Raw genomic sequence first — 55,993 nt, 5'->3', positions numbered from 1 at the left:
CCGGCGCCGCGCGGCAACCCCGACGGTCCGCTGCGCGCGATGATCATCGACAGCTGGTTCGATCCCTATGTCGGCGTCGTGATGCTGGTGCGCGTGGTCGATGGCCGGCTGGCGAAGGGCGAGCGCATCAAGATGATGGCCTCGGGTGCGATGTACAACGCCGACAACATCGGCGTGTTCACGCCAGCCAACGAGCCGCGCGCTTCGCTCGAGGCCGGCGAGGTGGGCTACATCATCGCCGGCATCAAGGAACTGCAGGCGGCCAAGGTCGGCGACACCGTGACCTTGATCAAGCCCGGTACCGGCGGCGCCGCGGCCACCGCGACCGAAGCGCTTCCGGGCTTCAAGGAGATCCAGCCGCAGGTGTTCGCCGGGCTCTACCCGACCGAGGCCAGCGAGTACGACTCCCTGCGCGACGCCCTCGAGAAGCTGAAGCTCAACGATTCGTCGCTGCGCTACGAGCCCGAGGTGAGCCAGGCGCTGGGCTTCGGCTTCCGCTGCGGCTTCCTGGGCCTGCTGCACATGGAGATCGTGCAGGAGCGGCTCGAGCGCGAGTTCGACCAGGACCTGATCACGACCGCGCCCAGCGTGGTCTATCAGGTCATGAAGAACGACGGCGAGGTGATCATGGTGGAGAACCCGTCGAAGATGCCCGACGTCGGCAAGATGGCCGAGATCCGCGAGCCGATCGTCACGGTGCACCTCTACATGCCGCAGGAATACGTCGGCGCGGTGATGACGCTGGCCAACCAGAAGCGCGGCGTGCAGATGAACATGGCCTACCATGGCCGCCAGGTCATGCTGACCTACGAGATGCCGCTGGGCGAGATCGTGCTCGACTTCTTCGACAAGCTGAAGTCGGTCAGCCGCGGCTACGCCTCGATGGACTACGAATTCAAGGAGTACCGGGCCTCGGACGTGGTCAAGGTCGACATCCTGCTGAACGGCGAGAAGGTCGACGCGCTGTCGATCATCGTCCACCGCAGCCAGAGCCAGTACCGCGGCCGGGCGGTGGTCTCGAAGATGCGCGAGATCATTTCGCGCCAGATGTTCGACGTCGCGATCCAGGCCGCCATCGGGGTCAACATCATCGCGCGTGAGACAATCAAGGCCCTCCGCAAGAACGTCCTCGCCAAGTGCTACGGCGGCGACATCACCCGCAAGAAGAAGCTGCTCGAGAAGCAGAAGGCGGGCAAAAAAAGAATGAAGCAGATCGGCTCGGTCGAGGTCCCGCAAGAGGCCTTCCTCGCCATCCTGCAAGTCGAAGACTAAAGATGGCATTTCTCACATCCCTGATCCTCGCCGCCTTCGTCGGCTACATCGGCGCCTGGTATTTCGGCGCGGTCGAAGGCAACTTCGCGCTGCTGCTGTTCCTGGCCACGGTGGTCACCGGTCTCTACTGGCTGGCCGAACGCTTCTATTTCCTGCCGAAGCGCCGGCGCGCGGCCGAGGCGCTCGACGCCTCGCTGGCGCAGCGGCGCGAGGAACTCGCGCGCCAGGGCATCACGCAGGTCGACACGGTCGACACCAAGGCCCGCGAACGCCTGATCATGCAGCCGTGGTGGCTGGACTGGACCGCCGGCCTGTTCCCGGTGATCCTGGCCGTGTTCCTGCTGCGTTCCTTCCTGTTCGAGCCCTTCAAGATCCCGTCGGGCTCGATGATGCCGACGCTGCTCACCGGCGACCTGATCCTGGTGAACAAGTTCGTCTATGGCCTGCGGCTGCCGGTCAGCAACACCCGCATCACCGAGGGCCGACCGCCGGCGCGCGGCGACGTCATGGTGTTCCGCTACCCGCCCAAGCCCAGCATGGACTACATCAAGCGCGTGGTCGGCGTCCCGGGCGACGAGGTGTCCTACCTCAACAAGCAGCTCACGGTCAACGGCCAGCCGGTCCCCAAGGTGGCGATCCCCGAGTATTTCGACGAGGAGACGATGCGCTACCTCAAGCAGTACAACGAGGATCTCGGCGGCAAGGAGCACCGCCTGCTCAACGACGACAACCGCCGGGCCGGGCTTTCCGAAGCCGAGATCATGCCGTTCCCGAACCAGGAAAATTGTCGTTACAGTGTCGAGGGCGTGGTGTGCAAGGTGCCGTCCGGCCACTATTTCATGATGGGCGACAACCGCGACAACTCGCTCGATTCGCGTTACTGGGGTTTCGTTCCGGACCAGAACATCGTTGGCAAGGCCTTCCTGGTGTGGATGAACTTCGGCAATCTCAAGCGCATCGGCACATTCCAATAAGCATCCGGTTCCAGATCGAGGGAAAGAGGGCATGAGACCAAGGAAGACAGGACACAAACAGCGTGGCATCTCGTTCATCGGGTTGCTGTTCGTGGCGATCGTGCTGGCCTGTGTCGGCGTGGTGGTCGCGCAGGTGATCCCGACGCTGATCGAGTACCAGGCGATCACCAAGGCGGCCAACAAGGCCAAGGAAGGTTCGACGGTGCCCGAGGTGCGCGCGATCTTCGACCGCGCCCAGGCCATCGACGACTTCCAGTCGGTCAGCGGCAAGGACCTTGAAGTCAAGAAGGACGGCGACAAGGTGGTCGTTTCCTTCGCCTACGACCGCGAAATCCATCTGTTCGGCCCGGCCTACCTGCTGCTGAAGTACCGGGGCCAATCCCGTTGACGTTCGCTCCGTGACCGACGGCGGCCTCGTCGCGCTGCAGGCGCGCCTCCAGCACTCCTTCGCCGATGCGCGGCTGCTGCAGCTGGCGCTGACCCATCGCAGTTTTTCGGCGGATCACAACGAACGGCTGGAGTTTCTCGGCGATTCGGTGCTGAACCTCGCCGTCTCGCACCTGCTCTATGTGCGGCTGGCGACCCTGCCCGAGGGCGATCTGTCGCGGGTGCGCGCCAACCTGGTCAAGCAGGACACGCTGCATCAGCTGGCACTCAAGCTGGCACTGTCGCCCCTGCTGCGGCTGGGCGAGGGCGAGGCGCGCTCGGGCGGCCAGAACCGGCCGTCGATCCTCGCCGATGCGCTGGAAGCCGTGATCGGCGCGGTCTACCTCGATGCCGGCTTCGGCGCGGCGCAGGCGCTGGTGCACCGCCTCTACGAGTCGGTGACGATCAGCCCGCGCATGGAAGCGGCCTCCAAGGACCCCAAGACCGAATTGCAGGAATGGCTGCAGGGTCACAAAATGAAGCTGCCGGCCTACCGCGTCGTCGGGACGCTCGGGGCGGCACACAAGCAAACTTTCGATGTCGAATGCGAAGTGGCCGACCTGGGCTTGCGCGAACGCGGCATCGGCGGCTCGCGCCGCGCCGGTGAGCAGGCCGCCGCGGCGGCCATGTTGATCCGGCTCAAGGCGCGCGGCGCAAAGGCAACCCCATGAACCAAGCGAACGAATCCATCCTCCCCGCGCCCGATGACGGTGCGGAGGGCGCCCGGCGCTGCGGCCTGGTGGCCATCGTCGGCAAGCCCAACGTGGGCAAATCGACGCTGCTCAACGCCCTGGTCGGGCAGAAGATCAGCATCACCTCTCGCAAGGCGCAGACCACGCGGCACCGCATCACCGGCATGCGCACGCGGGGCGCGACCCAGTTCGTCTTCGTCGACACGCCGGGCTTCCAGACCCTGCACGCCAACGCGCTCAACCGCTCGCTCAACAAGACCGTGGTCGGGGCGGTGTCCGACGTCGACCTGATCCTGTTCGTGGTCGAGGCCGGCAGCTTCACGCCGGCCGACGAGCGGGTGCTCAAGCTGCTCGGCAGCGGCATCCCGACCCTGCTGATCGCCAACAAGCTGGACAACGTGCACCGCCGTGGCGACATCGCGCCCTGGCTGCAGACCATGCAGCAGAAGCATGCCTTCGCCGAGTTCGTGCCGATGTCGGCCAAGAACCCCAAAGACATCGAGCGGCTGTTCGGCATCTGCGAGAAGTACCTGCCCGAGCAGGACTGGTGGTACGCCGAAGACGAACTCACCGACCGCAGCGAGCAGTTCCTGGCCAGCGAGATGGTGCGCGAGAAGCTGTTCCGGCTGACCGGCGACGAGCTGCCCTACACCTCCACCGTGGTGATCGACAAGTTCGAGGAGGAGCCGCCGCAGCGCAAGGGCCATAAGCGGTTGCTCAAGATCGCCGCCACGATCGTGGTCGAGCGCGACGGCCACAAGGCGATGGTGATCGGCGACAAGGGCGAGCGCATCAAGCGCATCGGCATGGAGACCCGCCAGGAGCTCGAGAAACTCATGGACGCCAAGGTGTTCATCGAGCTGTGGGTCAAGGTGCGCTCGGGCTGGGCGGACGACGAGGCCAGGGTCCGCTCCTTCGGATATGAATAAGCTCGCCCCCCAGCCTCGCTCACTTCGTGTAGCTCAGACACCCCCCTGCCGGGGGGCAATCCCAGCGGCCCGGCGAAGCCGGTTCCGCGGGATTCCTGGACTCGGCCATGCCGGTTCCGTGCGATGCGGGGCGTGGCAAGGCGTCGTGGATCGCTGAATGGCCGTTCGTCGGGTCTCCCATGAACCGGCCTATGTGCTCCACCGCTACGACTGGAGCGAGACCAGCCTGATCCTCGAGGTGTTCACGCGGCACTTGGGGCGGATCGCGCTGGTGGCCAAGGGGGCCAAGCGCCCGAGCTCCAATTTCCGCCCGGTGCTGCTGCCGCTGCAGCCGCTGCAGCTGAACTTCACCGGCGAGGCCGAGATCCGGACGCTCAAGGGCGCCGAATGGATGGGCGGCCACGTGATGCCGACCGGCGAGGCGCTGCTTTCGGGCTACTACGTCAACGAACTGCTGCTGCGCCTGCTGGCACGCGACGATCCGCACGAAGCGCTGTTCGATGCTTATGCGGCCGTGGTGCAGGTGCTGGCGGGCGACCATGCGGGCGCGCAGGCGGCCACGCAGGCGGCTGCGCTGCGGGCCTTCGAGCTGCTGCTGCTGCGCGAGGTCGGGCTGCTGCCCTCGCTGGCGGCCCAGACCTCCACCCTGGCCCCGTTGGCGCCGGCCGGGCGCTATGCGCTGGTGCCCGAGGCCGGCCTGCGCCAGGCCGAGGACGCCGAGCCTGCGCTGACAGGCTCCGAATGGCAGGGCCTGCAGGCCGCGCTCGATGACGTGGCGCCTTTCGCCTCGACACTCAGAGTCTGCGCCGGCTTCAACGGCGCATTGCGCACCCAGCTGCGCATCCTGCTCAACTACCATTGCGGCGTCACGACGCTGCGTACGCGGCAGATGATGCGGGATCTGCACGCCTTATGAGCCGCCGGGCCGTTCCCAAGGCGAGTACCGAAGCGCTGCTGCGCGGAGGTTTTCTATGAGCACCACTATGTCCACTGCACTGTCCGTCAATCTCAACAAGGTCGCGCTGGTGCGCAACACGCGCGCGCTCGGCATCCCGAGCGTGCTGTTCGCGGCGGCGCTGTGCCTGGACGCCGGCGCGCACGGCATCACGGTGCACCCGCGGCCCGACGAGCGCCACATCCGGCCGCAGGACGTGCGCGACCTGTCCGGCCTGCTGCATCGGGACTGGCCGGCGGCCGAGTTCAATATCGAGGGCAATCCGTTCCACAACCTGATGGAATTCGTGCGCGAACTGCGTCCGCACCAGGCCACCTTCGTGCCCGACAGCCAGACCCAGGCCACCAGCGACCACGGCTGGAGCTTTCCCGAGGACGCCGAGCGGCTGCGGCCGCTGATCGCCGAGACCCGGGCGCTGGGGGTGCGCGTGAGCCTCTTCATGGACCCCGCGCCCGAGATGATGGCGGCCGCCAAGGCGGTCGGCGCCGACCGGGTCGAGCTCTACACCGAGGGCTACGCCGCCTCGCGCGGCACCTCCAAGGCCGACGCGGTGCTGCAGCTGTATGCCGAAACGGCGCGCGCCGCGCAGGCGGCCGGGCTCGAGGTCAATGCCGGCCACGACCTGAGTCGCGACAACCTGAGCGATTTCCTGCGCGCCGTGCCGGGCGTTCGCGAGGTCTCGATCGGCCACGCCTTCGTCTCCGATGCGCTGGAACTCGGCTACACCGCAGCGACGCGCGAGTACCTGCGCCGCATCGAGGAAGCCCAAGACAAGACGGCGCAGCAGTGATCTACGGCATCGGCACCGACATCTGCGACATCCGGCGCATCGCCGCCACCTTCGAGCGCCAGGGCGAGCGCTTCGCGCAAAAGGTGCTGAGCGATGCCGAGTTTGCTGTCTGGCAGGCCCRCAGCGCGCGCTGGCCGAAGCGCGGCCTGCGCTACCTGGCGACGCGTTTCTCGGCCAAGGAGGCCTTCAGCAAGGCGATCGGCATGGGCATGCGGATGCCGATGAGCTGGCGGCTGTGCGAGATCGTCAATGAAAAAAGCGGCAAGCCCGTGATCGTGCTGCACGGCAGCCTGAAGGACTGGTTCGAGGCCGAGGGCCTGCGGGCCCACGTGACCGTGACCGACGAAACCGACTACGCGGCGAGCTTCGTCGTCGTCGAGCGCAAAGAATGACCGACAAGACCTTGCACGCGCCCTTGATCATCGACGTGGCGGGAACCGAACTGAACGCGGCCGACCGGCGACGCTTGGCCGACCCCCTGGTGGGCGGCGTGATCCACTTCGCGCGCAACTGGCAGGACCGGGCGCAGATGCGCGCGCTGAATGCCGAGATCAAGGCGCTGCGGCCCGATCTCCTGATCTGCGTCGACCACGAGGGTGGCCGGGTTCAGCGCTTCCGCACCGACGGTTTCACCCGCTTGCCGTCGATGCGCATGCTGGGCGAGCTGTGGATGCGCGACCCGCTGCGCGCCACGCAGGCCGCCGCCGCCTGCGGCCGCGTGCTGGGCGGTGAACTGCGGGCCTGCGGCGTCGATTTCAGCTTCGCGCCGGTGCTCGACCTGGACTATGGCGAAAGCAGCGTGATCGGCGACCGCAGCTTCCATCGCGACCCGCGCGTGGTGGCGCTGCTGGCGCGCAGCCTGATGCACGGGCTGTTGCAGGCCGGCATGGCCAACTGCGGCAAGCATTTTCCGGGGCATGGTTTCGTCAAGGCCGATTCGCATGTGGCGATGCCGGTCGACCGACGCAGCCTCAAGGCGATCCTGGCCGATGACGCGCGGCCCTACGACTGGCTCGTCGGCACCCTGGCGGCCGTGATGCCGGCGCACGTGATCTACCCGAAGGTCGATGCCCGCCCGGCCGGTTTCTCGTCGAAATGGCTGCGGCAGGTCCTGCGCGGCGAGCTGGGTTTCGACGGCGCGGTGTTCAGCGACGACCTCAGCATGGAAGCGGCGCGCCGCATCGATGGTCGCTTGCTGAGCTACACCGATGCGGCGCTGGCGGCGCTCGATGCCGGGTGCGACCTGGCGCTGCTGTGCAATCAGAGCGTGGGGGAGGGCGTCGCGCTCGACCAGCTGCTCGACGGCTTTGCCGAAGCGCAGCGCGGCGGGCGCTGGACGCCGAATCCGGCCAGCGAATTGCGCCGGCGCAGCCTCATGCCCCGTGCCGGCGCGCTCGACTGGGATGCGCTCGTGGCGTCGTCCGCCTACCGCCAGGCGGTGGCCATGCTGCCGAGCGCCTAGCCGCTCAGGCGGCGGACGTCGTCCACAGCCGTTCGCCGCCGCCGTCCAGGTGCGTCAGGTACAGCCGCAGGTCGAACTCGTGCTGGTGGTAGTCGGGTTCCATGTGCGTGCACAGCTTGTAGAAGGCCTTGTCGTGGTCGCGCTCCTTCATGTGCGCGAGCTCGTGCACGACGATCATCCGCAGCCACTCGATCGGTACTTCCTTGAACAGGCTCGCGATCCGGATCTCGCGCTTGGCCTTGAGCTTGCCGCCCTGCACGCGCGAGACCGTGGTGTGGGTGCCGAGCGCGTTGCGGATCACGTGCAGCTTGTTGTCGAACGCCACCTTGGACAGCGGCTCGGCGTTGCGCAGGAACTCGCTTTTGAGATCGCTGACGTAGTCGTACAGCGCGCGGTCGGTGCGGATGTCGTGCGGGGCGCGGTAGCGCTTTTGCAGCCAGTCGCCGAGCCGGCCTTCGGCGACCAGCGCTTCGACCTGGGCGCGCAGCGCCGCGGGGTACGCGGCGAGGTACTTCATGCGGGTTGCGGGCTTGGCTTGTTCGCGGCGGCCGAAGCGGCCGAAGCGGCGTAAGCCAGGCCGGCCGCCACACCGCCGAACAGGTCGCCTTCCACCACGTCGACCCCCGGGAAGGCGTCGCGCAGGGCGCTCTGGAACGGGCGCAGGGCCGACGAACCGCCGGTCAGGTAGATGGCGTCGAGCTCGCCGGACTGCAGACCCGCGCGCCGCACGCACTCGCGGGCGCAGCCGACCACGCTGTCGAGCAGCGTGGCGAGGTGCTGCGCCATGCCGGCGGCGGTCAGCGCGGCCTTCAGTCCCGGCTCGGCGCATGAAAGATCGATCGCCACCTCGTCGGCGGTCATCGAACTCCGGATCTTGGCCTCTTCGACCTCGCTCGCCACGCGGTGCCCTTCGCGGTTCTCGAGCACGTTCATGAGCCGGTCGTGCAGCCGGTTGTCGAGGTAGCTGCTGCGCAGCTCCTGCACCTGGCGGATCGACTTCGGTGTCTGCAGCCAGTTGATCAGGTGCCAGGTCGACAGATCGAAGAAGGTCCGGCTCGGCACTTCGCGGCCCTGCGGCCCGTGGTGCCGGAAGCCCAGGTGCGGCATCGCGCAGGCCAGGCTCAGCCGCTGGTCGTAGTCGGTGCCGCCGATGTGGATGCCGGTGGTGGCCAGCACGTCGCCGGCGCGGTCGGGGTGGCGCATGCGCTCGGGGCCGAGCCGCACCACCGTGAAGTCGGAGGTGCCGCCTCCGATGTCGACGATCAGTACCAGCGATTCGCGGCTCACGCGGCGCTCGAAGTCGAAGGCGGCGGCGATCGGCTCGTACTGGAACGTGACTTCGCCGAGTCCGGCGTTCTCGGCCGCCTGGCGCAGCGAGGCTTCGGCCAGCGCGTCGCGCTTGTCGTCGTCGTCGACGAAGCGGATCGGGCGGCCGATCACGACCCGGCCGGGCGGGGCGCCGAGCTGCTGGCGGGCCCGGCTGCCGAGCTCGGCGAGGAACAGCGTGATGATGTCCTCGAAGCTCACCAGCTGGTTGTCGATCTCGGTCGGCTCCTGCATCAGCGCGCTGCCCAGGATGCTCTTGAGCGAACGCATCAGGCGGCCTTCGGTGCCGGCCAGGTAGAGGGCCATCGCCTCGCGGCCGAAATGCGTGCTGCGATCTTCGGCGTTGAAGAAGATCGCGGTCGGGATCGCGATCGCCGAGCCTTCGAGCCGCAGCGGCCGGGCGAGGCCGTCCTCGCCCACGCAGGCGGCGGCGGAATTCGACGTGCCGAAGTCGATCCCGATCGCGGGTGCGTGCCGGCTCAAGATTCGCGGCGCAGGGCCGGGAACAGGATCACGTCGCGGATGCTCGGCGAGTCGGTCAGGAGCATCATCAGGCGGTCGATGCCGATGCCGCAGCCGCCGGTGGGCGGCATGCCGTATTCGAGCGCACGCACGAAGTCGTGGTCGTAGAACATGGCTTCGTCGTCGCCGCTGTCCTTGGCCGCGACCTGGGCGTTGAAGCGCGCGGCCTGGTCTTCGGCGTCGTTGAGCTCGCTGAAGCCGTTGCCGAACTCGCGCCCCGTGATGTAGAGCTCGAAGCGCTCGGTGACCTCGGGACGCTCGTCGTTGGCGCGCGCCAGCGGCGAGATCTCGGTCGGGTGCTCCATGATGAAGGTCGGCTGCCAGAGCTTCTCTTCGACGGTTTCCTCGAAGTACATGACCTGCAGGCTCGCGAGGCTGCGCTGGGAGAGCTTGTCCTTCTCCTCGCTGAGGCCGATCTTGCGCAGCGCGTTGACGAGCCAGGCGGCATCGTCGACGTTGCTGCCGGCATCGGTGTGCTTGAGGATCGCCTCGCGGATCGTGAGCCGCTCGAAGGGCTGGGCGAGGTCGACCGGCTTGCCCTGGTACGCGAGCTGCTGGCTGCCGACCGCCTTGTCGGCGATGGTGCGGATCAGCGTCTCGGTGAAGTCCATCAGGTCGCGGTAGTTCCAGTAGGCCGCGTAGAACTCCATCATCGTGAACTCGGGGTTGTGCCGGACCGAGATGCCTTCGTTGCGGTAGCTGCGGTTGATCTCGAACACGCGCTCGAAGCCGCCGACGATCAGCCGCTTGAGGTACAGCTCGGGCGCGATGCGCAGGAACATCTCCTGGTCGAGCGCGTTGTGGTGCGTCTTGAAGGGCTTGGCGTTGGCGCCGCCCGGGATCGGATGCAGCATCGGCGTCTCGACCTCGAGGAAGTCGTTGGCCACCATGAACTCGCGCAGCGCGCTGACCGCGCGGCTGCGTGCCGTGAAGCGATCGCGCGCCGTGGCGTCGGTGATCAGGTCGACATAGCGCTGGCGGTACTTCTGCTCCTGGTCGGCCATGCCGTGGAACTTGTCGGGCAGCGGCCGCAGGCTCTTGGTGAGCAGGCGCAGCTTCGTGACCTTGACCGACAGCTCGCCGGTCTTGGTCTTGAAGACCGTCCCTTCGGCGCCGACGATGTCGCCCAGGTCCCAGTGCTTGAATTCGGCATAGGCCTCGTCGCCGATGGCTTCGCGCTGGACATAGAGCTGGATGCGTCCGGTGGCGTCCTGCAGGGTCGCGAAGCTGGCCTTGCCCATCACGCGCTTGAGCATCATGCGGCCGGCCACGCTGACCGGGATCGGCGTGGCTTCGAGCGCCTCGGGCTCGGCCTCGCCGTGGGCGGCGAGCAGGGCGGCGGCGCGGTGGCCGGGCTTGAAGTCGTTCGGGAACGCGACCCCCTTGCCTTCCGCCTGGGCGCTGCGCAGCGCCTTGAGCTTCTCGCGCCGTTCGGCCATGAGCTGGTTGTCGTCGACGGCCGGCGTCGGTGCGGGGGCCGCGGCAGGCGCGGGAACGGAAGGAGTCAGGTGGTCGGACATGGGCGCTGGATTGAGGGCGCGGCAAAAAGCGCGCAACCCGCCATTTTAACGGGCGGCGCTACTTCGTGATGCCGGCCCGCACGAGCAGGTCGCTGACCAGTTCCAGGCGCATCAACGGACTGTCGAGCGCCATCAGGCGCTGCTTGAGTTCGGTCTGCATCGGCAGCAGTTCGCACCAGCGGTTGGCAACCCAGCCGCAATCCTCGAAACGGTGCGGTTCGCCGATCGGCAGCCGGACGCTGTCGTCGCCTTCCAGGCGGCGCCGCTCCTCGAGGGTGTCGACGAGGCGCCGCAGCGCGTCGGCGGTGTGCTGCAGGTCTTCGGGCAGTGCCAGCGGCTTGTCGTCGGCGACGGCCTCGACCTCGGCGGTCCAGAGGCCGTATTTCTGCAGTTCGCTGGTGCGCACGCGAAAACGCTGCGTGCCGACGCATTCGATCTGCAGCAGGCCGGCCTGCGGGGCATCGAACTCGCGGATCACGGCGAGCGTGCCGACCTCCGCGAAGGCCTCGGCTTCGGCGCCGGCGCGGCGCACCTCCGTGCCCTGCGTCAGGCTGACGACGCCGAAGGGTGCACCGTTCTTGTGGCAGCGCCCGATCATGTCGAGGTAGCGGACCTCGAAGATCCGCAAGGGCAGCAGGCCGTCGGGAAACAGCACCGTGCCGAGCGGGAACAAAGGGAGGGAGCGCAGAAGGGGTTGTGTCGTCATCGATGAACCTTTGCGTGGCTATCATCGCATTCCTTCACGACCACGCGCCATGTTCTATCAGATCCCCTCGTTCCTGCTCGACGTGATCGTCGGCCTCCTGGGCGGCGCTTGCCTGCTGCGTCTCTACATGCAATACCACCGGGTGCCTTTCGGCAATCCGCTGGGGCGTTTCGTGTTCGCGGTCAGCGACTGGATCGTGCTGCCGCTGCGCCGCGTGATCCCGTCGGCCAAGCGCTGGGACCTGGCCAGTGCGGTGGCCGCCTGGCTGCTGGTGCTGGCGAAGTTCCTGCTTCTGTGGCTGCTGCTGGGCGGCGTCGGGCGCTGGGCCGTGCTGCCGCTGGTGTCAGTGGTCGGTCTGCTGCAACTCGCGGTGTCGGGGCTGACCGCGCTGCTGATCGTCCATGCCGTGCTGTCCTGGGTGCCGAGCGCGTCGTCGATGCTGCACGACCTGATCGCGCGTCTGGCCGAACCGCTGGTTCGGCCGCTGCGCCGCTTCATCCCGCTGATCGGCGGTGTCGACCTGTCGGTGCTGGCCGTGATCGTGCTGCTGCAGGTCGTTGCCATCATCCTCGGCAACCTGATGCAAGCGACTTTCACTCTCGGTTGAGGAGCGCTGCGGCCGGCGTAGCCAGGCCCGTTGGTGAAACACCGCGGAACCGGCTTTGCCGGGCCGCTGGTGTTGCCCCCCGGTAGGGGGTGGGCGCCCGGACACGAAGTGCCGGGCAACCTGGGGGGCGAGCCTAGTCCACCGCGTCGGCGGGTTGGCGCAGCAGCATCGCCAGCGTGCTGGCAATCGTCTTGCGCAGTTCGCGGCGATCGCAGATGAAGTCGATCGCTCCCTTGGTCTGCAGGAACTCGGCACGCTGGAAGCCTTCAGGCAGGGTCACGCGCACGGTCGACTCGATCACGCGCGGGCCCGCGAAACCGATCAGCGCCTTGGGCTCGGCGATCACGACGTCGCCGACGAAAGCGAAGCCGGCACTCACACCGCCCATGGTCGGGTCGGTCAGCACGCTGATATAGGGCAGGCCCTTCTTGGCCAGGCGRGTCAGCGCCGCGTTGGTCTTGGCCATCTGCATCAGCGAAAGCAGGCCTTCCTGCATCCGCGCGCCGCCGGTGGCGGTGAAGCAGATGAAGGGCACCTTCTGCTCGATGGCCGTTTCGACGCCGCGCACGAAGCGCTCGCCGACCACGCTGCCCATGCTGCCGCCCATGAAGTCGAACTCGAAGCAGGCGACCACCACGTTGATGCTGTGCACCGAGCCGCCGATGACCACCAGGGCGTCGGTCTCGCCGGTGTTCTCGAGCGCCTCCTTGAGCCGCTCGGGGTACTTGCGGCTGTCCTTGAACTTCAGGGCGTCGACCGGCAGCACCTCCTGACCGATCTCGTAGCGGCCCTCGGGGTCGAGGAAGGCGTCGAGCCGGGCCCGGGCGCCGATGCGGTGGTGGTGGCCGCAGCTCGGGCAGACGTTCTGGTTGTGTTCCAGGTCGGTCTTGTAGAGCACCGTCTCGCAGCTCGGGCACTTGATCCAGAGGCCCTCGGGCATCTGGCGCCGCTCGCTCGGATCGGTCGGCGTGATCTTGGGGGGAAGCAGTTTTTCGAGCCAGCTCATGGTTTCACCGCCGGGCCGCCCCAAGGTGAAACGCACCCCCCAGGGGGGCAGCGAAGACACGAAGTGCGCAGCGCGGGGGTCATAAAGTTTCCTTGTGTGGGCATGGATTATCCGCCAGCCGGGGGCTGGGGCGTGGCGGCGGGCAGGGCGTCGAGCGCCTGGCGGATCTCGGCCAGGAATTCGCGCACCCGCGGCACCACGGCGTCGCGGGGCTGGCCGTCGATCAGCTGGATGATGCGGGTGCCGATCACGACCGCGTCGGCGCTCGCGCCGACCGCCTGGGCCGTGCGTGCATCGCGGATGCCGAAGCCGACGCCGACCGGCACGCTCACGTGCCGGCGGATCCGCGGGATCATCCGGCCGACCGCATCGGTGTCGAGGTGGCCGGCACCGGTCACGCCCTTCAGCGAGACGTAGTAGACATAGCCCGTCGCGATGCGGCCGACCTGGGCCATGCGCTCGTCGGTGCTGGTCGGCGCCAGCAGGAAGATCAGGTCGATGCCGCGGGCCTGCAGGGCGGCGGCGAAGTCCTCGCATTCCTCGGGCGGGTAGTCGACCACCAGCAGGCCGTCGACGCCGGCGGCCGCGGCGTCGCGGATGAAGGCGCCCTTGCCGTGCACGCCGTCATAGCGCTCGACCGGGTTGGCGTAGCCCATCAGCACCACCGGCGTGGCGGTGTCGGTCTCGCGGAAGGCGGTCACCATGGCCAGCACCTGCTTCATGCCGACGCCGAGCGCCAGCGCGGCCTCGCCGGCCTGCTGGATCACCGGGCCGTCGGCCATCGGGTCGGAGAACGGAACGCCGAGCTCGATCACGTCGGCACCGGCCGCGACCATGCCGTGCATCAGCGCGGGCGTGATGTCGGCGTAAGGGAAGCCGGCCGTGACGTAGGGAATCAGTGCCTTGCGTCCCTGTTTCTGCAAGGCTTCGAAGGTGGCGGCAATGCGGCTCATCACTTGCCTCCCTTCACCTGGAGGCCGCGCATCGACGGCCGGTCGTAGAAATCGACGCCCGAGAGGTCGGCCACCGTGCCGATGTCCTTGTCGCCCCGGCCCGAGAGATTGACCAGGATCGACTGGTCCGGCCGCATCGTCTTTGCCAGCTTCATCGCGTAGGCGAAGGCGTGGCTCGACTCGAGCGCCGGGATGATGCCTTCTGTGCGGCACAGGTAGTGGAAGGCCTCCAGCGCCTCGCTGTCGGTGATGCCGACGTATTCGGCGCGGCCGATGTCGGCCAGATAGGCGTGCTCGGGGCCGACGCCCGGATAGTCCAGGCCGGCGCTGATGCTGTGGGTCTCGGTGACCTGGCCGTCGTCGTTCTGCAGCAGGTAGGTGCGGTTGCCGTGCAGCACGCCCGGACTGCCGCGCAGGATCGAGGCCGAATGCTTGCCGCTGTCCAGACCTTCGCCGGCGGCCTCGACGCCGATCAGGCGCGTGCGTTCGAACGGGATGTACGGATGGAAGATGCCCATCGCGTTGCTGCCGCCGCCCACGCAGGCCACCACCACGTCGGGCTGCTTGCCCTCGGCCTCGCCGGTGATGCCCTGCGCCGCCAGCATCGCCGGCATCTGCGCGATGCACTCGGTGCCGATCACGCTCTGGAAGTCGCGCACCATCATCGGATAGGGGTGCGGGCCGGCCACCGTGCCGATGATGTAGAAGGTGTTCTCGACGTTGGTGACCCAGTCGCGCATCGCCTCGTTGAGGGCGTCCTTCAGGGTCTTGCTGCCCGACTCGACCGGCACCACGGTGGCGCCGAGCAGGTTCATGCGGTAGACGTTCGGGCTCTGGCGCTTGACGTCCTGGCTGCCCATGTAGACCACGCATTCGAGCCCGTAGCGGGCGCAGATGGTGGCGGTCGCCACGCCGTGCTGGCCGGCGCCCGTTTCGGCGATCACGCGCGGCTTGCCCATGCGCTTGGCGAGCATCGCCTGGCCGATGGTGTTGTTGACCTTGTGGGCGCCGGTGTGGTTCAGGTCCTCGCGCTTGAGGTAGATCTGGGCGCCGCCGATCTCGCGGCTGGTGCGCGCCGCGTGGTAGATCGGCGACGGGCGGCCCACGAAATGGGCCAGTTCGTAGTGGAATTCGGCGAGGAACTCGGGGTCGTCCTTGTACCGGGCGTAGGCATCGCGCAGTTCGCTGATCGCGTGGGTCAGCGTCTCGCTCGCGAAAGTGCCGCCGTAGATGCCGAAATGGCCGCTGGCGTCGGGTTGCTGGTAGGTGTCCATGGTCTAGCTTCGTTGGGCCGGCGCCCGCGGATCGAGGCGGCGCGCCAGCTAGGAAAGGGCATCGGCCGTCCGGACGGCGGCCACGAATTCGCGGATCTTCGCGGCGTCCTTGAGGCCCTTGGCGGCCTCGACGCCCGAACTCACGTCAACGGACAACGACTTGCAGCGCGTCCGCAGCCGACGAATGCCATCGCCCACGTTTGCAGGTGCGAGCCCACCACTCAAGACGAGGTGAGCGTCGACGGCGGGTGGAAGAAGTGACCAATCGAATGCCTTGCCGCCACCGCCATAGGCTTCGACATGGGCGTCGAGCAGGATGGCCTGGGCGCGGGAGTAATCGGACGCGTATTTTACGAGGTCGAAGGAAGCCCCGGCGGCGCCGAGCGGAATCCGGGCCGCCCGCATGTAACGGTGGGCGCCGCGGCCACTGGCTTCCCAGCACTGTTCGGGCGTCTCGTCGCCGTGGAACTGGGCCATGGCGCCGGCCACGCGCGCCAGCGCATCGAGGGTCGCTGGCGCCAACGTGTTGACGAACAGCAGCACCGGCGTCACGAAGGGCGGCAGCCGCCCGGCCAGTGCGGCGGCGCGCTCGGCCGTCACTGCACGCGGGCTGGCGGGATAGAGCACGAAGCCGACCGCGTCCGCGCCGGCCTCGACCGCGGCGTCGACGTCGGCCTCACGCGTCAGGCCGCAGATCTTGACGCGGGTGCGGGGGAGCGGGAAGGCGGCGGGAGTGGTCATGGCGGGCCATCATACGCAGCGCGGTCGGCCTGCAGCGTCGCCTCGGGCGGCAGGCCCCAGCCGGCGTCGTACAGCGGTCCCAGGAAGTAGAGTCCGGCGGCAGAGAAGGTGGGGGCCGCGACCACCCGGCTGCGCGCGGCCAGCACCTCGGCCATCCATTCGGGCGCCGCATCGCCGTGGCCGATGCGCACCAGGCAGCCCATGATGTTGCGGATCATGTGGTGCAGGAAGGCGTCGGCCTCGAACTCGAAATGCCAGCGGCAGCGCTCGCCCTCGCCGTGGCGCGTGATCTCGATGCGGCGCAGGTCCTTGACCGGCGAGCGGGCTTGGCAGGCCGAGGCGCGGAATGAGCTGAAATCGTGCTGTCCCACCAGCACGGTGGCGGCGGCGCGCATCGCATCGCCGTCGAGCGCACGCATCGACCAGCCGACCCGGCCGGCGTCGAGGCTCGGGCGGACCGGCGATTGCGACAGCACGTACAGGTAGCGGCGGGTCAACGCACTGGCCCGGCAGTGGAATGGGTCGGGCACCGGCTGCGCCCATTGCACGGCGATGTCGGGCGGCAGGAAGCGGTTGGTGCCGCGGACCCAGGAGATGGGCCGGCGCTCGATCGAGGTATCGAAGTGCACCACCTGCATCAGGCCGTGGACGCCGGTGTCGGTGCGGCCGGCGCACAGGGTCGAGATCGGCTGGGCGGCGAACTGGCTCAGCGCCGCCTCGAGCTTGTCTTGCACCGTGCGGCCCGAGAGCTGACTTTGCCAGCCCTGGTAGGCCTGTCCGTTGTAGCGGATGCCGAGGGCCAGCCTCACAGCAGAATCGGCGGCCGCATGGCCGCTCAGCGCAACTGGCCGAGCAGTTGCTTGGCTTCGGCCTTGATGTCGCCGGCGCTTTCGGCGGCCACTTCCTCGACCAGCGAGCGGGCACCCTCGACGTCGCCGAGCGCCTTCAGTTCGCGTGCCAGCGAGAGCTTGATCGCGTGCGGGTTTTCGCCGCTGTCGTCGATCGCCTCGAGGCGGCCGCGCTCGGTGTCGGGCGGGGTGCGGTTCGACAGGCCGGCCAGCGAGCTCATGTCGAATTCGATGAAGCCTGAATCGGAGGGCAGGCCGGCGCGCAGGGGGGCGGGCTGGGTGCGCTCCTCGTCGGGCTGCGACTCTTCACGCGCGAGCGGCTCGAGGGCGCCAGGGGCGGTATCGAAGTCGTTCTCGAGGTCGAGGCGGCTGGGAATCGGGCGGGTCGGCGTGTGGCCGTTGAGCGGCGCGGTGACGGTGCTCGGCAACTCGGGGGCGATCGCCTGGAACGGCTTCGGCGCCGCCGCCGGGGTCAGGGGCAAGCTGGCCGTGACCGGGGCCGGGGCGGTCGTTGCCGGCGGTGGGTTCAGGTCGAGATCGAAGTCCAGAGGCGCCACCGACGGCACGAAGGCCGGCGGCGGAGCTTCCTTCACGGGTGCGGGCGCCGGTGCGAGCGGCACTGGGGCGCTGGCGGCGGCGAGGGTGCCGGCGAAGGCGGCGGCTTCGGCGGCGGACACACCGTTGCGGCTGCCGCTCTCGTAGAGCGGATTGCCCGGATCGAGGTCCTTGCCGAGCTCGACCACGCGGTTCCATTCGCTGCCTGTGCCTCCGGTCAGCTTGTGGACGTCGGCCGCGAGCGCTTCGTAGGCGCGCAGGTCGCGGCGCTTGGCATGGATCTCGAGCAGCTTGAGATGGATCGCGGTGCGTTCGGGATTGACCCGCAGGGCCTCGCGCAGGATTTCCTCGGCCTGGAGGTCGCGGCCGTAGGCCAGGTAGACATCGGCCTCGGCCACCGGGTCGACGTCGCCGGCATCCAGCTGGCTCGGCGAATACGACAGCGACGACACGACGGAGTTGCCGCGGTTCTTGGTGTCCACCGACTCGCCGCCGCTGGCGCCGAAGAAGGAGTCCTTGGGAATCCGGCTTTCGATGAACACGCTGTCTCCGGCATCGCGGCGCTTGCGGCCGAGCACGCGGTAGAGCAGGACACCGATCAGCAGGGCGATCAGCGCGGCGGCGCCGGTCATCAGCGGGTTGTCGAGCAGCTCGGAGAAGAAACTCGGCTGCGCGGGCGGCGGCGGGGGCGGTGCCTTGGCGGCCGGCTTGGCGGCCGCCGCCGGCGCGGTCACCGCGGGTGCGGCGGCCGGGGCGGAGGCGGCAGCAGCCACTGCCGGGGCTGCGGAAGAAGCCGCGGGGGCGGCAGGGGCGGCTACAGGCGCAGGCGCAGGTGCAGGTGCAGGCGCAGGTGTCGAAGCGGCAGGTGTGGCCGCCGGTGCCGGAGTCGCCGGTGTTGCGGCTGCCGGCGCTGCGGCGGGCGCTGTTGCAGGTGCTGCTGCCGGCGCTGCTGCGGAGGCAGGGCGGGGGGTGGCGGCCGGTGCGGCGGAAGCAGGCGCCGGGCCCGGACTGGCCGCGGCCGGCACGGCGCCGCTGGCGGCCTGGATCTTGTTCAGTTCCGAGATGTTCTTCGACAGCTCGGCAACGCGCGCGTTGCTGGCCTGCGCCTGGCGCGCCTGGGCGATCTGCTCCTCGGTCGGGCGTCCCGGGGCGATGCCCTGAGAGATCTTGAGCTTGTCGCTCGCGGCATTGGCCGCATTGCGGTCCTCGACATTGGCCTGCAGCTTGCCCGAGGTCTGGCGGTCGGCATCGGCGACCCGCGAGGTCGGCGCGTTGTCGGCCAGACGACGGCGGTATTCGCCGAAGTCCTGGCTCTGCGCGGTGACCGTCCGGCGGGCTTCGGACGCCGGGATGGCTTCGGCCTGGGGTGCGCCGGGCACCTCGAGCACGGCCCCGGCCTTGATCCGGTTGACGTTGCCGCCGATGAAGGCGTTCGGATTGGCGCGCAGCAGGGCCACGAGCATCTGGTCGAGCGAGACCTCGGCCGGCTTGTAGGCGGCGGCGATCTTGCCGGCGGTATCGCCCGGCTGGACCTTGACCTGCTCGCTGCTGCTGCCGGTGCGAACCGTGCCACTGTCCGCCGGGGCCGCGGGCGCGGCAGGTGCCGTGGCGACCGGGCGTTCGCGCCGGCTTGGAGCTGCCTGCACGACAGCCGGCGCGACACGCTGCGGGGCGATCTGGGGTGCTGTCGGAGCGACCTGGGCCGCAGCCTGACGGCTGGCCGGCGGGTCGAGCAGGACCGTGTAGTCGCGGACGATACGGCCCGAGCTCCAGTTCGCCTCGAGCAGCAGGTCGACGAAGGGTTCGCTCAACAGCCGATTGCTGCTGAGGCGCACCACGTAGCGGCCATCCGGGCGTTTCTGGACGCCGACCCGGACGTCCGACAGGGCGGCGTTGTAAGGAACGCCGGCGGCGCGGAAAGCCTCGGTGGAGGCGATGTTGACCTTGAGGTTGTCGGCCTCGGCGGCCGTGATCTCGGTGATCTCRATTTCGGCCCGCAGCGGTTCGCCCAGCGCCGACTGCACGTTCAGCCGTCCCAGTGCGAGCGCGCTGGCGTCGGCGGCGAAACCGCCCAGAGCCAAGGCCACCGCCGCGCTGACCAGCGTGAGTTGACTCCGGCCAGGGATCGTCGAACTCGGGGGGGGGGCCAAAAGGCGGGCCGCAGGCAACGATTGTCGTGTCATGCTGTTAGGGGCAGCTCGGCCCAAAAGTGTAAGGGGACGTTAACATCAACACTCGACACTGACAAGGCGACAAGGCTTGCCTCCCCAGTGCGTGCAAACTTCGTCATGCATTTGCCGTTGCACCGCCGCAACGGCGCGCCCTCCGAAGAGGGCGCGAAGCAATGGCTCAAGCTTCCAGAAGGATGCGCAGCATGCGGCGCAGAGGTTCGGCCGCGCCCCACAGCAGCTGGTCGCCGATGGTGAAGGCGCCGACGTATTCCGGTCCCATCGCCAGCTTGCGGACACGGCCGACCGGGATCGTCATGGTGCCGGTGACCGCGACCGGCGTCAGGTCCTTGACCGTCGCTTCGCGGGTGTTCGGCACCACCTTGACCCATTCGTTGTCGGCGGCGATCAGCGCTTCGATGTCGGCCACCGGGACGTCCTTCTTGAGCTTGAAGGTCAGCGCCTGGCTGTGGCAGCGCATCGCGCCGATGCGAACGCAGAAGCCGTCGACCGGCGTCGCCGCGGTGCCGAATTGCGCGCCCTGGCCGAGGATCTTGTTGGTCTCGGCGCCGCCCTTCCATTCTTCCTTGCTCATGCCGTCGCCCAGGTCCTTGTCGATCCAGGGGATCAGGCTGCCGCCCAGCGGTGCGCCGAAGTTCGCCGTTTCAGCCGCGCTCAGCGACTGCTGCCTGGCCAGCACCTTGCGGTCGATCTCGAGGATGGCCGACTTCGGATCGTCGAGCAGGGAGCGCACCTCGGCGTTGATCGTGCCGAACTGGGTCAGCAGTTCGCGCATGTGCTGGGCGCCGCCGCCCGAGGCCGCCTGGTAGGTCATGCTGGTCATCCACTCGACCAGGCCGGCCTTGTAGAGCGCGCCGACGCCCATCAGCATGCAGCTGACGGTGCAGTTGCCGCCGATCCAGTTCTTGCCGCCCTTGGCGAGCGCGTTCTGGATCACCGGCAGGTTGACTGGATCGAGCACGATGATCGCGTCGTCGTTCATGCGCAGCGTCGAGGCCGCGTCGATCCAGTGGCCCTTCCAGCCGGCGGCACGCAGCTTAGGGAACACCTCGGTCGTGTAGTCGCCGCCCTGGGCCGTGACGACGATGTCGCACTTCTTCAGGGCCTCGATGTCGTGGGCGTCCTTCAGCGTGGTTTCGTTCTTGGCCATCGCCGGGGCCTTGCCGCCGGCATTGGAAGTCGAGAAGAAGACCGGCTCGATCAGTCCGAAGTCGCCTTCGGCCTGCATCCGGTCCATCAGGACCGAGCCGACCATGCCGCGCCAGCCCACGAGGCCGACCAGAGGTTGATTTGCGTTCGCCATTTCAAATTGCCCTTGTGAAAAAAGAAACTGTCTTCTCTTCGCGCCCGGCTCGTCAGAGCCGGGGAGGGCGTGACGAAGCGGGCTGGTTTAGCCGGTAATCGTCTTTTTGGTGATGGCAGCCACCACGGCGTCGCCCATTTCGCGCGTCCCGACCTTGGTGGTGCCCGCGGACCAGATGTCTGCCGTGCGCAGCCCCTGCGCCAGCACGGATTGAACCGCCGACTCGATCCGGTCGGCAGCCTCGGGCTGGTTGAGGGAGAAGCGAAGCATCATGGCAGCAGACAGGATTGTAGCCAAAGGATTGGCAACCCCCTTGCCCGCAATGTCGGGCGCGCTGCCGTGGCTGGGCTCGTAGAGGCCCTGGTTGCTGGCATTCAGCGAGGCCGAGGGCAGCATGCCGATCGATCCGGTCAGCATCGCCGCCTCGTCCGACAGGATGTCGCCGAACATGTTGCCGGTGACCACGACGTCGAATTTCTTCGGTGCCTTGACCAACTGCATGGCTGCGTTGTCGACGTACATGTGGTCGAGTTCGACGTCCGGATATTCCTTGCCGACCTCGGTCACGATGTCCTTCCAGAACTGGAAGGTCTCGAGCACGTTGGCCTTGTCGACGCTGGTCACGCGCTTGCTGCGCTTGCGGGCCGCCTGGAAGGCGACGTGGGCGATGCGCTCGACCTCGGGGCGCGAGTAGCGCATGGTGTCGAAGGCTTCCTCGGCGCCTGGGAAGTGACCGTCGACCGCGGTGCGGCGGCCACGCGGCTGGCCGAAGTAGATGTCGCCGGTCAGCTCGCGAATGATGAGGATGTCCAGGCCTGCGATCAGCTCGGGCTTGAGGCTGGAGGCACCGACCAGCTGCTCGTAGCAGATGGCCGGGCGGAAGTTGGCGAACAGGCCGAGGTTCTTGCGCAGGCCCAGGATGGCCTGTTCGGGGCGCAGCGAGCGTTCGAGCTTGTCGTACTTCCAGTCGCCGACGGCGCCGAACAGCACGGCATCGGCTTCCTTGGCCAGCTTCAGCGTCGATTCCGGCAGCGGGTGGCCATGGGCTTCGTAGGCCGCGCCGCCGACCAGGGCCGACTCCATCTCGAACTTGAGATCGAGCGTTTCGAGCACGCGGATGGCTTCGGCGACGATTTCGGTGCCGATGCCGTCACCGGGGAGGACTGCGATTTTCATGAGGGGTTTGTACGGAGGTTACGGTTAAACGGGAGGGTTTCAGGCCGGCGCCGGGCCGCCCCAAGGCGGCCTGCGRCCCCCTCGGGGGGCAGCGAGKACACGCAGTGMCGAGCGTGGGGGCCACCAGGCCGGCGCCGGGCCGCCCCAAGGCGGCCTGCGRCCCCCTCGGGGGGGCAGCGAGGACACGCAGTGCCGAGCGTGGGGGCCACATGTCTTTCAGGCGTCGAGCATCGTGTGCGCCAGCCAGGGCTTCTGGGCCAGGCGCGCGGCCTCGAAGGCCTTGATCTTGTCCTTGTGACGCAGCGTCAGGCCGATGTCGTCGAGGCCGTTGACCAGGCAGTACTTGCGGAAGGCCTGGACGTCGAAGGCGAATTCGCCGCCGTCCGGCTTGATGACCACCTGGCGCTCGAGGTCGATCGTCAGGCTGTAGCCCGGGAAGGCGAAGGTCTGGTCGAACAATTGAGCGACCTGCGCCTCGGGCAGCACGATCGGCAGCAGGCCGTTCTTGAAGCTGTTGTTGAAGAAGATGTCCGCATAGCTCGGCGCGATGATCGCGCGAAAGCCGTATTGGTCGAGCGCCCAGGGCGCATGCTCGCGCGACGAGCCGCAACCGAAGTTCTGGCGCGCCAGCAGGATCGATGCGCCGGCATAGCGCGGCTGGTTCAGCACGAAATCGGGGTTCGGCTTGCGCGACGCCGGATCCTGGCCCGGTTCGCCCGGATCGAGATAGCGCCAGGCGTCGAACAGGTTCTGGCCGAAGCCGGTCTTCTTGATCGACTTGAGGAACTGCTTCGGGATGATCGCGTCGGTGTCGACGTTCTCGCGATCCAGCGGCGCCACGAGGCCCTTGTGTACGGTGAATTTCTGCATGGTGATTTCTCAGGCGAATTGGCGGACGTCGACGAAGTGGCCGTGCACGGCCGCGGCAGCGGCCATCGCAGGGCTCACGAGGTGGGTGCGGCCACCGGCGCCCTGGCGGCCTTCGAAGTTGCGGTTGCTGGTCGAGGCGCAGCGCTCGCCGGGCTCGAGGCGGTCGGCGTTCATCGCGAGGCACATCGAGCAGCCGGGTTCGCGCCATTCGAAGCCCGCGGCCTTGAAGATCTGGTCGAGCCCTTCGCGCTCGGCCTGTTCCTTCACCACGCCGGAGCCCGGCACGACCATCGCGAGCTTGACATTCTTCGCCACCTTCCGGCCGAGCTTCTTGACCACCGCCGCGGCCTCGCGCATGTCCTCGATGCGGCTGTTGGTGCAGGAACCGATGAACACCTTGTCGATGAAGATGTCGTTCATGGGCTTGTTGGGTTCCAGTCCCATGTAGACCAGGGCGCGTTCGATCGCGCCGCGCTTGCCGGCGTCCTTTTCCTTGTCGGGGTCGGGCACGCGGCCATCGATCGGCACCACCATCTCGGGCGAGGTGCCCCAGGTGACCTGCGGCTTGATCTGCGTGGCGTCGAGTTCGACCACGAGGTCGAAGTGCGCGCCGGGGTCGGACTGCAACGTCTTCCAATAGGCGACCGCCTGGTCCCATTCGACGCCGGTCGGCGCCAGCGGACGGCCCTTGACGTAGGCGATGGTCTTCTCGTCGACCGCCACCAGCCCGGCGCGCGCACCGGCCTCGATCGCCATGTTGCAGACCGTCATGCGGCCTTCCATGCTGAGGTCGCGGATCGCCGAGCCGGCGAATTCGATGGTGTAGCCGGTGCCGCCCGCGGTGCCGATCCTGCCGATGATCGCGAGCACGATGTCCTTGGCGGTGCAGCCGAGCGGCAACTTGCCCTCGACCTTCACGAGCATGTTCTTCGCCTTCTTGCCGAGCAGGGTCTGGGTCGCCATCACGTGCTCGACTTCGCTGGTGCCGATGCCGTGCGCCAGCGCGCCGAAGGCGCCGTGCGTGGAGGTGTGCGAATCGCCGCAGACCACAGTCATGCCGGGCAAGGTGGCGCCCGACTCGGGCCCGATCACGTGCACGATGCCCTGGCGCTTGCTCAGGAACGGAAAGAAGGCGGCGGCGCCGAATTCCTTGATGTTGCTGTCCAGGGTCGTGACCTGTTCCTTGCTGGTCGGGTCGGCGATGCCGTCGTAGCCGCGCTCCCAGCCGGTGGTCGGCGTGTTGTGGTCGGCCGTGGCCACCACCGAGCTGATGCGCCACAGCTTGCGGCCGGCTTCGCGCAGCCCTTCGAAGGCCTGCGGGCTGGTCACTTCGTGCACCAGGTGGCGATCGATGTAGAGGATCGCGGTGCCGTCTTCCTCGGTGTGGACGACGTGTTCGTCCCAGAGTTTGTCGTAGAGCGTGCGTGCCATGGAAGTCTCTTTCGTGGGGAGGTGATTGTCTTATGCGGCGAGCTGCGCGGGTGTCGCGTCAGCGGGTGTGTGCAGGTGCTTGACCAGCGTGCGGGCAGCGACCGGCAGGGTCGAGAAGTCGCGCGCGATGAGCCGGATCTGCCGTGCGGCCCAGGGGTCGTTGAGCGCCACGCTGGTCAGGCCGCGGCCGATGCCGCCCTGCATCAGCTCGAAGGCGCGCAGCGGCATCACGCCGACGCCGAGGCCGTTCTCGATCATCCGGCACATCGCGTCGAGGCCGGTCACGTGGATGCGCAGGCGGATGCTGCGATTGGCGGCCAGCGCGGCCTGGTGCATGGCGACGTAGATCGAGCTGTTGGTGTGCAGCCCGACGTGGTCGAAGTCGAGCGAGTCGATGAAGTCGATGGTGCGGACGGACGCCAGGGCGTGGCCCGCTGGCACGATCAGCGCCAGCGCGTCGTCGCGGTAGGGCAGGCTTTGCAGTTCCGTGCTGCCTTCGGCCAGGTGGCAGACGCCAAGGTCGGCCGCGCCCTCGTGGACGGCCCGAACGACCTCGCTGCTCAGGTGTTCCTCGAGGTCGATCTTGATCGCGTCGTGGGCGCGCGTGAAGGCGCCGAGGTCCTCGGGCAGGAACTGCACGATGGCGGAGATGTTGGCGTGCACCCGCACATGGCCGCGCACGCCGTCGGCGTACTCGCTGAGTTCGCCCTGCATCTTCTCGAGGCTGTAGAGCACCGAGCGCGCATGGTGCAGCAGGCTCTCGCCGGCCGGCGTCAGGTCGACGCCGCGCGCATGGCGGTAGAGCAGGGGGGTGCCGAGGGTGGCCTCGAGGTCGGACAGCCGCTTGCTGATGGCCGATGCCGCGATGAACTCTCGCTCCGCCGCGCGGCCGATGCTGCCAAGTTCGCAGACGGCCACGAACAACTGCAGCGACGTCAGGTCGATGCGGCGGGCGAAGCTGCGTTCAGAGGAGGTCATCGGGGCTTTGGCATCTCGTTCAGAGATGGAGGCCTGAATTTTCCCTCAGTTTCATGCAAGAAGCCATCGTGATCGGAGATGGCTTTGATGCCGCGGCGCGATGAGCGCCGCGACCCGGAATTACTGCTTCTTCTGCGCGGCGTCTTCCAACTTCTGGCCGCCCTTCTGGATGTCTTGGCCGGCGCCCTTCATGGTGTTGCAAGCGGCCAGCGGCACGGCGAAGGCAAAGGCAACGGTGATCAGCGCTGCAAGCTTCTTCATGGTGGAACTCCTTCGTTGGGATGAGGAGCCCACGCTATTCGGTCCGCCCGGGCCGCTGTGTCAGCCAAGACGCAAGAAAGCTGCCCGAAGGCAGCTTTCCTGGGTGAGGGCCGTTCGGCAATCAGCGCTGGGAGATCGGCTTGACGTCGCGCTTGGCCGAGCCTTCGAAGAGTTGGCGCGGGCGGCCGATCTTGTAGTCGGGGTCGCCGATCATCTCGTTGAGCTGGGCGATCCAGCCCACCGTGCGCGCGAGCGCGAAGATGGCGGTGAACAGCGGCACCGGGATGCCGATCGCGCGCTGCACGATGCCCGAGTAGAAGTCGACGTTCGGGTAGAGCTTGCGCGAGACGAAGTACTCGTCTTCCAGGGCGATCTTCTCGAGCGCCATTGCGAGCTTGAACAGCGGGTCGTTTTCCAGGCCCAGTTCGCCCAGCACTTCCTTGCAGGTTTCCTGCATCAGCTTGGCGCGCGGGTCGTAGTTCTTGTAGACCCGATGCCCGAAGCCCATCAGCTTGACGTTGGAATTCTTGTCCTTGACCTGCTTGATGAACTCGCCGATCTTCTCGACGCCGCCAGCCTTCTGGATGTCGTAGAGCATGTTGAGCGCCGCCTCGTTGGCGCCGCCGTGGGCCGGGCCCCAGAGGCAGGCCACGCCGGCTGCGATCGCCGCGAAGGGGTTGGTGCCCGACGAGCCGCACAGGCGCACGGTCGAGGTCGATGCGTTCTGCTCGTGGTCGGCGTGCAGGATGAAGATGCGGTCGAGCGCGCGCTCGAGCACCGGGCTCACCTTGTACTCTTCGCACGGCGTCGCGAACATCATGTGCAGGAAGTTGCCCGCATAGCTGAGGTCGTTCTTCGGGTACATGTAGGGCTGGCCCACGGTGTACTTGTAGGCCATGGCGACCAGCGTCGGCATCTTGGCGATCAGGCGGATCGCGGCGATCTCGCGGTGCTTCGGATTGTTGATGTCCGTGCTGTCGTGATAGAAGGCCGACAGCGCGCCCACCAGGCCGGTCATGATCGCCATCGGGTGGGCATCGCGGCGGAAGCCGCGCAGGAAGAATTGCATCTGCTCGTTGACCATCGTGTGGTTGGTCACGAGCTTGGTGAAGTTGGTCTTCTTGGCCTGGTCGGGCAGCTCGCCGTACAGCAGCAGGTGGCAGGTCTCGAGGAAGTCGCAGTTGGTCGCGAGCTGCTCGATCGGGTAGCCGCGGTACAGCAGCTCGCCCTTGTCGCCGTCGATGTACGTGATGGCCGATTCGCACGAGGCCGTCGACATGAAGCCCGGGTCGTAGGTGAACATGCCCGTCTGGGCGTAGAGCTTGCGAATGTCGATCACATCAGGGCCGAGGGTGCCCTTGTAGATCGGTAGCTCGACGTTCTGTCCGCCGTTGCTGAACGACAGCGTGGCCTTGTTCTCGGATGCTTTCATTTCGAGTGTCTTTCAAAGAATGGATCAGGAAGATAGGGATTGCGCACCATCGCTGCGCATCAGCTGCAGCAGTTCGGCCACCTCGGCCCCGGCCCATCCGGGCTCAGGCTCCTTTCGCGCGAGCAGGAGGTCGAGCAGGTCGTTGTCCGACAGGTCCATCAATGTCTCCAGTGCCTGTGCCTGCCCGCGGGTCAGGCTTGCCTCGTGCCGTTCGAAGAAGCGGGCAATGAACAGGTCATTCTCGAGCAAGCCGCGCCGGCAGCGCCATTTGAGCTTGCTCAGCGCGCGCACGCTGATCGGCTCGGAAAGGTCGTCGGTGGCTGGCATCGTGGGGCTCCAGCAACTAGATGGCGCGACGCACCATCAGTTCCTTGATCTTGCCGATCGCCCGGGTCGGATTCAGGTTCTTCGGGCAGACGTCGACGCAATTCATGATCGAGTGGCAGCGGAACAGGCGGTACGGGTCCTCGAGGTTGTCGAGGCGCTCGCCGGTCGCTTCGTCGCGGCTGTCGGCGATGAAGCGGTAGGCCTGCAGCAGGCCGGCCGGGCCGACGAACTTGTCGGGGTTCCACCAGAAGCTCGGGCAGCTGGTCGAGCAGCTCGCGCACAGGATGCACTCGTACAGGCCGTTGAGCTCGTCGCGCTCCTCGGGCGACTGCAGGCGCTCCTTCTCGGGCGGCACGGTGTCGTTCTGCAGATACGGCTTGATCGAGTTGTACTGCTTGAAGAACTGCGTCATGTCGACGATCAGGTCGCGGATCACCGGCAGGCCGGGCAGCGGCTTGAGCACGATCGTGCCCTTCAGCGTCAGCATGTTGGTCAGGCAGGCCAGGCCGTTCTTGCCGTTGATGTTCATTGCATCCGAGCCGCAGACGCCTTCGCGGCAGGAGCGGCGGAACGACAGCGACGGATCCTGCGCCTTGAGCTTCATCAGGGCGTCGAGCAGCATCCGCTCGTGGCCGTCGAGTTCGATCTCGACGGTCTGCATGTAGGGCTTGGCGTCCTTGTCCGGGTCGTAGCGGTAGATCTGGAATGTGCGCTTCATCGTGGGATACCTTTAGTCAGTTGGGGACAGAGCTTGTGGCGCGGTGCGCCACTGCGGTCTGTCCCGCAAGTTCTCAGAATGTCCGAACCTTGGGCGGCACCGAGGCCACCGTCAGCGGCTGCAGCTTGACCGGCTTGTAGGAGAGGCGGTTGTCCTGGCTGTACCAGAGCGTGTGCTTCATCCAGTTGGCGTCGTCGCGGCCGAGCGGGGCGACCGGATCGTCGGCCGGGCGCTCGTAGTCCTCGACCGTGTGGGCGCCGCGGCATTCCTTGCGGGCGGCGGCCGAGACCATCGTGGCCTGCGCCACTTCGATCAGGTTGTCGACTTCCAGCGCTTCGATGCGCGCGGTGTTGAAGATCCGCGACTTGTCCTTGAGCGTGACCGCGGCGACGCGCTTGCGCACATCGGCGATCTTCTGCACGCCTTCGTCCATTGACGCCTGCTTGCGGAACACGGCCGCGTGCTGCTGCATCACCGAGCGGATCTCGTTGGCGACGTCCTGGGCGTACTCGCCCGAGGTCGAGGCCTCGAGCTGGTTCAGGCGCTCCAGCGTGCGGTCGGCGGCATCGGCCGGCAGCGGCTTGTGTTCCTTCAGCTTGTCGTTGAACTCGACGATGTGGTTGCCGGCCGCACGGCCGAACACCAGCAGGTCGAGCAGCGAGTTGGTGCCCAGCCGGTTGGCGCCATGAACGCTGACGCAGGAGCATTCGCCGACCGCGTACAGGCCGTTCACCACGGCGCTGTTCTCTTCGCCCTTCTGGATCACGACCTGGCCGTTGATGTTGGTCGGAATGCCGCCCATCTGGTAGTGGATGGTCGGCACCACCGGGATCGGCTCCTTGGTGATGTCGACGTTGGCGAAGTTGACGCCGATCTCGTACACCGAGGGCAAGCGCTTGTGGATGGTCTCGGCACCGAGGTGGTCGAGCTTCAGCAGCACGTAGTCCTTGTTGGGGCCGCAGCCGCGCCCTTCCTTGATTTCCTGGTCCATCGAGCGCGAGACGAAGTCGCGCGGCGCCAGGTCCTTCAGGGTCGGCGCGTAGCGTTCCATGAAGCGCTCGCCGTTGCTGTTGAGCAGGATCGCGCCTTCGCCGCGGCAGCCTTCGGTCAGCAGCACGCCGGCGCCGGCCACGCCGGTCGGGTGGAACTGCCAGAACTCCATGTCCTGCAGCGGAATGCCCGAGCGGGCCGCCATGCCGAGGCCGTCGCCGGTGTTGATGAATGCGTTGGTCGAGGCCGCGAAGATGCGGCCCGCGCCGCCCGTGGCCAGCAGCACGGTCTTGGCCTGCAGGATGTGCAGGTCGCCGGTTTCCATCTCGAGCGCGGTCACGCCGACCACATCGCCTTCGGCGTCGCGGATCAGGTCGAGCGCCATCCATTCGACGAAGAACTGGGTGCGGGCCTCGACGTTCTTCTGGTAGAGCGTGTGCAGCATCGCGTGGCCGGTGCGGTCGGCCGCGGCGCAGGCGCGCTGCACCGGCTTCTCGCCGTAGTTGGCGGTGTGGCCGCCGAACGGGCGCTGGTAGATCGTGCCGTCCGGATTGCGGTCGAAGGGCATGCCGAAATGCTCGAGCTCGTACACCACCTTCGGTGCCTCGCGGCACATGAACTCGATCGCGTCCTGGTCGCCGAGCCAGTCGGAGCCCTTGATCGTGTCGTAGAAGTGGTAGTGCCAGTTGTCCTCGCTCATGTTGCCGAGCGAGGCGCCGACGCCGCCCTGGGCCGCGACGGTGTGCGAACGGGTCGGGAACACCTTGGACAGCACGGCCACGTTGAGGCCGGCGCGCGCCAGTTGCAGCGAGGCACGCATGCCGGAGCCGCCGGCACCGACGATGACAACGTCGAACTTTCGCGTGGTGATTTGTTCTTTTGTGTAAGACATGGGGTTACAGCCTCCAGAGCACTTGAATGGCCCAACCCGCGCAACCCACAAGCCAGACGATGGTGAAAACTTGGCACAGCAGGCGGATGCCGACCGGCTGGACATAGTCCATCCAGACGTCACGCATGCCGACCCAGACGTGATAGAGCAGCGAGGCGATCACCACGAAGGTGAGCACCTTCATCCACTGGGCGGCGAAGATGCCGGCCCACAGGTCGTAGCCGATCGGGCCGCGCGTGAAGATCAGCTGCGCCAGCAGGATGACGGTGAACAGCGCCATCAGGGCGCCGGTGATGCGCTGGCTGAGCCAGTCGCGCAATCCGTAGTGCGCACCGACGACGATGCGCTTGGAGCCGTAGTTCACGGACATGGTCAATTTCCTATTCAGTTGCGGCCGCGATGCCGGAGCGGATTCAATAGAGGCCGAACAGCTTGGCGCCAAGAACGACGGTCAGCAGGATGCTCAGGGCCAGCGTGGCGAGGGCGGTGCTGTTGCCGGACTTCTTGTCCACCGCGTGATGGTTCACGTCCATGTAGATGTGGCGCAGGCCGGCGATGAAGTGGTGCAGGTAGGCCCAGATCAGCGCCAATGCCACGAGCTTGAGGAACCAGCCCGGAACGAAGCCAAGGCCGCTGTTGAAGGCGGCCTTGAAGCGGGCGAAGGAAATTTCGGAGGAGACCGAGGTGTCGAACATCCAGACGATGAAGGGCAGCAGCAGGAACATCAGCGCGCCGCTGATGCGGTGCAGGATCGACACGATGCCCGCCGGCGGCAACCGGTAGGTGGTCAGGTCGGACAGCGGGTTGATATTGCGGAACTCTCGCCGCGGTTGTCGGGGTGGGGTGGCCAGCTCTGTCATGGGGGCTTTCGGGTTTTACGAGGGGCTACTTGTTCTTCGGCGAAAAGCAAACAACTCAAAATTCTATTGCAATGCACCATCGCGCGGCTTTCGCTGTCCGCTCATCGCACTGCGAAGATCGGTTGCTGCGCGGGCCGGGCGCTCTCAGCCGAGGTCGTTTCGATAGTGGTGGGTGTCGGTGCGATAGAGCCCGCGGCGCAGCTCCATCGGCGTGTCGTGGTAGGTGTAGGCGACGCGCTCCACGCTCAGGAGCGGGGTCGAGGTGTCGACTGCCAGCAGCGCCGCCTGGGCCGGATCGGGCAGCACGGCGCGGATCTTTTCCTCGGCGCGCACCATGCGGACGCCGAATTCGGTCTCGAACAGCGCGTACATCGGGCCGCGCCAGGCGGTGAGCCGCTCCGCGGTCAGGCCCTTGAACTGCGTGCCGGACAGCCAGAGCTCCTCGAGGATGGTCGGCGTGCCGCGATAGGCCAGCACGCGCCGCACCTGCAGCACGGTGTCGCCGGTGCGCAAGGCCAATGCGCGGGCGACATCGGCCGAGGCGCGCTGGCGCTTGCAGTCGACGATCTCGCGCTCGGCCGGACCTTCGCTGTCGGCGTCGCCGCTGTCGGGCACCAGCTTGAGGAATCGGTATTGCACATGCTGCTCGGCATGGGTCGCGACGAAGGTGCCTTTGCCCTGGCGGCGCACCACGAGGTTTTCGGCCGACAGTTCGTCGATCGCCTTGCGCACCGTGCCCTGGCTGACCCGGAAGCGGGCGGCCAGATCGATCTCGCTCGGGATCGGCTCGCCGGGCTTCCATTCGCCGGCGTGCAGGCTCTGCAGAATCAGCGACTTGATCTGCTGGTAGAGCGGACTGAACGACGGCGTGGAGGGCTCGGCGACAGGGGTGGGGGAGGTGGCCATGGGGTTTCGGGAGTGCACCGCGAAGGTGCTTCGGGCCGATATCTTATATAAGACATAAGACAGGCGCCACCGAAACCGCAAATCGGCATAAAATCAAAGACGGCCAAAAGGCCGGGCCACGTGTCCCGGCCCGACCTCGTGGCCGCACTCCGCGGCCGTGCACCGTTGTAATCATTTCCTGGAGTTTTCCCATGAGCAAAAAGCCTGTTCGCGTTGCCGTCACCGGTGCCGCTGGCCAAATCGGTTACGCCCTGCTGTTCCGCATCGCCTCCGGCGAAATGCTGGGCAAGGACCAGCCGGTCATCCTGCAACTGCTCGAGATCCCCGACGAGAAGGCCCAGAAGGCGCTCAAGGGCGTGATGATGGAGCTCGACGACTGCGCCTTCCCGCTGCTGGCCGGCATGGAAGCCCACGGCGACCCGATGACCGCCTTCAAGGATGCCGACTACGCGCTGCTGGTCGGTTCGCGTCCGCGCGGCCCGGGCATGGAACGCGCCGAGCTGCTGGCCGTCAACGGCGCCATCTTCACCGCGCAAGGCAAGGCCCTGAACGCCGTCGCCAGCCGCAACGTCAAGGTGCTGGTGGTCGGCAACCCGGCCAACACCAACGCCTACATCGCAATGAAGAGCGCCCCCGACCTGCCGCGCAAGAACTTCACCGCCATGCTGCGCCTGGACCACAACCGCGCCGCCAGCCAGCTCGCCGCCAAGACCGGCAAGCCGGTGGCCGACATCGAGAAGCTGACCGTCTGGGGCAACCACTCGCCCACGATGTAYGCCGACTACCGCTTCGCCACCATCAACGGCGAAAGCGTCGCCAAGATGATCAACGACCAGGAATGGAACGCCAACACSTTCCTGCCGACCGTCGGCAAGCGCGGCGCCGCCATCATCGAGGCCCGTGGCCTGTCGTCGGCCGCCTCGGCTGCCAACGCCGCGATCGACCACATGCGCGACTGGGCCCTGGGCACCAACGGCAAGTGGGTCACGATGGGCATTCCGTCGGACGGCCAGTACGGCATTCCGAAGGACACCATGTTCGGCTTCCCCGTCACCTGCGAGAACGGCGAGTACAAGCTGGTCGAGGGCCTCGCGATCGACGCCTTCAGCCAGGAGCGCATCGACAAGACGCTCAAGGAACTGCAGGACGAGCAGGCCGGCGTCGCCCACCTGCTGTAAAGCCGCAGCCGGCATGCTCGACTGGAACCCCGCGCTCTACAGCCGCTACGAGGACGAGCGCACCCGTCCCGCCCGGGATCTGCTGGCACGGGTGCCGCTGACCCAGGCGGCGCGCGTGTTCGACCTCGGTTGCGGGCCGGGCAATTCCACCGAGTTGCTGGTGCAGCGCTTTCCCGGTGCCGCGGTCGTCGGCACCGACAACTCCGAGCCGATGCTCGCCAGTGCGCGGCAACGCGTGCCGCAGGCCCGCTTCGAGCTCAGCGACATCGCGACCTGGGCGCCCGAGGCGGCGCCCGACCTCATCTATGCCAATGCCGCCCTGCAATGGGTGCCCGACCACGAAGCCCTGATCCCCAGGCTCTTCGCGGCGCTGGCGCCCGGGGGCGTGCTGGCGATCCAGATGCCCGACAACCGCCAGGAGCCCACGCACCGGCTGATGCGCGAGGTGGCGGCCGAGGCACCCTGGGCGCAGGCCATCGGGAACCCCGACCGGCTGCGCACCGAACTGCTCGGAATCGACGGCTACTACGACCTGCTGGCCGGCGAGGCCGCGGCGGTCGATGTCTGGCGCACCGCCTACCAGCATCCGATGGCCTCCGCGGCGGCCATCGTCGAATGGGTCAGCGGCACCGGGCTGAAGCCCTTCGTCGACCCCTTGCCCGGCGAACTGAAGACCGGCTACCTGGCCGAATACGAACGCCGCATCGCCCGTGCCTATGCGGCGCGCAGCGACGGAAAGCTGCTGCTGGCTTTCCCGCGCCTGTTCATCGTGGCGCAGAAGAAGGCATGACCGAAAGTATCTCCACCCACCATCCGCGTGAGGTGCTGCTCGGCGCCCAGGCCGGCGCCGTGGCGCTGCCGGTCTGCGACCACTACAGCGGTGTCGAGGCGCGCATGCGCAAGAGCCTGGCGCTGCAGGCCGAGATGGCCCAGGAGTTCGGCGCCTGCGTGTTCGACGTCACGCTCGACTGCGAGGACGGCGCGCCGGTCGGCGGCGAGGCCGAGCATGCGGCGCTGGTGACCGAACTCGCGCTGTCGGCGGCCCCGGGCATGCGCGTGGGCGCACGGGTCCATCCGGTCGACCATTCGGCGTTCCCGGCCGACGTGATGACCGTCGCCGGACGCGCCGGCCATCGCCTGAGCCACCTGATGGTGCCCAAGGTGGAGTCGGTCGACGACGTCCGTGAAGCGGTGCTGGCGCTCGACGCCGTCGGCGCCGAGGCGCTGCCGCTGCACGTGCTGATCGAATCCCCGCTGGCCGTGCACCACGCCTTCGAGATCGCGGCCCATCCGCGGGTGCAGTCGCTGAGCTTCGGCCTGATGGATTTCGTCTCCTCGCACGGCGGCGCGATTCCGGCCGAGGGCATGGCTGCCGCCGGGCAGTTCACGCACCCGCTGGTGGTTCGTGCCAAGCTCGAGATCGCCTCCGCGGCGCACGCCCATGGCAAGGTGCCTTCGCATTGCGTCGTGACCGAGTTCAACGATGTCGAAGCGATGCGTGCCGCCGCCCGCAGGGCCGCGACGGAATTCGGATATACGCGGATGTGGAGCATCCACCCGAACCAGATCCGCCCGATCCTCGAGGCCTTCGCGCCCGACGAGCGGCAGATTCAAATCGCTACAAAAATCATGGCCGCCGCCGCCCTTGCCGCATGGGCGCCGGTCAGTATCGATGGCACATTGCATGATCGTGCCAGTTACCGCCATTTCTGGCAGGTGCTCGAACGGGCGCATGCCACCGGCCGCAACTTGCCTACCGAGGCGCGGGCGTGGTTTGCTCCCGCCATCTCCTGAAACCTACCCCCGAAAGAACCTGACTCATGAAGACGATTGCCCTGATCGCCGCCACCGCCCTTGCTCTGCCGCTCGCGGCGATGGCCCAGACCAATGCCGCAAGCACCACGGCGAAGCAGCCGGCAGCCAACACGACCGGCAAGAAGGTCGTGCAGAAGGTGGTGCCCAAACGCATCATCAAGAGGGTCGAAGAGGCCAAACCCATCAGCGAAGAAACCGACGTCACGCTGTCGGAGCAGGATCTGAAGGTCGCCGAGACCATCCTGACCGGCACCATCAAGTGCGAGCTCGGCGCCAGCGTGAACATCGAGGCCGATCCCAAGAAGCCCGGCTTCTTCACGTTGACGCACGCCGGCGTCAAGTACCGCCTGCATCCGGTCACCAGCCGCACCGGCGCCGTCCGGCTCGAGGACCCCGTCCGGGAAGCCATGTGGCTGCAGCTGGGCAACAAGTCGATGCTCATGAGCCAGAAGCAGGGCCTGCGCCTGGCCGACGAATGCCAGGCGGCCAAGCAGGCCGAAGTGGCCGAGGACATGAAGAAAAACCCGCCCAAGAGCCTGTTCGAGAGCGGCGATTCGTCGTCGGCCGCCAAGACGCAGTAATCCAGCCAAGGCGCGGCTCTTGCTTCCGAGCGGGAGCCGCCCGACCTTTTGTGTTTCCGGAGAAAAGAAGATGTTGCAAGCCTACGTTGAACATGTTGCCGAACGCGCCGCGCTCGGCATCCCGCCGCTGCCGCTGACCGCCAAGCAGACCGCCGAACTGATCGAGCTCATGAAGACGCCGGCCGTGGCCCAGGCCGACTTCCTGCTGAACCTGCTGTCGCATCGTGTGCCGGCGGGCGTCGACGACGCCGCCAAGGTCAAGGCCAGCTACCTCGCCGCCGTGGCGCACGGCACTGAAAAAAGCGCGCTGCTGACGCGCGCCCGCGCCACGGAACTGCTCGGCACCATGCTCGGCGGCTACAACATCGGACCGCTGGTCGACCTCCTGGACGACGCCGAGGTCGGCGCCGTCGCGGCCGAGGGCCTCAAGAAGACCCTGCTGATGTTCGACCAGTTCCACGACGTCAAGGAAAAGGCCGACAAGGGCAATGCCAACGCCAAGGCCGTGCTGCAGAGCTGGGCCGATGCCGAATGGTTCACCGGCCGCCCCGAGGTGCCGCAAAGCATCACCGTCAGCATCTTCAAGGTGGCGGGCGAAATCAACACCGACGACCTGTCGCCCGCACCCGACGCGACCACGCGCCCCGACATTCCGATGCACGCACTGGCGATGCACAAGAACGCGCGCCCCGGCATCGTGCCGGAAGAAGACGGCAAGCGCGGCCCGGTGAAGTTCATCGAGGACCTGCGCGCCCGCGGCCACCTGGTGGCCTATGCCGGCGACGTCGTCGGCACGGGCTCGTCGCGCAAGAGCGCGACCAATTCGGTGCTCTGGTTCACCGGCGAGGACATCCCCTACGTGCCGAACAAGCGCTTCGGCGGCGTCTGCCTCGGCGGCAAGATCGCCCCGATCTTCTACAACACGATGGAAGACTCCGGCGCGCTGCCGATCGAACTCGACGTCAGCCAGATGAACATGGGCGACGTGGTCGAGCTGCGTCCCTACGAAGGCAAGGCGCTCAAGGACGGCAAGGTAATCGCCGAATTCAAGGTCAAGAGCGACGTGCTGTTCGACGAAGTGCGTGCCGGCGGCCGCATTCCGCTGATCATCGGCCGCGGCCTCACGGCCAAGGCGCGCGAAGCCCTGGGCCTGCCGGCCTCGACGCTGTTCCGCCTGCCGGTCAGCCCGGTCGACACCAAGAAGGGCTTCTCGCTGGCCCAGAAGATGGTCGGCCGCGCCTGCGGCCTGCCCGAAGGCCAGGGCGTTCGCCCCGGCACCTACTGCGAGCCGAAGATGACCTCGGTCGGCAGCCAGGACACCACCGGCCCGATGACCCGCGACGAGCTGAAAGACCTGGCCTGCCTGGGCTTCAGCGCCGACCTCGTGATGCAGTCCTTCTGCCACACGGCGGCCTACCCGAAGAAGGTCGACGTCAAGATGCACCACGAGCTGCCGGACTTCATGGCCACGCGCGGCGGCGTCTCGCTGCGTCCGGGCGACGGCGTGATCCACAGCTGGCTCAACCGCCTGCTGACGCCCGACACGGTCGGCACCGGCGGCGACAGCCACACCCGCTTCCCGATCGGCATCAGCTTCCCGGCCGGCTCCGGCCTGGTGGCCTTCGCGGCCGCCACCGGCGTGATGCCGCTCGACATGCCCGAATCGGTGCTGGTGCGCTTCAAGGGCAAGATGCAGCCCGGCGTGACCCTGCGCGACCTGGTCAACGCGATTCCGCTCTACGCCATCAAGCAGGGCCTGCTGACGGTCGAGAAGAAGGGCAAGAAGAACGTCTTCTCGGGTCGCATCCTCGAGATCGAGGGCCTGCCGGACCTCAAGGTCGAACAGGCTTTCGAGCTCAGCGACGCCTCGGCCGAACGCTCGGCCGCCGGCTGCACGGTGCACCTCAACAAGGAACCGATCATCGAGTACATCAACAGCAACATCACGCTGATGCGCTGGATGATTTCCGAGGGCTATGCCGACGCCCGCACGCTGGCGCGCCGCATCGCCGCCCAGGAAGCCTGGCTCAAGGACCCGCAGCTGCTCAAGGGCGACGCCGACGCCGACTACGCCGCGGTCATCGAGATCGACCTGGCCGACATCCACGAGCCGATCGTGGCCTGCCCGAACGATCCCGACGACGTGAAGACGCTGTCGGACGTGGCCGGTGCGGCCATCGACGAGGTGTTCATCGGTTCCTGCATGACCAACATCGGCCACTTCCGCGCGGCTTCCAAGCTGCTCGAGGGCAAGCGCGACATCCCGGTCAAGCTGTGGATCGCGCCGCCGACCAAGATGGACGCGCAGCAGCTCACCGAAGAGGGCCACTACGGTGTGTTCGGCAATGCCGGTGCGCGCACCGAGATGCCGGGCTGCTCGCTGTGCATGGGCAACCAGGCGCAGGTCCGCGAAGGCGCGACCGTGATGTCGACCAGCACGCGCAACTTCCCGAATCGCCTGGGCAAGAACACCAACGTGTACCTCGGCAGCGCCGAGCTGGCCGCGATCTGCTCGCGCCTGGGCCGGATCCCGACGAAGGAGGAGTACATGACCAACGTCGGCGTGATCGACGCCTCCAGCGAACAGATCTACCAGTACCTCAACTTCGACAAGATCGACGAGTACAGGGAGGTGGCCGACAAGGTCGCCGCCTGATTTCCGGCGTCCCTCGACCGAAAAGCCCCGCATCGCGGGGCTTTTTCATTGGGGACCGGCGTGGGCGGCCGCTTCAGCGAACGGCCAGGGCGCGCAGTGCGTTCGCCGTCTGCGCATCGGCCGGAAAGAAGGACTCCACCGCGAGCTCCTGCAGAGTGACGTCGACCGGCGTGCCGAAGATCGTCGTCGTGCTGATGAAGCTCAGCACACCCTGGGGCGTCACGAGCTGGAAGGGCACGACCACGTGGGAGGGCTCTGCGCCGGCGGCCGGCGCGTCGTGGCTCACCTGCGGCTGCGGGTAGGCCGCGAGCTCGTCGTGCAGGGCCGACAGCCCGGCGTCGCCGGTGGCGGCGATCTGCTGCTGCAGCCGTTCGAGCAGGTGGGTCCGCCACTGGGCCAGGTTGGCGATCCGGGGCGCCAGGCCCTCCGGATGCAGGCTGAGCCGCAGCACGTTGACCGGCGCCTCGAGCAGGTGCGGGGCGGCACCGGCCATCAGCATCGGCACCATCGCGTTGTGCGCCACCAGGTTCCAGTGGCGGTCGACCGCCAGCGCGGGGAAAGGCTCGTGGCCCTTGAGCACCAGATCGACCGCGCGGCGCGCCGCGGCCATGGCCGGATCGTCCAGCGATCGTTCGCGGTACATCGGCGCGTAGCCGGCCGCCACCAGCAAGGCGTTGCGCTCGCGCAGCGGCACCTCGAGCCGTTCGGCCAGGCGCAGCACCATCTCGCGGCTCGGTTCGGCGCGGCCGGTTTCCACGTAGCTCAGGTGGCGGGTGGAGACCTGCGCCTCGTGGGCCAGGTCGAGCTGGCTCAGGCGCCGATGCTGGCGCCAGTGGCGGAGGTGGGCGCCGAACGGGTCGGCCGCGGTCGGTGGCGAGGCGCGCAGGGTGTTCATGGACGCCATCCTAATGAAGCGGCGCGCGGCGGCCATGACCTCCCAGGTCATCGACCGGCCGCCGGGTCGCCGCCGCCACAGCGGCGCTGGCGCCTGCTCGGAATGCAGCCGAGGTCATCGAACCCTGCTATCTTTGGAGAGCTTCCACGAACACAGGAGATTCTTCATGGCCAAAGCACCGGCGCACGCCTTCGCCTCCACGCTCAAGACCTTCAGGACCGCGGCGGGAAAGAGCGGCAAGTACTGGTCGCTCAAGGAGCTCGCGAAGCAGTATCCCAACGTCGACAAGCTGCCGGTCTCGATCCGCATCGTGCTCGAATCGGTGCTGCGCAATTGCGACGGGCAGAAGGTCACGGCCGAGCACGTCGAGCAGTTGGCCAACTGGGCGCCCAATGCCGAGCGGACCGACGAGGTGCCTTTCGTCGTCACCCGGGTGGTGCTGCAGGACTTCACGGGCGTGCCCTTGTTGGCCGATCTGGCGGCGATGCGCAGCGTGGCGCAGTCGCTCGGCAAGTCGCCCAAGACCATCGAGCCGCTGGTGCCGGTCGACCTGGTGGTCGACCACTCGGTGATGGTCGACTACTACGGCACGCCGAAGGCGCTCGACCTCAACATGAAGCTCGAGTTCCAGCGCAACAACGAGCGCTACCAGTTCATGAAGTGGGGCATGCAGGCCTTCGACACCTTCGGCGTCGTGCCGCCGGGCTTCGGCATCGTCCACCAGGTCAACCTCGAGTATTTCGCCCGCGGCGTCTACAAGAGCCCGAACGACAAGGGCCTGAACGACAAGTCCGGGCCGGTCTACTACCCCGACTCGCTGGTCGGCACCGACAGCCACACGACGATGATCAACGGCATCGGCGTGGTCGGCTGGGGTGTCGGCGGCATCGAGGCCGAGGCTGCGATGCTGGGCCAGCCGGTCTACATGCTGACCCCCGACGTGGTCGGCTTCGAACTCACCGGCCAGCTGCGCGAAGGCGTCACCGCCACCGATCTGGTGCTCTACGTGACCGCCATCCTGCGCGGTGAGAAGGTGGTCGGCAAGTTCGTCGAGTTCTTCGGCCCCGGCGCCGCCTCGATCGCGGTGCCCGACCGCGCCACCATCGGCAACATGGCGCCCGAATACGGCGCCACCATGGGCTTCTTCCCGGTCGACGAGATGACCGTGGCCTACTTCAAGGGCACGGGCCGCACCGACGCCGAGGTCGAGCGCTTCGAGGCCTACTACAAGGCACAGGGGCTGTTCGGCATGCCGGTGCCGGGCGAGCTTTCCTACACCAAGATCGTGAAGCTCGACCTCGGCACCGTGTCGCCCAGCCTGGCCGGCCCGAAGCGCCCGCAGGACCGCATCAACCTGGGCGACCTGGCGACCAAGTTCTCCGAGCTCTACAGCAAGCCCAACGAGGCCAACGGCTTCAACCAGCCGGCCGACACGCTGACGCTGCGCTACCCGTTGACGCACGACGGCCGCAGCGGCGACAAGGAAGCCGCCGCGCCGCCGCCGGGGGCGCCGCGCGAAATGGTCGAGATGGTCGCCAACCGCTCGACCAAGGCCGCGGCCCACGTGGCAGCCAGCGCGCCGCCCGCCCCCAAGGGCCAGGTGACGATCGGCAATGGCGACGTGCTGATCGCCGCCATCACTTCCTGCACCAACACCTCGAACCCGAGCGTGATGCTGGCCGCCGGCCTGCTGGCCAAGAAGGCGGTCGAGGCCGGCCTCACCGTGAAGCCGCACGTCAAGACCTCGCTGGCGCCGGGATCGCGCATCGTGACCGAGTACCTCGAGAAGGCGGGCCTGCTGCCCTACCTCGAGAAGCTGGGCTTCTACCTGGCCGGCTATGGCTGCACCACCTGCATCGGCAATTCCGGCGACCTGACGCCCGAGATCAACGAGGTCATCACCAGGAACAACCTGATCGGCGCCGCGGTGCTGTCGGGCAACCGCAATTTCGAGGCTCGCATCCATCCCAACCTGAAGGCGAACTTCCTGGCTTCCCCGCCGCTGGTGGTGGCCTACGCGATCGCCGGCAACGTGATGGTCGATCTCATGACCCAGCCGGTGGGCAAGGGCAAGAAGGGCCGCGACGTCTACCTCGGCGACATCTGGCCCAGCATGAAGGAGATCGACGAGAACCTGCGCTTCGCGATGAACGCCAAGACCTTCCGCAAGAACTACGAGCAGATCAAGGACAACCCGGGCAAGCTCTGGAGCAGCATCAAGGGCACCAAGGGGCAGGTCTACGACTGGCCCAAGTCGACCTACATCGCCGAGCCGCCGTTCTTCGAGGGCTTCAAGATGAAGCCGCACGCCAGCGACGCCGGCTTTACCGGGGCGCGCATCATGGCGCTGTTCGGCGACTCGATCACCACCGACCACATCTCGCCGGCCGGCTCGATCAAGGAAAGCTCGCCGGCCGGCCTCTGGCTCAAGGCGCACGGCGTCTCGAAGGCCGACTTCAACAGCTACGGCTCGCGCCGCGGCAACCACGACGTGATGGTGCGCGGCACTTTCGCCAATGTGCGCATCAAGAACCTCATGATCCCGGCCGGCCCCGACGGTTCGCGCGAGGAGGGCGGCCTGACGCTGTTCCAGCCCGGCAACGAGAAGATGTTCATCTACGACGCCGCGATGAAGTACATGGCGCAGGGCGTGCCGACGGTGATCTTCGGCGGCGAGGAATACGGTACCGGCTCCTCGCGCGACTGGGCCGCCAAGGGCACGCAGCTGCTGGGTATCAAGGCCGTGGTGGCGCGCAGCTTCGAGCGCATCCACCGCGCCAACCTGGTCGGGATGGGCGTGCTGCCGCTGCAGTTCCGCGGCGCCGATTCGTGGGAGAGCCTGGGCCTGACCGGCGACGAGAAGATCGACGTCGTGATCGGCGGCGAGCTCAAGCCGCAGATGGACGTCAAGATCGTGGTCCATCGCCCCGACGGCACCCACCAGGAAGTCACGGTGCGGCTGCGCATCGACACCCCGATCGAGGTCGACTACTACAAGCACGGGGGCATCCTGCCCTTCGTCTTGCGTCAGTTGCTGGCAGCCYGACCGGCGCCTGACTTCCGGGGCGGTCCTGCACAGGGACCGCTCCATCCTGAGGGATTCTTGCGCCAGATCGCCCCCAACCCCGGGGTTTTCGAGAATAATTCTCATTTTGAATTTTCTGGATTCCGCGGGTGACCACAATGAACGGCGCGGCCTCGGCCGCCATCAGACTCGATCAGCTTCCCAACCACCAGTGGGCCACGGTGCTCGACGTGCTTCGGCCCGAGGAGGTCGAAGGCCGCGAGCTGGTGTTGCGCCTGACCGAGATCGGCTTCGTGCCGGGCGAGGCCGTGCGCATCGTCGCCACCGGGGTGCCGGGCCGGGAGCCGCTGGCCGTCCGGCTCGGCCACACCACCTTCGCATTGCGCCGGCACGAGGCCGCGCTGATCCGCGTGACCCCGGGGGCGGTCGGCCATGGTTGAAGCGACCCTCCAATTCCAGCCCGGCGCCGCGGTCTCGATCAGCCCGCCGCAGCGCATCGCGCTGCTCGGCAATCCCAACTGCGGCAAGACCGCGCTGTTCAACCTGCTCACGGGGAGCCGCCAGAAGGTCGCCAACTACGCGGGCGTGACGGTCGAGCGCAAGGAAGGCAGCCTTCGCACCGCCGCCGGCCGGCGCGTCTTCGTGCTCGACCTGCCGGGCGCCTACAGCCTCAATGCGCTGTCGGCCGACGAGGCCGTGACGCGCGACGTGGTCACCGGCAAGAGCCGCGAGGCCTTGCCCGATCTGCTGGTGTGCGTGACCGACGCCACCAACCTGCGCCTCAACCTGCGGCTGGTGCTGGAGGCCAAGCGCCTCGGCCTGCCGATGGTGGTGGCGCTCAACATGACCGACATGGCGAAGAAGCAGGGCATCGCCGTCGATACCGCCGCCTTGTCGCGCGAACTCGGCGTGCCGGTGATCGAGACCGTCGGCGTCCACAGCGGCGGCGCCCAGGGCCTGCTCGAGGCACTCGACGCCCCGGTGGCCGCCGCCATGCCGCAGCCATGGCATGCGCCCGGCCTCGACGAGGTGCTCGACACCCAGCGCGAGGTGCGCCGCATCCTGGGCCTGGCCGTGCGCGAGACGGTCGGCAGCCTGGCCGCCAGCGATCGCATCGACCGCGTGGTGATGCATCCGGCGTGGGGCATGCTGGTGCTGGCGGTCACGATGTTCCTGATGTTCCAGGCCGTGTTCAGCTGGGCCGCGGTGCCGATGGAGGCGATCAAGGAAGCCACCACCGCCTTCGGCGAACTGATCAAGCACGTCGTGCCCGAGGGCATGCTGCAGAGCCTGCTGGTGGACGGCATCATCGCGGGGGTCGGCGGCGTCATCGTGTTCCTGCCGCAGATCCTGATCCTGTTCCTGTTCATCCTCGCACTGGAGGATTCGGGCTACCTGCCGCGCGCGGCCTTCCTGCTCGACCGCGTGATGGGCACCGTCGGGCTCTCGGGCCGTTCGTTCATCCCGCTGCTGTCGAGCTTCGCCTGCGCCATTCCCGGCGTCATGGCCACCCGCACCATCAGCAACTGGCGCGACCGCATCACGACCATCATGATCGCGCCGCTGATGACCTGTTCGGCGCGGCTGCCGGTCTATGCGCTGCTGATCGCCGCCTTCATCCCGGCGCGCAGCGTGGCCGGGGTGTTCAATCTCCAGGGCGTGGTGCTGTTCGCGCTGTATGTCTTCGGCATCGTCTCCGCGATGGCCGTGGCCTGGGTCATGAAGCGCTTTCGCGACAGCCGGCAGCGCTCGCCGCTGCTGATGGAACTGCCGGCCTACCGCTGGCCCAACCTGCGCAACCTGGCGCTGGGCCTCTACGAGCGGGCCTGGATTTTCATCCAGCGCGTGGGCACGATCATCCTGACCCTGACCATCCTGCTGTGGTTCCTGTCGACCTTCCCGGCGCCGCCCGATGGCGCCACCGGCCCGGCGATCAAGTACAGCCTGGCGGGCATGATCGGCCGCGGCCTCGAGCACGTCTTCGCGCCGATCGGCTTCAACTGGCAGATCTCGATCGCGCTGGTGCCGGGCATGGCGGCGCGCGAGGTGGCGGTGGGTGCGCTGGGTACGGTGTATGCGCTGTCCGCCACCGGCGACGACGTCGCCGGCCAGCTCGAACCGCTGATCGCCGGCAGCTGGTCGCTTGCCACGGCCTTGTCGCTGCTGGTCTGGTACGTTTTCGCGCCTCAATGCATCTCGACCTTGGCCGCCGTCAAACGCGAGACCGGCGCCTGGCGTTATGTTTGGATCATGGCTGGCTACTTGTTCGCGCTCGCCTACATGGCGTGCTGGATCACCTACCGGGTGGCCCTGGCACTCACAGGAGGATGAGATGACCCAACAGATCGTGGTTGCACTGATCGTCGGCCTGGCGGCGGTCTATGCCGTCTGGCGCTGGATGCCCGGCAGCTGGCGTCGCGCGGCGGCCGGCCGGCTGGCCGCCGGATCGCGGCGTGTGGGCCTGGTCGATGCCGAACGTGCCCGGCAACTCGCGACGTCGCTCGGCAAGGCGTCGGGCTGCGGTGCCTGCGACAGCTGCGGCAGCTGCGGCACGGGTGGCGGCACCAAGGCCGACGCCTACGACAAGACCCCCGCCAAGCCCGCGCGCTGAGTGCGCTCGATGGCAGCCCACATCCTGATCGCAGGCGGCGGTATCGCGGGCCTTGCGAGTGCGCTTGCGCTGGCCCGGCGGCGGCATCGTGTCGACCTGCTCGAGCAGGCCGTGGCCTTCGGCGAGGTGGGTGCCGGCATCCAGCTGGGACCCAACGTCACGCGCAGGCTGCAGTCGCTGGGCGTCTGGGAGGCGCTGGTGCGGATCGCGGCGCGGCCCGACGCGCTGGTGGTGCGCAGCGCCACCGACGACCGCGAGATCGCCCGCCTGCCGCTCGGCAACGCGATGCTGCACAGCTACGCCTCGCCCTATTTCTGCGTCCATCGCGCCGACCTGCACGCGCTGCTGCTGGCGGCGGTGCGTGGCACCGGTGCCGTCACCTTGACGACCGCGGCACAGGTCACCGGCGTGGTCGCACGCGACCATGCGGTCTGCGTGTCGAGCACCGAGCGCCGTGCCTGGGAGGGCGATGCGCTGGTCGGCGCCGATGGGCTCTGGAGCACGGTGCGGCCGTACCTGCTCCAGGATTCGCCACCGCGGGCCACCGGCCACACGGCCTGGCGCGCGCTGGTCGACCAGTCGGCCCTGCCGGCGTCGCTGCGCAGCACGCGGGTCACGGTCTGGCTCGGACCGCGGCTGCATGCGGTGGCTTATCCGGTGCGCCGTGGCGATGCACTCAACGTGGTGGTGCTGGCCGAGTCGGCACCGGCCGGCGATGCGCGCGACTGGGACCAGGCCTCCAGCCTGGCGGCGCTGCAGGCCGCCACCGGCCGCACCGGCGCCGGCCTGCAGGCGCTGCTGGAGGCGGTGCCGGGCTGGCGCGCCTGGACCCTCAACGACCGGCCGCCGCTCACCGGTCCGTTGCAGATGGCGAGCGAGCGCATTGCACTGGCCGGCGACGCGGCGCATCCGATGCTCCCGTACCTCGCGCAAGGGGCGGGCATGGCGATCGAGGACGCCGTGGCGCTGGCGGAGGCGCTCGACGGTGGCGATGCGGCGGCCGTTCCGGCGGCGTTCGCGCGCTACGCCGAGGCGCGTTGGCGGCGCAATGCCCAGGTGCAGGCCCGGGCCCGTCGCAACGGCGAGATCTTCCATGCCACCGGGCTGGTGCGGCTGGGCCGCGATGCAGCCCTGCGCTTGCTGGGTGCGCGCCTCCTCGATGTCCCCTGGCTCTACGCCGGCTGACTCAGAGCTCGAAGCTCTGCAGGTGGTCGACGCGCTTGGTGAGCCCCGCCGACCCCAGGTAGTGCGTGAGCCGGCCCGCATGCACCTCGACCAGCGCGGCCTCGAGCTCGGCGAGCATGCCGTCCCGTGCCGCCGCGTAGGCGCTGACCACGTCGTCGTGGGACTGCGCATAGGCGTCGGCGATCAGCCGCGCGGCGGCCGGCGCACCGCAGGCCACGCATTCGGCGATGGCGGTGGTGCTGGGCTCGGCACCGCGCTCCAGCAGCAGGCCGACCAGTTCGGGCGAGACCGCACTGTCGATGCAGTCGAGCGCGTCGTGCGCCACCGGCGCGCCGGCCCGCACCAGCGCTTCCGCGGCGTGGTGGGCGCCGTGGCTCAGGGCCAGGTCGGTGGCGATCGCGCTGCCCAGCAGCGGACCGTCGAGCGCCACCTCGGCGGCTGCGAGCTTTTGCACCAGCTCGGCGTCATCGGTCGCGATCGCATGGCGCAGGGCGACGCGCGCCAGCGGCGCCGCCTGGCCCAACGTGCCGGCGGCGAGCGGCGTCCGCCAGTCGACCATGGCGCTGCGATAGAAGGCGATCAGCCGGTCCATCGTTTCGAGCGGCAGTCCGTGCTCCTGATGGCGCTGGTCGAGGTATTCGAGCAGCGTCTGACCGGTGAAGTAGTCGTCCGCCGGCGCCAACGGGTCTTCGTCGAGCTGCAGCGCCTCGAAGGCTGCGCACAGGTCGTGGGCGACGGTGGTCATGCCGTCCTCGTGCATCTCGTGCGGCCAGGGCGCCGGCAAGCCCTGCTTCCAGGCCAGCACGTGGCCGTAGTCGGGGCCGGGCTCGACCACGGCGTAGACGCGGTCGCTGTCTTCGAAGCCGCCGAAGGGCAGCAGCGTCAGCTTGCCGTCCCAGGGCTCGCCGCTGTCCGCGGCGGCCTGCTGCGCACCCTCGCGCTCGTGGTCGATCCACCCTTGCAGGTCGCGGGGGCCGTCGCTGCCGTTCCAGAACAATTCGTTCCAGACCACCGACTCCTCGTTGCCGTTCATGTGCAGGTGGAGGTCGTAGTCGAGGCGGCCGCCGGCGCTCAGGCGCCACAGCGCCAGCAGCTCCGGCGGCAGCGGCCCGGCGCACAGCGCCTGGACCGCCGCGATCTGCGCTTCGGTCATCGGCGGCTGGGCGTCGAAGATCACGCGCCGCGCGAACAGCACGATGCCATGCGAGCGCAGCTGCGCGAGTTCCTCATCGCCGAAGTAGTCGTTGTCCATCCTCGTCTCCTCTTTGTTGTGATGCGAAGCGGGCCGGCGTGGGCTGGGGCTGCCTAGAGATCGGTCCGCAGTTTCCAGATTTCAGGGAACAGCACCACGTCGAGCATCTTGCGCAGATAGCTTACGCCGCCGGTGCCCCCGGTGCCACGCTTGAAGCCGATCACGCGCTCGACCGTGGTCACGTGGCGGAAGCGCCAGAGGCGGAAGGCGTCCTCGAGGTCGGTGAGCTCCTCGCCGAGCTGGTAGAGCTCCCAGTATTTCTTCGGCTCGCGGTAGGCCACCAGCCAGGCCTGCTCGACGCCGTCGCTGGATTCGTAGGGCTTCGACCAGTCGCGCTCCAGGTGGTCGGCCGGAACATCGAGGCCGCGGCGCGCCAGCAGGCGCAGCGCTTCGTCGTAGAGCGAGGGCGCACGCCAGGCGGCTTCGACCTCGGCCAGCAGGTCGGGGCGATGCGCGTGCGGCTTGAGCATGGCGGCGTTCTTGTTGCCGAGCGCGAACTCGATGCAGCGGTACTGCCAGCTCTGGAAGCCGCTGGAGGCGCCGAGATAGGGGCGCATGGCGCTGTATTCGGGCGGCGTCATGGTCGCCAGCACGTCCCAGGCGTGCACCAGCTGCTCCATGATCCGCGAGACCCGCGCCAGCATCTTGAAGGCGCTGGACAGGTCGTCTTCGGCGATGGCGCGGATCGCGGCGCGCAGCTCGTGCAGCATCAGCTTCATCCAGAGTTCGCTGGTCTGGTGCTGCACGATGAAAAGCATCTCGTCGTGCGCCGGCGAGCGTGGATGCTGCGCGCTCAGGATCTGGTCGAGACTCAGGTAGTCGCTGTAGCTCATCGAGGCGCTGAAGTCGAGCTTTGCCTTTTCCTCGTGGACGATCTGTTCTGTGCTCATCTGGTTTGTTCCTCAGGTGACCGCGAGCTTCTGGTTGAACTCGGGCCGTTTCCATTCCTCGCGCTCGAGCACTTGCACCAGGTGCTCGACCGCGTTCCAGACGTCCTCGAAGCCGAGGTACAGCGGCGTGAAGCCGAAGCGCAGGATGTCCGGCACCTGCGCATCGCCGGCGCGGAAGTCGCCGATCACGCCGCGGGCGATCAGCGCCTGCACGATCGCGTAGGCGCCCGCGCCGCCGTCGCGCAGGGCCAGGCACACCTGCGAGCCGCGCTGCGCATGTGCGCGCGGCGTCACCAGCGCGAAGCGGCCAGCGCAGCGCTGCTCGACCAGCGCGATGAAGGCATCGGTCAGCGCCAGCGACTTGCTGCGCAGGGCCGCCATCGGGCCCTGCCCGCCGTCGAAGGCCTCGGCGGCCAGCACGGTGTCGATCCCGCACTCGAGCCCGGCCAGCGCGATGATCGGCTGCGTGCCGCAGAGGTAGCGCGCAATGCCCGCTGCCGGCCGGTAATGCGGCGTGAATTCGAACGGCGCCGCGTGGCCCCACCAGCCCGAGAGCGGCTGCGCGAAATGGCCAGCGTGGCGGGTGTGCACCCAGACGAAGGCCGGCGCGCCCGGTCCGCCGTTGAGATACTTGTAGCCGCAGCCGATCGCGAAGTCGGCCTCGCTGTCGTTGAGCGCGACCGGCACCGCGCCGGCGCTGTGCGCAAGGTCCCAGACCGTGAGCGCGCCGGCCGCGTGAGCGGCGGCGGTGAGGGCCGCCATGTCGTGCATCGCGCCGGTCCGGTAGTTGACGTGGGTCAGCATCAGCACGGCGACTTCCTCGTCCAGGGCCGCCGGCAGCTCGCCGGCGTCGATCAGCTTCAGCGCGAAGCCGCGATCCTGGCACATCGACTCGGCAATGTAGAGATCGGTCGGGAAATTGCTGCGCTCGCTGAGCACGATGCGGCGCTTGGGGCTGGCGCCCGGTGTCGCCAGCAGCACCTGGCTCAGGGCCGCGAACAGTACCTTGTAGAGGTTGATCGAGGTGCTGTCGGTGCACACCACCTCGCCCGGCGCGGCGCCGATCAGGCGCGCGACCTTGTCGCCCAGCCGCTGCGGCAGGTCGAACCAGCCGGCGCTGTTCCAGGAGCGGATCAGGCCGTCTCCCCATTCCTTCGTGACGACCTCCGCAATGCGTGCCGGCGCTGATTTCGGCAGCACGCCGAGCGAATTGCCGTCGAGGTAGATCACGCCCTCGGGCAGGTGGAATTGTCCGCGCAGCGCGGCCAGCGGATCTTGCGCGTCGAGGCGCTTGCAGTCGTCGAGGGTCATGGCGATCCTGGGTGAAGCTCGCGCAGCACGGCGCGCACGGGAGAGGCGTCCGCGCTGACCAGCTTGAGCGGCAGCGCGATGAGTTCGTAGTCGCCCTCGGGCACTTCGTCGAGCACGAGGTTCTCGAGCACGCGCAGGTCGAGCCGTCGGATGACCTGGTGGCTGTCCAGCGTCTTGCTGTCGGCCGGATCGATGCTGGCGGTGTCGATGCCGACCAGCTTGACGCCGAGGGCGGCGAGGCGCTCGATGGTGGCGGGCGCGTAGGCTGCGAGGGCGCCGTCCCAGCGATCGACCGGCGCGCGCTGGTAGGTGCGCACCAGCACGCGCGGCGGCAGGTCGGCCAGCGCATGCGCGATGTGCGCCCATTCGACCAGCGGTCCGCGCGCGATCGCGTGGATGACGCGGCAGCGGCCGAGAAAGGGCGCGAGATCGACCTGGCCGATGGTTGCGCCGGCGGGGTCGTAGTGCAGCGGTGCGTCGGCGTGCGCGCCGACATGCGGCGAGAGGCTGATCTCGCTGACGTTGACCGGGCAACCCGGCGAGATTGTCGCGGCCCAGCGCTGCCGGTAGGGCGTGTCGCCGGGGAAGACCGGCGCGCCCTCATGCACGGGGGGGGAAATATCCCAGAGGCGTTGCGTCATGGCGCAAAGGTAGCGCCGGGAGCGGGTTCGTGGTGTCGGTTATTTCCAACATCGGACACGGAACAGGTGTCATCGAGTGCCACGCCCGCCGGCCGGCGGATGCGCTTCAGCGCCCGAGCGCCAGAACGCCCTGCAGCAGCGCCGTGCGGCACTGGCCCGCGATCATGCCGCGCCATTCGTCGTCGTCCACGTAGAAGGCATCGCGCAGGTCCTGCTTGATGCCGGCACGCTGTTCGGCGCTCGCCGCGCCCGGGTGGCGGTGCAGCCAGTGTTCGGCGCGCAGGGCCTCCATGGCGGTGGTCTTGCGGGTGCCGTATTCGAGCGCGATGCCCACGCTCTCGGCCTGCGGGCACTCGGCGAAGACCGCGCTCACCGCATGGCCCACCACCTGGCGGGAGGCCGAATCGCCTTCCCAGGCGGCGACCACGTCCGCGCCCCAGATGGCGCGCGTCGCGCGCAGGTTGTCGGTCGTGCCGGGCAGCCCGGCATGGATCTTTTCGCCATGCCCGCAGCGGCCGAGGCCGGTATGCACGTCGATCCAGGCGATGCGCCGGCGCTGGGCCGCATGCGAGCGCAGGATGGCGCGCAGCGTGCGGTTGCTCCAGCTCGGCGCGGTGCCCGAATAGAACAAGCCGTCGGCGAATTCGGATTGGCCGGTCGTCACGGCTTCGCGGAAGGCCGTCTCGCCGTGGCGGGCGACGTAGCCGGCGAGGCTGCGCGCGTTGTCTTCCGTGGGCGGCCATTGCAGCGGCAGCATGAGATCGTGCAGCTCGGCATAGGCCGGGTTGCGCGTGGGTTGCGTGAAGTCGATGAAGTTGCGATTCAGATCGATGTTGTCCTCGTTGGTGCGGCGCAGGTGCGAGAAGCCGTAGGGATTGACCGCGTGGATCAGCAGCAGGGCCACGCCGCGCTCGCGCGCCAGGCCCAGCAGGGCATGGTCGCGCAGCAGCGCCACCTGGCAGCCCGAGCCGCAGAAGCCCTCGGCGCCGTGGACGCCCGAACTGAGCACCAGCAGCGATTCGGCGTCGGCCGTGCCGAGCAGCGCCGCGTCGGTCGCCAGGGTTTCGCCGCCCGCACCGGCGATGCCTTCGAGCACCCGATGTTCGAGATGGGCGCCGGCGCTTTCGGCGGCGGCGATGAACTTGGAGCGGGCTTCGGCGTAGTCGGCCGAAAAGCAGGTTCGCACGGCGCCGTCGTTCATGAGGATGTCGTCTTGCATGGTTTTCTCACTGCGGTTGGTAGCCGGACTGGCGGATCACGGGGCCCCAGGCGTCGGAGATGCGCTGGATGCTCTGGGCCAGCGCGTCGGGTCCGCCGTAGTTCGGTATCGAACCCAGGGCCTGGAGGCGTTCCCTGGTCTTCTCGGAGGACAGCGCGGTGCGCACCGCCTCGCTGTAGCGCGCGATCACCGCGGGCGGCGTGCCGGCCGGTGCATAGAGACCGGCCACGTTGGACAGCTCGAGACCCCGGATGCCGAGTTCGGMGAAGGTTGGCACCTCGGGCAGGTCCGGGTGCCGTGCGCTGCCCGAGACCGCCAGGAAACGGATCTTCTGGGTCTTTGCGAACGGCATGAGTTCGAAGGTCGAGGTGACGCCGAAGGGAATCTGGCCGGCCGAGAGGTCCATGGCGAGCGGCGAGCCGCCGCGATAGGCGGCCGGCGCCGCGTCGATCTGCAGTCCCTTCGCCAGCAGGCTCACCGCGAACTCGGGCATGCTCCCCGGCGCCGGCACGCCGAAGTTGGCCTTGCCCGGATTCTGATGGGCCCATGCGGTGATGTCCTTGAGCCGCGTGATGCCCGTGCCGGGATGCGTGGCCAGGGCGAACACGATCTTGTCGCTGACGACGGCGACCGGCGCAAAGTCCCTGGTGGTGTCGAACCCCGGGTTCTTCAGCGTGTGCGGCAGGATCGCGACGGTGTGGTCGTTGGTCAGCAGCAGCGTGGTGCCGTCCGCCGGCGCGGCCTTCAAGACCTGCGCGGCGATCAGGCCGCCAGCGCCCGGCCGGTTCTCCACCACGAATGTCTGGCCCAGCACCTGGCCCATGCCTTCGGCAAGGATTCTCGCCGTCGTGTCGATGCCGCCGCCGGCGGCAAAGCCGACCACGATGCGCACCGGCGGCTTGGCCTCGGCCTGGGCGCTCATGGCGGCCGCGAGGCCCAGTATGAGCAGGGCCGCGCGGCGGGCCCAGGGGGGAAGAGCGGATGTCATCGGGGTTCCTCGTGAAGGGCTTGTGTGGAAAGGGGCTCCACTGTAGAAAAGCGACGGTATAAATAAAAGACAGAGATTTTTTTTTGATGATCAATCCAATTGATAGTCCGGCGCCCTCTGCCCTTGCGGCTGCCCCGTACCCGAGCCTTCGCCAGCTCGAGATCTTTCGTGCGGTCGCCGAGGCCGGCAGCATCCGTTCGGCGGCGCGCCGGCTGGCCCTCACCCAGCCGGCCGTGACCCATGCGGTGCGCGAACTCGAACGCGCAATCGGCGCGAATCTGTTCGCTCGCAGCGTCAAGGGCGTGGCGCCGACCGAGATCGGCTCGGCCCTGCTGCGGCGCAGTCACCTGCTGTTCAATGAAGTGCGACGCGCGCAGGAAGAAATCGCCGAACTGCGCGATGGCACCGGCGGCCGTCTGTCGATCGCGTTCAGCTCGACGGCGGCCCAATTGCTGCCGGCGGCGTTGACCGACTTCCGTGGTCGGCGACCCGGCGTGGCGCTGGAATTGCAGGAGCTGACCTGGCCCAGCACCGACGAGCGCTGGCATGGCGGCGACTACGACTTCGCCGTGGTCAGTGAATCGGGCGAGTCGGACCACGACGGCCTGGCGCATGAACTGCTGCTGGAGCAACCGCTGGTCGTCGTCGCGCGGGAGGGCCATCCGCAGTCCCGCGCCCGCTCGCTGTCCAGCCTTCAGGGCTGCCTGTGGCTGGTGCCGGGCTATGGGCGGGCGCTGCTCCAGCGCCTCTTTGCGGCGCGGCGAACCGCGGCGCCTGCCGATGTCATTGCCTGCCAGTCGACGCACATGGCGCTGATGCTGCTGTACCAGACCGACGCATTGGCCCTGCTGTCATCGGGCAACCTCGTCAGCGGGCAGGCCATGTCGAGCGGCCTCGTGCGGCTGCCGCTGCCCGGCCCGCCATTGGCCACCTTGCGGATTTCTCTGCTGGTGCGCGACAGCCAGGCGTTGACGCCGGCTGCGCGCGTGTTCATCGACTGCCTCCGGCGCTGCGCGAAAGACGTGGCGAAAGCGCAGCGCCTGTTGTGAGGCGTCAGGCCACGCGACCCAGCAGCAGGAACTCCATCAGCGCCTTCTGCACGTGCATCCGGTTCTCGGCCTCGTCCCAGACCACCGATTGCGGGCCGTCGATCACGTCGGCCTCGACCTCTTCGCCGCGGTGCGCCGGCAGGCAGTGCATGAAGAGGGCGTCGGGCTGGGCCACGCGCATCATTTCGGTGTCGACGCACCAGTCGGCGAAGGCCGTGCGACGGGCCTCGTTCTCGGCCTCGTAGCCCATGCTGGTCCAGACGTCGGTGGTCACCAGGTCGGCGCCCCGGCAGGCTTCCATCGGGTCCTTGAAGACCTGGTAGCTGGCGTTCGAGCGCAGTCCGGCGATCGACTGGTCGACCTCGTAGCCGCTCGGCGTGCTGACGTGCACCTTGAAGCCGAGGATCTCGCTGGCCTGCAGCCAGGTGTTGGCCATGTTGTTGCCGTCGCCGACCCAGGCGACGGTCTTGCCCGCCAGCAGTGCCGGGTCCGGCAGTCCTTGCGAATTCGTGCCGCGGTGCTCGAGGTAGGTGAAGATGTCGGCCAGGATCTGGCAGGGATGGAATTCGTTGGTCAGGCCGTTGATGACCGGCACCCGCGAATGGGCCGCGAAGGCCTCGATCTTGGTCTGCTCGAAGGTGCGGATCATCACCAGGTCGACCATCCGGCTGATCACCTTGGCGCTGTCCTCGATCGGCTCGGCGCGGCCCAGCTGGCTGTCGCCGGTGGTCAGGTGCACCACGCTGCCGCCGAGCTGGTACATGCCGGCCTCGAAGCTCACGCGGGTGCGGGTCGATGCCTTCTCGAAGATCATCGCCAGCGTGCGGTCGACCAGCGGCTGGTGCTTCTCGTAGGCCTTGAACTTCTTCTTGATCAGCGCCGCACGCGCGAACAGGTGCGCGTATTCGTCGGCCGTGAAGTCCGAGAACTGCAGGTAGTGCCGGATGGCGGATGTCGTGCTCATGGCCGCGGCTCCTCGAGGAAGGCTTTCACCAGCGGCGCCAGGATCGCGACGATCTCGTCGGCCTCGGCGACGCTGAGGATCAGCGGCGGCACCAGGCGGATCACGCTGTCGGCGGTCACGCTGAGCAGCAGGCCGGCCTCGCAGGCGCGGTTCAGGATCACGCCGCAGGGACGGTCGAGCTCGATGCCCAGCATCAGGCCCTGGCCGCGCACTTCCTTCACGCCTGCCAGGCCGCCGAACTCGCGCTCCAGCGCGGCCTTGAGGTGCGCGCCGACATTGGCGGCGTTCTCGAGCAGCTTCTGCTCTTCCATGATGCGGATGGTCTCGATGCCGGCGCGCATCGCCAGTGGATTGCCGCCGAAGGTCGTGCCGTGGTTGCCCGGGCCGAAGATGTGGGCGGCGCGCGGGCCGGCGACCACGGCGCCGACCGGCACGCCCGAGCCCAGCCCCTTGGCCAGCGGCATGACGTCGGGCTTGATGCCGGCCCACTGGTGCGCGAACCACTTGCCGGTGCGGCCCATGCCGCATTGCACCTCGTCGATCATCATGAGCCAGTCGCGCTGGTCGCAAAGCGCGCGCACCTGGCGCAGGTATTCCCAGCGCATCGGGTTGATGCCGCCTTCGCCCTGGATGGTCTCGAAGAACACCGCGACCACGTTCGGATTGCCCTCGGTGGCCTGCTTCAGCGCGGCGATGTCGTTCAGCGGCACCCGGATGAAGCCCTCGACCAGCGGGCCGAAGCCCTGCTGGACCTTGGGGTTGCCGGTGGCCGACAAGGTGGCAATGCTGCGGCCGTGGAAAGCGGCCTCATAGACCACGATCTCGGGCCGTTCGATGCCCTTGTCATGGCCGAACTTGCGCGCCAGCTTGAGCGCCGCCTCGTTGGCCTCCAGGCCGGTGGAGCAGAAGAAGGCGTTGGTCAGGCCCGACAGCTCGGTCAGCTTGGCCGCCAGCTGCTCCTGGCCCGGCACGTGGTAGTAGTTCGAGCTGTGGATCAGCTTGGCGATCTGGTCCTGCAGCGCCGGCACCAGCTCCGGGTGGTTGTGGCCCAGCGTGTTGACCGCGATGCCGCCGAGGCCGTCCAGGTAGGCGCGGCCGTTGGTGTCCCAGACTCGGCAACCCTGGCCGTGCGACAGCGCGATCGGCAGGCGACCGTAGGTGTTCATGACGTGGGGCGACGAGGGGGCGGCAGTGGCGCTCATGCGGATCTCCGGAAAAGGGAACGCGGATTCTAGGCGTCCGCTCCGGGCGCATCGGTGAGGATTGCGCATCACACCAATGCCCCCAGGCATGTCGCCTGAGGGACCCCCCGGCTAGAATCTTGTGCGGCGCAGCAACTGCTCGCGCTTTTCTCTCGCCAACAGATGGTCTCTCCTAACGCCAAAGAAATCTTCATCCAGGGCATCACCCAGGATGGCCGGACATTTCGTCCCAGCGACTGGGCGGAGCGCCTGGCCGGCGTGATGTGCTCGTTCCGCCCCGGCGGGCCGCAGCCCGGCAGCCACCTGAATTATTCGCCCTGGTGCGTGCCGACCGTGATCAATGGCATCAAGTGCGTGGTGGTCAACCGCGAATTGCGCGATGCCGAGCCGATGGCCTGGGATTTCTGCGTCAATTTCGCCAAGGACAACGGCCTGCAGGTGGCCGAGGCCTGCCTGGTGCCCGATAAAGCCTGACCACCCCCGAAGCGCCTGCGGCGCCCCGAGTCGCTGCCAGAGGCAGCGGCTCTTCGGGTCCGTCCAAGCCTGCGCAGGCAGGCTTGGAGCCGCGGACCTCAGCCCCTCAAGGGGGCGATACCGGCGGCCCGGCAAAGCCGGTTCCGCGGTATCCCTGGCCTTTGGC

53 protein-coding genes and 1 pseudogene (1 of these 54 cut by a window edge) are annotated in these 55,993 nt (G+C 67.9%); 22 read left to right on the top strand and 32 right to left on the bottom strand.

Features of this window, described 5'->3' with window-relative positions; translation table 11 throughout:
* From lepA to nagZ, 9 genes are all read left to right on the top strand, one after another.
* Positions 1–1,272: the 3' portion of a translation elongation factor 4 gene (gene lepA, locus AC1D2E_RS14705; RefSeq protein WP_478175691.1), read on the top strand. 540 nt of this gene lie to the left of the window's left edge; the window shows 1,272 of its 1,812 coding nt (coding positions 541–1,812); its start codon lies beyond the left edge, outside the window; the stop codon is at positions 1,270–1,272.
* Positions 1,273–1,274: 2 nt separating this feature from the next.
* Entirely contained in the window at positions 1,275–2,246 is a 972-nt protein-coding gene (gene lepB, locus AC1D2E_RS14700; RefSeq protein ID WP_478198071.1) for a signal peptidase I, read from the top strand.
* 31 nt (positions 2,247–2,277) lie between these two features.
* A complete protein-coding gene (locus tag AC1D2E_RS14695; protein ID WP_478175689.1) occupies positions 2,278–2,634 on the top strand; it encodes a DUF4845 domain-containing protein in 357 nt (118 codons plus the stop codon).
* Positions 2,635–2,644: 10 nt separating this feature from the next.
* Positions 2,645–3,343 carry a ribonuclease III gene (rnc, locus tag AC1D2E_RS14690; protein ID WP_478175688.1) on the top strand — a complete coding sequence of 233 codons (699 nt, stop codon included), beginning with the start codon at positions 2,645–2,647 and terminating at the stop codon, positions 3,341–3,343.
* Positions 3,340–4,293, top strand: a complete 954-nt coding sequence (gene era, locus AC1D2E_RS14685; protein ID WP_478198070.1) for a GTPase Era — start codon at positions 3,340–3,342, stop codon at positions 4,291–4,293. Before rnc ends, era begins: the two co-directional genes overlap by 4 nt.
* A 157-nt stretch (positions 4,294–4,450) precedes the next feature.
* Positions 4,451–5,209, top strand: a complete 759-nt coding sequence (gene recO, locus AC1D2E_RS14680; RefSeq protein ID WP_478198069.1) for a DNA repair protein RecO — start codon at positions 4,451–4,453, stop codon at positions 5,207–5,209.
* A gap of 55 nt (positions 5,210–5,264) precedes the next feature.
* Positions 5,265–6,038 carry a pyridoxine 5'-phosphate synthase gene (locus AC1D2E_RS14675; protein WP_478198068.1) on the top strand — a complete coding sequence of 258 codons (774 nt, stop codon included), beginning with the start codon at positions 5,265–5,267 and terminating at the stop codon, positions 6,036–6,038.
* Positions 6,035–6,430, top strand: coding sequence for a holo-ACP synthase (acpS, locus tag AC1D2E_RS14670; protein ID WP_478198067.1), 396 nt, complete (start codon positions 6,035–6,037; stop codon positions 6,428–6,430). Before AC1D2E_RS14675 ends, acpS begins: the two co-directional genes overlap by 4 nt.
* Entirely contained in the window at positions 6,427–7,500 is a 1,074-nt protein-coding gene (gene nagZ, locus AC1D2E_RS14665; protein ID WP_478198066.1) for a beta-N-acetylhexosaminidase, read from the top strand. The genes acpS and nagZ overlap by 4 nt, the downstream gene beginning before the upstream one ends.
* A 4-nt stretch (positions 7,501–7,504) precedes the next feature.
* On the opposite strand, the gene AC1D2E_RS14660 is transcribed toward nagZ, so the two are convergent.
* From AC1D2E_RS14660 to AC1D2E_RS14645, 4 genes are read right to left on the bottom strand one after another with little or no spacing between them, the layout of a single operon-like run.
* Complete coding sequence (locus tag AC1D2E_RS14660) at positions 7,505–8,017, bottom strand: M48 metallopeptidase family protein (protein ID WP_478198065.1); 513 nt, start codon at positions 8,015–8,017, stop codon at positions 7,505–7,507.
* Positions 8,014–9,309, bottom strand: a complete 1,296-nt coding sequence (locus AC1D2E_RS14655) for an Hsp70 family protein (RefSeq protein ID WP_478198064.1) — start codon at positions 9,307–9,309, stop codon at positions 8,014–8,016. The genes AC1D2E_RS14660 and AC1D2E_RS14655 overlap by 4 nt, the downstream gene beginning before the upstream one ends.
* Positions 9,306–10,868: a lysine--tRNA ligase gene (gene lysS, locus AC1D2E_RS14650; protein ID WP_478198063.1), complete on the bottom strand. Its 1,563-nt coding sequence runs from the start codon at positions 10,866–10,868 to the stop codon at positions 9,306–9,308. Before lysS ends, AC1D2E_RS14655 begins: the two co-directional genes overlap by 4 nt.
* Positions 10,869–10,926: 58 nt before the next feature.
* Positions 10,927–11,574 (bottom strand): LON peptidase substrate-binding domain-containing protein, encoded by a 648-nt coding sequence (locus AC1D2E_RS14645; RefSeq protein WP_478198062.1) that lies wholly within the window; start codon positions 11,572–11,574, stop codon positions 10,927–10,929.
* Positions 11,575–11,623: 49 nt separating this feature from the next.
* Here AC1D2E_RS14645 and AC1D2E_RS14640 point away from each other — a divergent pair, with 49 nt between their 5' ends.
* On the top strand, positions 11,624–12,181 hold the full coding sequence (locus AC1D2E_RS14640) for a YggT family protein (RefSeq protein ID WP_478198061.1): 558 nt from the start codon (positions 11,624–11,626) through the stop codon (positions 12,179–12,181).
* Positions 12,182–12,314: 133 nt separating this feature from the next.
* Here AC1D2E_RS14640 and accD read toward each other — a convergent pair whose 3' ends face one another.
* The 19 genes from accD to AC1D2E_RS14545 all read right to left on the bottom strand — a co-directional run bounded on the left by accD (position 12,315) and on the right by AC1D2E_RS14545 (position 31,891).
* On the bottom strand, positions 12,315–13,187 hold the full coding sequence (gene accD, locus AC1D2E_RS14635) for an acetyl-CoA carboxylase, carboxyltransferase subunit beta (RefSeq protein WP_478175677.1): 873 nt from the start codon (positions 13,185–13,187) through the stop codon (positions 12,315–12,317).
* Positions 13,188–13,294: 107 nt separating this feature from the next.
* A complete protein-coding gene (trpA, locus tag AC1D2E_RS14630) occupies positions 13,295–14,140 on the bottom strand; it encodes a tryptophan synthase subunit alpha (protein WP_478198060.1) in 846 nt (281 codons plus the stop codon).
* Complete coding sequence (gene trpB / locus AC1D2E_RS14625) at positions 14,140–15,414, bottom strand: tryptophan synthase subunit beta (RefSeq protein WP_478198059.1); 1,275 nt, start codon at positions 15,412–15,414, stop codon at positions 14,140–14,142. The genes trpA and trpB overlap by 1 nt, the downstream gene beginning before the upstream one ends.
* Positions 15,415–15,462: 48 nt before the next feature.
* Positions 15,463–16,155 (bottom strand): phosphoribosylanthranilate isomerase, encoded by a 693-nt coding sequence (locus AC1D2E_RS14620; protein ID WP_478198058.1) that lies wholly within the window; start codon positions 16,153–16,155, stop codon positions 15,463–15,465.
* The gene (truA, locus tag AC1D2E_RS14615) at positions 16,152–16,964 is read right to left on the bottom strand and encodes a tRNA pseudouridine(38-40) synthase TruA (protein WP_478175673.1); all 813 of its coding nucleotides are present in this window, start codon (positions 16,962–16,964) and stop codon (positions 16,152–16,154) included. Before truA ends, AC1D2E_RS14620 begins: the two co-directional genes overlap by 4 nt.
* Positions 16,965–16,990: 26 nt before the next feature.
* Positions 16,991–19,645 carry a FimV/HubP family polar landmark protein gene (locus tag AC1D2E_RS14610; RefSeq protein WP_478198057.1) on the bottom strand — a complete coding sequence of 885 codons (2,655 nt, stop codon included), beginning with the start codon at positions 19,643–19,645 and terminating at the stop codon, positions 16,991–16,993.
* Between the two features lie 262 nt (positions 19,646–19,907).
* A complete protein-coding gene (asd, locus tag AC1D2E_RS14605) occupies positions 19,908–21,050 on the bottom strand; it encodes an aspartate-semialdehyde dehydrogenase (protein WP_478198056.1) in 1,143 nt (380 codons plus the stop codon).
* 87 nt (positions 21,051–21,137) lie between these two features.
* Complete coding sequence (gene leuB, locus AC1D2E_RS14600; RefSeq protein ID WP_478198055.1) at positions 21,138–22,226, bottom strand: 3-isopropylmalate dehydrogenase; 1,089 nt, start codon at positions 22,224–22,226, stop codon at positions 21,138–21,140.
* Positions 22,227–22,442: 216 nt separating this feature from the next.
* Positions 22,443–23,096 (bottom strand): 3-isopropylmalate dehydratase small subunit, encoded by a 654-nt coding sequence (gene leuD / locus AC1D2E_RS14595; RefSeq protein WP_478175669.1) that lies wholly within the window; start codon positions 23,094–23,096, stop codon positions 22,443–22,445.
* Between the two features lie 9 nt (positions 23,097–23,105).
* Positions 23,106–24,527, bottom strand: coding sequence for a 3-isopropylmalate dehydratase large subunit (leuC, locus tag AC1D2E_RS14590; protein ID WP_478198054.1), 1,422 nt, complete (start codon positions 24,525–24,527; stop codon positions 23,106–23,108).
* A gap of 30 nt (positions 24,528–24,557) precedes the next feature.
* The gene (locus AC1D2E_RS14585) at positions 24,558–25,505 is read right to left on the bottom strand and encodes a LysR substrate-binding domain-containing protein (protein ID WP_477665424.1); all 948 of its coding nucleotides are present in this window, start codon (positions 25,503–25,505) and stop codon (positions 24,558–24,560) included.
* Between the two features lie 120 nt (positions 25,506–25,625).
* Complete coding sequence (locus AC1D2E_RS14580; RefSeq protein ID WP_477665423.1) at positions 25,626–25,766, bottom strand: entericidin A/B family lipoprotein; 141 nt, start codon at positions 25,764–25,766, stop codon at positions 25,626–25,628.
* A gap of 121 nt (positions 25,767–25,887) precedes the next feature.
* The gene (gltA, locus tag AC1D2E_RS14575) at positions 25,888–27,198 is read right to left on the bottom strand and encodes a citrate synthase (protein ID WP_478198053.1); all 1,311 of its coding nucleotides are present in this window, start codon (positions 27,196–27,198) and stop codon (positions 25,888–25,890) included.
* Positions 27,199–27,222: 24 nt separating this feature from the next.
* Positions 27,223–27,525: an FAD assembly factor SdhE gene (locus AC1D2E_RS14570; protein WP_478198052.1), complete on the bottom strand. Its 303-nt coding sequence runs from the start codon at positions 27,523–27,525 to the stop codon at positions 27,223–27,225.
* A 16-nt stretch (positions 27,526–27,541) separates the two neighbouring features.
* The gene (locus AC1D2E_RS14565; RefSeq protein ID WP_478175664.1) at positions 27,542–28,243 is read right to left on the bottom strand and encodes a succinate dehydrogenase iron-sulfur subunit; all 702 of its coding nucleotides are present in this window, start codon (positions 28,241–28,243) and stop codon (positions 27,542–27,544) included.
* Positions 28,244–28,316: 73 nt separating this feature from the next.
* On the bottom strand, positions 28,317–30,125 hold the full coding sequence (gene sdhA, locus AC1D2E_RS14560) for a succinate dehydrogenase flavoprotein subunit (protein WP_478175663.1): 1,809 nt from the start codon (positions 30,123–30,125) through the stop codon (positions 28,317–28,319).
* 4 nt (positions 30,126–30,129) lie between these two features.
* A complete protein-coding gene (gene sdhD, locus AC1D2E_RS14555; protein WP_478175662.1) occupies positions 30,130–30,495 on the bottom strand; it encodes a succinate dehydrogenase, hydrophobic membrane anchor protein in 366 nt (121 codons plus the stop codon).
* Between the two features lie 43 nt (positions 30,496–30,538).
* Positions 30,539–30,985, bottom strand: coding sequence for a succinate dehydrogenase, cytochrome b556 subunit (gene sdhC, locus AC1D2E_RS14550; protein ID WP_478198051.1), 447 nt, complete (start codon positions 30,983–30,985; stop codon positions 30,539–30,541).
* Positions 30,986–31,129: 144 nt separating this feature from the next.
* Positions 31,130–31,891 (bottom strand): GntR family transcriptional regulator, encoded by a 762-nt coding sequence (locus AC1D2E_RS14545; RefSeq protein WP_478198050.1) that lies wholly within the window; start codon positions 31,889–31,891, stop codon positions 31,130–31,132.
* A 191-nt stretch (positions 31,892–32,082) separates the two neighbouring features.
* Between AC1D2E_RS14545 and AC1D2E_RS14540 the strand changes: the two genes are divergently transcribed.
* From AC1D2E_RS14540 to AC1D2E_RS14520, 5 genes are all read left to right on the top strand, one after another.
* Positions 32,083–33,069, top strand: a complete 987-nt coding sequence (locus tag AC1D2E_RS14540) for a malate dehydrogenase (protein ID WP_478198049.1) — start codon at positions 32,083–32,085, stop codon at positions 33,067–33,069.
* A 13-nt stretch (positions 33,070–33,082) separates the two neighbouring features.
* Positions 33,083–33,859, top strand: a complete 777-nt coding sequence (gene tam, locus AC1D2E_RS14535; protein ID WP_478198048.1) for a trans-aconitate 2-methyltransferase — start codon at positions 33,083–33,085, stop codon at positions 33,857–33,859.
* Positions 33,856–34,863, top strand: a complete 1,008-nt coding sequence (locus AC1D2E_RS14530) for an HpcH/HpaI aldolase/citrate lyase family protein (RefSeq protein ID WP_478198047.1) — start codon at positions 33,856–33,858, stop codon at positions 34,861–34,863. The genes tam and AC1D2E_RS14530 overlap by 4 nt, the downstream gene beginning before the upstream one ends.
* A 26-nt stretch (positions 34,864–34,889) precedes the next feature.
* Positions 34,890–35,465 carry a hypothetical protein gene (locus tag AC1D2E_RS14525; protein WP_478198046.1) on the top strand — a complete coding sequence of 192 codons (576 nt, stop codon included), beginning with the start codon at positions 34,890–34,892 and terminating at the stop codon, positions 35,463–35,465.
* 70 nt (positions 35,466–35,535) lie between these two features.
* Positions 35,536–38,121: a bifunctional aconitate hydratase 2/2-methylisocitrate dehydratase gene (locus AC1D2E_RS14520; RefSeq protein ID WP_478198045.1), complete on the top strand. Its 2,586-nt coding sequence runs from the start codon at positions 35,536–35,538 to the stop codon at positions 38,119–38,121.
* Positions 38,122–38,194: 73 nt separating this feature from the next.
* On the opposite strand, the gene AC1D2E_RS14515 is transcribed toward AC1D2E_RS14520, so the two are convergent.
* Positions 38,195–39,016: a helix-turn-helix domain-containing protein gene (locus tag AC1D2E_RS14515; protein ID WP_478198044.1), complete on the bottom strand. Its 822-nt coding sequence runs from the start codon at positions 39,014–39,016 to the stop codon at positions 38,195–38,197.
* Positions 39,017–39,182: 166 nt separating this feature from the next.
* On the opposite strand from AC1D2E_RS14515, the pseudogene AC1D2E_RS14510 reads away from it, so the two are divergent.
* The 5 genes and pseudogenes from AC1D2E_RS14510 to AC1D2E_RS14490 all read left to right on the top strand — a co-directional run.
* Positions 39,183–42,059: pseudogene (locus AC1D2E_RS14510) on the top strand (aconitate hydratase); the annotation flags it as partial.
* A gap of 140 nt (positions 42,060–42,199) precedes the next feature.
* The gene (locus AC1D2E_RS14505; protein ID WP_478198072.1) at positions 42,200–42,481 is read left to right on the top strand and encodes a FeoA family protein; all 282 of its coding nucleotides are present in this window, start codon (positions 42,200–42,202) and stop codon (positions 42,479–42,481) included.
* Positions 42,474–44,372 (top strand): ferrous iron transporter B, encoded by a 1,899-nt coding sequence (feoB, locus tag AC1D2E_RS14500; protein WP_478198043.1) that lies wholly within the window; start codon positions 42,474–42,476, stop codon positions 44,370–44,372. Before AC1D2E_RS14505 ends, feoB begins: the two co-directional genes overlap by 8 nt.
* Before the next feature lies 1 nt (position 44,373).
* Positions 44,374–44,652 (top strand): DUF6587 family protein, encoded by a 279-nt coding sequence (locus AC1D2E_RS14495; RefSeq protein WP_478198042.1) that lies wholly within the window; start codon positions 44,374–44,376, stop codon positions 44,650–44,652.
* 9 nt (positions 44,653–44,661) lie between these two features.
* Entirely contained in the window at positions 44,662–45,837 is a 1,176-nt protein-coding gene (locus AC1D2E_RS14490; RefSeq protein ID WP_478177158.1) for an FAD-dependent monooxygenase, read from the top strand.
* A gap of 1 nt (position 45,838) precedes the next feature.
* Here the strand turns inward: AC1D2E_RS14490 and AC1D2E_RS14485 are convergent, their stop codons facing one another.
* The 6 genes from AC1D2E_RS14485 to AC1D2E_RS14460 all read right to left on the bottom strand — a co-directional run bounded on the left by AC1D2E_RS14485 (position 45,839) and on the right by AC1D2E_RS14460 (position 52,138).
* The gene (locus AC1D2E_RS14485) at positions 45,839–47,089 is read right to left on the bottom strand and encodes an SMI1/KNR4 family protein (protein WP_478198041.1); all 1,251 of its coding nucleotides are present in this window, start codon (positions 47,087–47,089) and stop codon (positions 45,839–45,841) included.
* Between the two features lie 53 nt (positions 47,090–47,142).
* Entirely contained in the window at positions 47,143–47,979 is an 837-nt protein-coding gene (kynA, locus tag AC1D2E_RS14480) for a tryptophan 2,3-dioxygenase (RefSeq protein WP_478198040.1), read from the bottom strand.
* Positions 47,980–47,991: 12 nt separating this feature from the next.
* On the bottom strand, positions 47,992–49,290 hold the full coding sequence (gene kynU, locus AC1D2E_RS14475; RefSeq protein ID WP_478198039.1) for a kynureninase: 1,299 nt from the start codon (positions 49,288–49,290) through the stop codon (positions 47,992–47,994).
* Positions 49,287–49,931, bottom strand: coding sequence for an arylformamidase (gene kynB, locus AC1D2E_RS14470; protein WP_478198038.1), 645 nt, complete (start codon positions 49,929–49,931; stop codon positions 49,287–49,289). Before kynB ends, kynU begins: the two co-directional genes overlap by 4 nt.
* 106 nt (positions 49,932–50,037) lie before the next feature.
* Positions 50,038–51,150, bottom strand: coding sequence for a M14 family metallopeptidase (locus tag AC1D2E_RS14465; protein ID WP_478198037.1), 1,113 nt, complete (start codon positions 51,148–51,150; stop codon positions 50,038–50,040).
* Positions 51,151–51,157: 7 nt separating this feature from the next.
* Positions 51,158–52,138, bottom strand: a complete 981-nt coding sequence (locus tag AC1D2E_RS14460) for a Bug family tripartite tricarboxylate transporter substrate binding protein (RefSeq protein ID WP_478198036.1) — start codon at positions 52,136–52,138, stop codon at positions 51,158–51,160.
* A gap of 86 nt (positions 52,139–52,224) precedes the next feature.
* On the opposite strand from AC1D2E_RS14460, the gene AC1D2E_RS14455 reads away from it, so the two are divergent.
* On the top strand, positions 52,225–53,187 hold the full coding sequence (locus AC1D2E_RS14455; protein ID WP_478198035.1) for a LysR family transcriptional regulator: 963 nt from the start codon (positions 52,225–52,227) through the stop codon (positions 53,185–53,187).
* Between the two features lie 4 nt (positions 53,188–53,191).
* Here the strand turns inward: AC1D2E_RS14455 and argF are convergent, their stop codons facing one another.
* Both argF and AC1D2E_RS14445 read right to left on the bottom strand, forming a co-directional pair.
* On the bottom strand, positions 53,192–54,151 hold the full coding sequence (gene argF, locus AC1D2E_RS14450; RefSeq protein WP_478198034.1) for an ornithine carbamoyltransferase: 960 nt from the start codon (positions 54,149–54,151) through the stop codon (positions 53,192–53,194).
* Positions 54,148–55,353, bottom strand: a complete 1,206-nt coding sequence (locus AC1D2E_RS14445) for an acetylornithine/succinylornithine family transaminase (RefSeq protein ID WP_478198033.1) — start codon at positions 55,351–55,353, stop codon at positions 54,148–54,150. Before AC1D2E_RS14445 ends, argF begins: the two co-directional genes overlap by 4 nt.
* A 162-nt stretch (positions 55,354–55,515) precedes the next feature.
* Here AC1D2E_RS14445 and AC1D2E_RS14440 point away from each other — a divergent pair, with 162 nt between their 5' ends.
* A complete protein-coding gene (locus tag AC1D2E_RS14440) occupies positions 55,516–55,827 on the top strand; it encodes a DUF3579 domain-containing protein (RefSeq protein WP_478198032.1) in 312 nt (103 codons plus the stop codon).
* The last annotated feature ends 166 nt before the right edge of the window (positions 55,828–55,993 follow it).

This window comes from Variovorax sp. P1_H2 (assembly GCF_056405295.1).
The sequence above is the reverse complement of the archived record's forward strand: the minus strand, read 5'-3'. Positions and strand labels throughout refer to the sequence as shown.

Coding starts and splice junctions, on each gene's coding strand:
- AC1D2E_RS14505 (WP_478198072.1), top strand. CDS start 42,200: ATGAACGGCGCGGCCTCGGCCGCCATCAGACTCGATCAGCTTCCCAAC.
- kynU (WP_478198039.1), bottom strand. CDS start 49,290: ATGACCCTCGACGACTGCAAGCGCCTCGACGCGCAAGATCCGCTGGCC.
- kynB (WP_478198038.1), bottom strand. CDS start 49,931: ATGACGCAACGCCTCTGGGATATTTCCCCCCCCGTGCATGAGGGCGCG.
- AC1D2E_RS14545 (WP_478198050.1), bottom strand. CDS start 31,891: ATGGCCACCTCCCCCACCCCTGTCGCCGAGCCCTCCACGCCGTCGTTC.
- AC1D2E_RS14675 (WP_478198068.1), top strand. CDS start 5,265: ATGAGCACCACTATGTCCACTGCACTGTCCGTCAATCTCAACAAGGTC.
- recO (WP_478198069.1), top strand. CDS start 4,451: ATGGCCGTTCGTCGGGTCTCCCATGAACCGGCCTATGTGCTCCACCGC.
- gltA (WP_478198053.1), bottom strand. CDS start 27,198: ATGAAAGCATCCGAGAACAAGGCCACGCTGTCGTTCAGCAACGGCGGA.
- AC1D2E_RS14520 (WP_478198045.1), top strand. CDS start 35,536: ATGTTGCAAGCCTACGTTGAACATGTTGCCGAACGCGCCGCGCTCGGC.
- feoB (WP_478198043.1), top strand. CDS start 42,474: ATGGTTGAAGCGACCCTCCAATTCCAGCCCGGCGCCGCGGTCTCGATC.
- AC1D2E_RS14465 (WP_478198037.1), bottom strand. CDS start 51,150: ATGCAAGACGACATCCTCATGAACGACGGCGCCGTGCGAACCTGCTTT.
- AC1D2E_RS14660 (WP_478198065.1), bottom strand. CDS start 8,017: ATGAAGTACCTCGCCGCGTACCCCGCGGCGCTGCGCGCCCAGGTCGAA.
- AC1D2E_RS14530 (WP_478198047.1), top strand. CDS start 33,856: ATGACCGAAAGTATCTCCACCCACCATCCGCGTGAGGTGCTGCTCGGC.
- kynA (WP_478198040.1), bottom strand. CDS start 47,979: ATGAGCACAGAACAGATCGTCCACGAGGAAAAGGCAAAGCTCGACTTC.
- argF (WP_478198034.1), bottom strand. CDS start 54,151: ATGAGCACGACATCCGCCATCCGGCACTACCTGCAGTTCTCGGACTTC.
- era (WP_478198070.1), top strand. CDS start 3,340: ATGAACCAAGCGAACGAATCCATCCTCCCCGCGCCCGATGACGGTGCG.
- AC1D2E_RS14525 (WP_478198046.1), top strand. CDS start 34,890: ATGAAGACGATTGCCCTGATCGCCGCCACCGCCCTTGCTCTGCCGCTC.
- AC1D2E_RS14515 (WP_478198044.1), bottom strand. CDS start 39,016: ATGAACACCCTGCGCGCCTCGCCACCGACCGCGGCCGACCCGTTCGGC.
- lysS (WP_478198063.1), bottom strand. CDS start 10,868: ATGTCCGACCACCTGACTCCTTCCGTTCCCGCGCCTGCCGCGGCCCCC.
- asd (WP_478198056.1), bottom strand. CDS start 21,050: ATGGCGAACGCAAATCAACCTCTGGTCGGCCTCGTGGGCTGGCGCGGC.
- AC1D2E_RS14565 (WP_478175664.1), bottom strand. CDS start 28,243: ATGAAGCGCACATTCCAGATCTACCGCTACGACCCGGACAAGGACGCC.
- AC1D2E_RS14620 (WP_478198058.1), bottom strand. CDS start 16,155: ATGACCACTCCCGCCGCCTTCCCGCTCCCCCGCACCCGCGTCAAGATC.
- trpA (WP_478198060.1), bottom strand. CDS start 14,140: ATGAGCCGCATTGCCGCCACCTTCGAAGCCTTGCAGAAACAGGGACGC.
- AC1D2E_RS14695 (WP_478175689.1), top strand. CDS start 2,278: ATGAGACCAAGGAAGACAGGACACAAACAGCGTGGCATCTCGTTCATC.
- leuB (WP_478198055.1), bottom strand. CDS start 22,226: ATGAAAATCGCAGTCCTCCCCGGTGACGGCATCGGCACCGAAATCGTC.
- AC1D2E_RS14455 (WP_478198035.1), top strand. CDS start 52,225: ATGATCAATCCAATTGATAGTCCGGCGCCCTCTGCCCTTGCGGCTGCC.
- leuC (WP_478198054.1), bottom strand. CDS start 24,527: ATGGCACGCACGCTCTACGACAAACTCTGGGACGAACACGTCGTCCAC.
- sdhC (WP_478198051.1), bottom strand. CDS start 30,985: ATGACAGAGCTGGCCACCCCACCCCGACAACCGCGGCGAGAGTTCCGC.
- nagZ (WP_478198066.1), top strand. CDS start 6,427: ATGACCGACAAGACCTTGCACGCGCCCTTGATCATCGACGTGGCGGGA.
- AC1D2E_RS14485 (WP_478198041.1), bottom strand. CDS start 47,089: ATGGACAACGACTACTTCGGCGATGAGGAACTCGCGCAGCTGCGCTCG.
- AC1D2E_RS14580 (WP_477665423.1), bottom strand. CDS start 25,766: ATGAAGAAGCTTGCAGCGCTGATCACCGTTGCCTTTGCCTTCGCCGTG.
- AC1D2E_RS14645 (WP_478198062.1), bottom strand. CDS start 11,574: ATGACGACACAACCCCTTCTGCGCTCCCTCCCTTTGTTCCCGCTCGGC.
- trpB (WP_478198059.1), bottom strand. CDS start 15,414: ATGGACACCTACCAGCAACCCGACGCCAGCGGCCATTTCGGCATCTAC.
- sdhA (WP_478175663.1), bottom strand. CDS start 30,125: ATGTCTTACACAAAAGAACAAATCACCACGCGAAAGTTCGACGTTGTC.
- AC1D2E_RS14440 (WP_478198032.1), top strand. CDS start 55,516: ATGGTCTCTCCTAACGCCAAAGAAATCTTCATCCAGGGCATCACCCAG.
- AC1D2E_RS14585 (WP_477665424.1), bottom strand. CDS start 25,505: ATGACCTCCTCTGAACGCAGCTTCGCCCGCCGCATCGACCTGACGTCG.
- lepB (WP_478198071.1), top strand. CDS start 1,275: ATGGCATTTCTCACATCCCTGATCCTCGCCGCCTTCGTCGGCTACATC.
- AC1D2E_RS14640 (WP_478198061.1), top strand. CDS start 11,624: ATGTTCTATCAGATCCCCTCGTTCCTGCTCGACGTGATCGTCGGCCTC.
- AC1D2E_RS14570 (WP_478198052.1), bottom strand. CDS start 27,525: ATGCCAGCCACCGACGACCTTTCCGAGCCGATCAGCGTGCGCGCGCTG.
- AC1D2E_RS14490 (WP_478177158.1), top strand. CDS start 44,662: ATGGCAGCCCACATCCTGATCGCAGGCGGCGGTATCGCGGGCCTTGCG.
- sdhD (WP_478175662.1), bottom strand. CDS start 30,495: ATGTCCGTGAACTACGGCTCCAAGCGCATCGTCGTCGGTGCGCACTAC.
- AC1D2E_RS14495 (WP_478198042.1), top strand. CDS start 44,374: ATGACCCAACAGATCGTGGTTGCACTGATCGTCGGCCTGGCGGCGGTC.
- leuD (WP_478175669.1), bottom strand. CDS start 23,096: ATGCAGAAATTCACCGTACACAAGGGCCTCGTGGCGCCGCTGGATCGC.
- AC1D2E_RS14445 (WP_478198033.1), bottom strand. CDS start 55,353: ATGAGCGCCACTGCCGCCCCCTCGTCGCCCCACGTCATGAACACCTAC.
- tam (WP_478198048.1), top strand. CDS start 33,083: ATGCTCGACTGGAACCCCGCGCTCTACAGCCGCTACGAGGACGAGCGC.